The sequence below is a fragment of the Ancylobacter sp. VNQ12 genome (genome assembly GCF_049445835.1).
Taxonomy (GTDB): Bacteria; Pseudomonadota; Alphaproteobacteria; order Rhizobiales; family Xanthobacteraceae; genus Ancylobacter.
In genome coordinates, this window is sequence record NZ_JBMSDU010000001.1 from 284,142 (window position 1) to 340,127 (window position 55,986).

The following is a 55,986-nucleotide window of genomic DNA, read 5'->3' on the forward strand; positions in this document are numbered from 1 at the left end:
GACATGCCCGCGGCATAGCCGAAGCCGATGGCGGCGACGAGCAGTGCCAGGAAGGGCTGGACCCGCCCGCGCTGGACGGCGAGCGCCAGCAGCACCAGCGCGACGGCAAAGTAAGCGGCCTGATAGAGCGACATTTTTTCCGGGAGTGCCGAGGGTGGGGCGGGTTCTTTTATCGATTAGCGCGCGGCGGCGGCGCTGTCACCGTGGCGCTTCGCCATTGCCGGCGGCCGGCGGCTTTACTAGGTTGCCGGACCATGATGCGCCGCGTTCTCCTCCTCGCCTCCGGGCTGCTGCTTCTCGCCGGCCCCGCTTTTGCCCAGCCGGCGCCCGGCTTCGTGCGGGCGGAGGGCACGCGCTTCGTCCGGCCGGACGGGTCGACCTACAAGATCAAGGGCATGAGCTTCGGCAACTGGCTGCTGCCGGAAGGCTACATGTTCAAGTTCAAGGTGCAGCGCTCGCCGCGCGAGATCGAGGACGTCATTTCCTATCTCGCCGGGCCCGAGGAGGCCGCGAAATTCTGGCGGGAGTTCCGCGACGTCTATGTCGGTGAGGACGACTTCGCCTTCCTGCAGGCGGCCGGCTTCACCACGGTGCGCGTGCCGCTGCACTGGAAGTTCTTCCTCGACCCGAAGAACCCCTCCAAGGTCGATCCCGATGGCGAAGGCTGGGCGCTGATCGACCGGGCGGTTCGCTGGGCGAAGGCGCACGACATCAAGCTGATCCTCGACATCCACGCCGCGCCCGGCGGGCAGACCGGGGTGAACCACGACGACGGGGTCGGCTACCCCCTGACCTTCTACGTGCCGGAGTATCAAAGGCGCACCATCACCCTGTGGCGCGCCATCGCCGCACGCTACAAGGACGAAACGACGGTGCTGGCCTATGATCTGCTCAACGAGCCGATCTCGCCCTATCACGACATCGATTACCTGAATCCGCGCCTCGAACCGCTCTATCAGGAGATCGCCGCTGCAATCCGCGAGGCCGATCCCAACCACCCGATCATTCTGGCGGCGGCGCAGTGGAGCACCAATTTCGGCGTGTTCGGCCCGCCCTTCGCGGACAATCTCGGCTACTCCTACCACAAGTTCTGGGCGAGCCCGGAGCGGCGCGAGGTGCAGGACTACGTCAACTTCGCCAATCGCTGGGGCGTGCCGATCTTCCTCGGCGAGACCGGCGAGCTCACCGATGAGTGGAACGCCAAATACCGCGCGATGAATGAGCGCTTCAACATCGGCTGGAGCTTCTGGACCTACAAGAATCTCGACTCCCGCTCGACCGTCTCCTCCATCACCAAGCCCGAGGGCTGGGACGCTATTGCCGCCTTCGGCTCGGTGCCGCGCGCGCAATGGGACGGCATGGCGAAGCCCTCGCGTGAGGCGGTGGCGGCGACGCTCGCCGCCTATATCGAGAACGCGAAATTCGCCAACACCACCGTCAATCGCGGCTATGTCGCCTCGCTGGGGCTCGAAGCGCCGTAGGAGAGCGTTGATGGATCCGCTCATGCAGCACTACGTGGTGTTCGAGACCGCGCGGGGGTTCTGCGGCCTCGCCTGGGGGCAGGCCGGCATCACGCGCTTCCAGTTGCCGACCGCCAGCGCCGCCGCGGCCGAGCGCCATCTGTTGCGCCGGGTGCCGGAGGCGCGGCGGGGCACGCCGACGCCGGAGATCGCCGCGACCATTGCCGCCGTCCAGCGCTACTTCACCGGCGAGGCGGTCGACTTCTCGTCGGTGCGGCTCGATCTCGGCGCGCAGCGGCCGTTCTTCGCGCAGATCTATGCCGCGCTCCGCCGGGTCGGCTGGGGCGAGACCACGACCTATGGCGCACTGGCCAAACAGCTCGGTGCCGGGTCCGAGGCGGCGCGCGACGTCGGGCAGGCGATGGCGCGCAATCCGGTGCCGCTGATCATACCCTGCCATCGCGTGCTGGCGGCGGGCGGCAAACTCGGCGGCTTCTCCGCGCCGGGCGGCGCCGACACCAAAGCGCATATGCTGGAGCTCGAAGGCGTCCGTCGCGCCCCGCCCGAGCCGGCGCAGCGCTCGCTGGATTTCTAGAGCACGCGCCGATCAGATTGCAGCGCAATCTGATCGGATAACGCGTTCTCTACTAGTCGATTAGAGACTGATTTACCGATCAGGTTGTCTCAACCTGATCGGATCAGCTCTAGCTTTTCAGCTTGCCCAGCACCTCGATCAGCTCGGACACCTTCTCGCGCTGCTGCTCCGGATCGCCCGAGCGGATGGCGTGCTCGACGCAATGGGCGACATGGTCGCGCAGCACTTCCTCCTCCACCTTCTTCAGCGCGGCGCGCACCGCCGCCACCTGGGTGACGATGTCGATGCAATAGCGGTTGTCCTCGACCATGCGCGAGAGGCCACGCACCTGCCCCTCTATGCGGCTGAGGCGTTTCAGACAGGCATTGCGCGTATCGTTCTGCATTCTTGCCATATACCCACGTGGGGTATATATAGCAAGTCCTACATACCCATATGGGGTATATTGCAGGAGATGGGGTCATGGCGGAAATCGAGCGCGAGCCGAAGAAGGCGGGCGGGTCCTGCTGCGGCGGGCACGGGGCTCACGCAGGGCACACGCATGATGCTCCCGCTCACGCGCATGACCATACGCAGGAGCACGCAGGGCATTCGCACGCGGAGCATTCCCACGCCGCCCACGCCTCCCATATGGCGAAGGACCCGGTCTGCGGCATGGATGTCGATCCGCACACCGCGACCTTGAGGGCCGACCACAAGGGCATCACCTATTATTTCTGCGCGCCGGGCTGCCGCAGCAAGTTCATCGCCAACCCGGAAAAATATCTCGGCGACGAGGCCCCCGCCGAGCCGGTGCCGGAAGGCACGGAGTACACCTGCCCGATGCACCCGGAGATCCGCCAGATCGGCCCCGGCACCTGCCCGATCTGCGGCATGGCGCTGGAGCCGCTGCTGGTCAGCCTCGACAACGGCCCGAACCACGAGCTGATCGACATGACCCGCCGGTTCTGGATCGGCCTCGTGCTCACCGTGCCGGTCGTCGCGCTGGAAATGGGCGCGCATCTCGTTCCGGGGCTGCACCACCTCGTGTCCCCAAGCCTGTCGAACTGGATTCAGCTGGTGCTGGCGACGCCGGTCGTGTTGTGGGCCGGCTGGCCGTTCTTCGTGCGCGGCGGACAGTCGGTGGCGACGCGCAACCTCAACATGTTCACGCTGATCGCCATCGGCACCGGCGTCGCCTATCTCTACAGCGTGGTTGCCGCTCTCGCGCCGGATATCTTCCCGCCGGCCTTCCGTGGCATGGACGGCAGCGTCGCGGTGTATTTCGAAGCGGCGGCGGTCATCACCGTGCTCGTGCTGCTCGGCCAGGTGCTGGAGCTGCGCGCCCGCGAGCAGACCTCCGGCGCCATCAAGGCGCTGCTCGACCTCGCGCCGAAGACCGCGCTGCGCATCAACGCCGACGAGAGCGAGGAGGAGATCCCGCTCGACCAGGTCGCGGTTGGCGACCGCCTGCGCGTGCGCCCCGGCGAGAAGGTGCCGGTCGACGGCAAGGTGGCGGAAGGCCGCTCGGCGCTGGACGAATCGCTCGTCACCGGCGAATCGATGCCCGTCACCAAGGTGGAGGGCGATCATGTCATCGGCGGCACGCTGAACCGCTCGGGCGGGCTCATCATCGTCGCCGAGAAGGTCGGGCGCGACACCATGCTGGCGCGCATCGTGCAGATGGTGGCGGAAGCGCAGCGCTCGCGCGCGCCGATCCAGCGGCTGGCCGATCAGGTCGCCGGCTGGTTCGTGCCGCTGGTGGTCGCCTGCGCCATCCTCGCCTTCATCGCCTGGACCATCTGGGGTCCCGACCCCAAGCTGACGCATGCGCTGATCGCCGCCGTGGCGGTGCTGATCATCGCCTGTCCCTGCGCGCTCGGCCTCGCCACGCCGATGTCGATCATGGTCGGCGTCGGGCGCGGCGCGCAGATGGGCGTGCTGATCAAGAATGCCGAGGCGCTGGAGCGGATGGAGAAGGTCGACACGCTCGTGGTCGACAAGACCGGCACGCTCACGGAAGGGCAGCCTTCCGTCACCGCCATCGTGCCGGCGGAAGGCTTCGAGGAGGCCGAGGTGCTGCGGCTTGCCGCCGCCGTCGAACGGCCCTCCGAGCACCCGCTGGCGCGCGCCATCGTCATGGCGGGGCAGGCGCGCGACCTCGACATTCCCAAGGTGCGCGGCTTCGACTCACCCGCCGGCAAGGGCGCCTATGGCCTCGTCGAGGGCAAGCGGGTGACGCTCGGCAGCGCCGCGTTCCTCAAGGAACTCGGCATCGACACGGCGGCGCTGGCCGCGCCGGCGGACGAGTTGCGCCGCGAGGGCGCGAGCGCCATCCTCGTCGGCATCAACGGCAAGGCGGCGGCCGCCATCGCCATCGCCGACCCGATCAAGGCCTCGACGCCGCAGGCGCTGAAGGATCTGGCGGCCGAGGGCATCCGCGTGGTCATGCTCACAGGTGACAACCGCACCACGGCCGAGGCGGTGGCGCGCCGGCTCGGTATCACCGAGGTGGAGGCCGAGGTCGCGCCCGACCAGAAGGCGGCGGTGGTGGCGCGGCTGAAGGCGGAGGGCCGCATCGTCGCCATGGCCGGCGACGGCGTGAACGATGCGCCCGCGCTGGCCGGCGCCGATGTCGGAATCGCCATGGGCTCGGGCACCGATGTCGCCATCGAGAGCGCGGGGGTGACGCTGCTGCGCGGCGACCTCGGTGGCATCGTCAAAGCGCGGCGGCTGTCGCAGGCGACGATGCGCAACATCCGCCAGAACCTGTTCTTCGCCTTCATCTACAACGGCGCCGGCGTGCCGATCGCGGCGGGCGTGCTCTACCCCGTCTTCGGCCTGCTGCTCTCGCCGATGATCGCCGCGCTCGCCATGTCGCTGTCCTCGGTCAGCGTCATCGGCAACGCGCTGCGGCTGCGGGCGACGAAGCTCTGAGAGCCTGTTTGGAAACTCGTCATCGCCGTCATCCTGAGGTGCCCGGCCACAGGCCGGGCCTCGAAGGATGCTGAAGCAGGGCGCCCGGACGAGCATCCTTCGAGGCTCGGGCTCCGCCCGAGCACCTCAGGATGACGTCGTTCTGTTGATATGAGGAATTTCAAACAGGCTCTGAGCTCCAAAAGAAAACCCCGCTCCCGGATATCCTCCGGGAGCGGGGCGGGAGCCGGAAGGGAGCGGCTCTCGAAGACCCGGACCGGCGGGGGCAGGTCCGGGGCGGGGTCTCGGAAAAGGTTACTCGGCGGCCATGCGCAGCATCGGCGCCGGCGCTTCGACGGGCATCGCGCTGGCGACCTTGGCGGCGATGATCTCGGCGGTGGCGCAGGAGAGAGTCCAGCCCAGATGCCCGTGGCCGGTGTTGTAGAACACGCCCGGCTTCGCGCCGGCATCGACGCGCGGCATCATGTTCGGCATCATCGGCCTGAGGCCAGCCCACGGCACGGCGCGCTCGGTGGAGACGCCGGGGAACAACTTGCGCACCCAGTCGGTCAGCGGGCGGATGCGGTCGGCGCGGATGTCGCGGTTCTCGCCGTTGAACTCGGCGGTGCCGGCGACGCGGAAGCGGTCCTTGCCGAGGCGTGAGGTGACGATCTTGGTCTTGTCGTCCAGCAGGCTCACCCACGGCGCGGCGTTATGGCTTTCCTCATCGTCAAGCATGACGGTGATCGAATAGCCCTTCACCGGATAGATGTTCACCCGGTCGCCGAGCTGGGCGCCGATGGCGCGCGAACCGATGCCGGCGCACACCACCACCGCGTCGAAGGCGAAGGTCTCGCGGGTCGGCGCGGCATCCTCGGCGTCGGGGGCGATGGTGAGGGCGATCTCGACGCCGGTGCCGTCCCGGCCCTTGCCGGTATGGGTCACGCGATCGACGCTCGCCTCGTTGATGAAGCGCACGCCCTTGGCCCGGCAGACCTCGGCGAGGCCGAAGGTGAATTTGTGGATGTCGCCGGTCGAATCCGACGGGGTGAAGAAACCGCCATAATAGGTGCCGTGCAGCGTCGGCTCGATGGCGCGGATCTCGGAAGGCGTCACCTCGCGGCGCTCGAGGCCGCCGGCCGCATAGAGCGCGGAGATCGCACGGGCGCCATCCTGGGCCGCCTTGTCGCGGTAGATGTGCAGGATGCCGCGCGTCTCGTGGTTGAAGTCGATGCCCTCGCGGCGGGCGATGTCGAACATGTAGTTGCGAGCCTGGATGGCGAGGCGGGTGGTCTCGACCGTGTTGGCCTTGTAGTTCGGGATGTTGGCGAGGAACTCGGCCATCCAGCTGTATTTGTGCCAGGAGGGCATCGGGTTCATCAGCAGCGGCGCGTCGGGCGTGAACATCCACTTGATGCCCTTGAGCACCGTGGCCCAGGAGTTCCACACTTCCGCGTTGGAGGCCGAAAGCTGGCCGCCATTGGCGAAGGAGGTCTCCATCGCCGCATAGCGCTGGCGATCGATGACGGTGACGTCGTAGCCCTTCTCATTGAGAGCATAGGCGGTGGTGATGCCGGTGATGCCGGCGCCGATAACGGCAATCTGGCGCATGGGGAACTCCCGCGCTTGAGGACGACGAGGCTCGAACGCTTTGGCGTCCGGCCGGCTGTCCCCATCTGTCGCGGTACCTGAGAGCTCGCCCCGAGACGGACGGCGGCGCCGTCCGGAAATCCCGGGCTTCCCCTTCGGTGGACGTCCTAGCGCTGAATGACCGGCGCCGACGCCTCTCTCCAGATCGTCCTGATCATGCGGTCCGTGGTGCCTGAGAGTTTCCTGGGGGGTTGCTCCGTCGGCGCCGACACGTGTCCTGGGAGGAGGACTGTCGGTCTCTCCCGCATGAACATTAGCAGACGGCTATATGCATCGCACAAAAGCATGCTTGTTTCAAGGGCAGAGAGGGTGTTCGCACGGGTTTGAACCTGCGACCTTGGTCGTGGGAAGTCCTCACACGCTCGCCGCATCCAGCCCGAGGTCGAGGATCGGCGCGGAGTGGGTGATCCAGCCGACCGAGATGAGATCGACCCCGCTCGCCGCGATCGGTCCCACCGTCTCGCGCGAGACGCGGCCCGAGGCTTCGGTCAGCGCCCGCCCGCCGACGATGGCCACCGCCTGCCTCAAGGTCGCCGGGTCCATATTGTCGAGCAGCACCGCGTCGACCCCCTCAGTCATCGCCTCGTCGAGCTGGGCCAGCGTGTCGACCTCCACCTCGATCTTCACGAGATGGCCGGCATGCGCCTTGGCGGCGCGGATGGCGGGGGCGACGCCGCCCGCGACGGCGATGTGGTTGTCCTTGATCAGCACCGCGTCGTCGAGGCCGAAGCGGTGGTTCGAGCCGCCGCCGGCGCGCACCGCGTGCTTTTCCAGCGCGCGCAGTCCCGGCGTGGTCTTGCGGGTGCAGACGATATGCGCCTTGCCATGCTGGCGGGCGATTTCCACCAGGCCGGCCGTGGCGGTGGCGACGCCGGACATGCGGCAGGCGATGTTCAGTGCCACGCGCTCGGCGGTGAGGATCGACCGGGCCGAGCCAGACAGCCGCAGCACCACGTCGCCCGGCGCGACCGTCGTGCCGTCGCCGCGCTCGACCGCTACCTTGAGCGACGGATCGATCAGCTCGAAGGCGATCACCGCCGCATCGATGCCGGCGATCACGCCCGGCTGGCGCGAGGCGATCACCGCCTCGAAACGGGCCTGCGGGGGGATGCAGGCGTCCGTCGTCACATCGCCGGCGCGGCCGAGGTCTTCCAGCAGCGCGGCGCGCACGATCGGCTCGACCATCAGGCGGGGGAGGGGGGTAAGGGTCATGGTCAACTCATCCGTTTTAGGGCGACGTCATCCTGAGGTGCGAGCGGAGCGAGCCTCGAAGGATGGGGATCCAGGCGCGCCATCCTTCGAGGCCCGGCGATGCCGGGCGCCTCAGGATGACGTGGTTCGGGCGAGGGGAAATGGGCTGTCCTCACGCCACCTGTCGCGTCTCGACGGCGTCCGCCACCGTCTCGGCAAGGCGGGTCTCCGAATGCCGGGCCATCGCCGCGGGTGTGGGGAAGTCGGCGCGGAAATGGCCGCCGCGGCTCTCCTCGCGCGTCAGCGCGGCCTCCGCCACCAGAAGCGCGATAAGCGAGAGGTCGTCGCCGTCGCGCTCGCGGAGTTCGCCGAGGCGTTGCGCGGCAGCCCCGAGCGTCGAGGCCTCACGCACCACGCCGACCTGCGCATCCATCAAAAGGCGGATCTCCGCCCGTGCCGGCGAGGGGCCTCGCAGGGTGGCGGGCGCCGCCATCGCCGCACCGGAAGGCGCCGCGCTGCCGGCAATATCGGCGGCGATCCAGTCGGCATAGGCCAGTGCTTCCAGCAGCGAGTTGCTGGCGAGCCGGTTGGCGCCGTGCAGCCCGGTGGAGGCGACCTCGCCGCAGGCCCACAGGCCCGGCACGCTGGAGCGCCCGGCGTCATTCACCGCGACGCCGCCCATGTGGTAATGCGCCGCCGGCCGCACCGGAATGGGCTGGCGCGCCGGGTCGAGCCCATGGGCGCGGCAGAGCGCGACCACGCCGGGAAAGCGCCGCTCGACATCCTTCAAGCGCGCGTCGAGCACCACCTGCCGGCCGGCGGCGATCTCGGCGAAGATGGCGCGGGCGACGACATCGCGCGGGGCGAGTTCCTGGCCCGGCATCTCGATCATGAAGCGTTCGCCGCGCTCGTTGAACAGCTTCGCGCCCTCGCCGCGTAGCGCCTCGGTGGCCAGAGGCATAGGGTCGGCGCCGACCGCCATGGCGGTGGGGTGGAACTGCACGAATTCCATGTCGCGCAGCACGGCGCCGGCACGGGCGGCGAGTGCCAGCCCCGAACCGACCGCGCCGAGCGGATTGGTGGTGGAGGCATAGAGCCCGCCGAGCCCACCGGTCGCCAGCACCACGGCGCGGGCATTGAGCGCGGTGACGCGCCCTTCGCGGTCGCGCAGCGCGACGCCGCGCACCTCGCCAGCGTCATCGGCCAGCAATTCGCAGGCGCGCACGCCCTCGATGACATGGATGGTCGGGCAGGCGCGCGCCGCCCGCGCCAGCGTCTCCAGCACCACACGGCCGGTGCCGTCGCCCTCGGCATGGACGATGCGCCGGCGGGAATGTGCGGCTTCCAGCCCGAGCGCGAGGCTGCCATTCGCGTGGCGGTCGAACGGCGTGCCGATAGAGACCAGCCAGTCGATGGCGCTGGGCGCGGCGGCGGCGATGCGCCGCGCGACGAGCGCTTCGGACAGGCCGGCGCCGGCCTTCAGCGTGTCGATGGCGTGGTAGTCGGGCCGGTCGTCCTCGCCCATGGCGGCGGCGATGCCGCCCTGCGCCCAGCCGGTGGCGGCCTCCGCGCCGAGCGGAGCGGCGACGACAAGCGTCACCGGCAGCGGGGCAAGGCGCAGCGCGGTCGCAAGGCCGGCGACGCCACCGCCGATGACGACGACATTCTCAGGCGAATGGCTCACGAGAAATGCCCTCCGGGCATGAGAGGCGGAAGATCGAGGCGTGGAGCCGGCGTCAGCGTATGGCGAGCATGCGCTCGACGGCGAGGCGGGCGCGATCGGCGATGGCCGGGTCGATCTCGACCTGGTGGGTCATCGTCTCCAGCGCGCGGCGGATGCTCGGCAGGGTGATGCGCCGCATATGCGGGCAGAGGTTGCACGGCCGCACGAACTCGATGTCGGGGTGGTTCACCGCGACATTGTCGGCCATGGAGCATTCGGTGATCAGCACCACGCGGGCCGGCTTCTCGTCGCGCACATAATCCGCCATGCCGGCGGTGGAGCCGGCATAATCGGCCTCGGCGACGACCTCGGGCGGGCATTCGGGATGCGCCAGCACGACGACGCCGGGATGGTTCTCGCGCAGGTCGCGAATGTCTTGCGGGGTGAAGCGCTCATGCACCTCGCAATGGCCCTTCCAGGCGATCAGCTCGATCTCCGGCACTTCCTTCTGCACGTTCTGCGCAAGGAACTCGTCCGGCAGCATGAGGATGCGGTTGACGCCCCATTCTTTCGCCACGGCGCGCACCACCTTCACGGCGTTGCCGGAGGTGCAGCAATAGTCGCTTTCGGCCTTCACCTCGGCCGAGGTGTTGACATAGGTGACGACGGGAACGCCGGGGTAATGCTGCTTGAGCAGCCGGATGTCGGCGGCGGTAATGCTCTCGGCGAGCGAGCAGCCCGCCTGCATGTCCGGCATCAGCACGGTCTTGCCGGGGTTCAGCAGCTTGGCGGTCTCGGCCATGAAGTGCACGCCGGCCATGACGATGACGTCGGCGTCTACGGTCACAGCCTCGCGGGCGAGCGCGAGGCTGTCGCCGACGATGTCCGCCACCGTGTTGAAGATCTCCGGCGCCTGATAATTGTGCCCGAGCACCACGGCGTTGCGCTCGCGCTTCAGCCGCTCGATGGCTTCGACTTCGCGCGCGATGAGCGGCCATTCGGCCGGCGTCACATGCTTCGACACGCGGGCATAGAGGTGTGCCAGAGGGGCGGGGGCCGTGGCGGGGGCGAAGGCTTCCGGCGCGAGGGCGTCTGTTTCCTGGCGGACGGCGACATTCATATCCAGCACCGCTTCCTCCCTTATGCTCGTTATGAGTATAATTTGGGCCAAAGAAGACCGGGCGTGGCGCCCGGCTGATCGAGGCTTATGCTAGGACTGAGTATAAGTCGCTGTCAACTGTTCGTCACAAAAGTTTCGGCGCCGCCGGGGCAGGCGTCAGGGCATGCTGACCGGAGGCGGCTCGACCGGCCCTGCGCTTTCCTCGGCACGTGCCTTTTCGCGGTGGCGGGCACGGCGCCGGTCGAGCCGCCGGTCCAGCGGCAGCACCAGCACCAGCAGAACCAGCGTGACCACCAGCGACAGCACGATGAGGTGCCAGGAGGCGAGGGCGCAGGCGACCCCGAGCGCCGCCGTCACCCACACCGTCGCCGCCGTCGTCAGGCCATGGACCCTGAGCTTGTGCCGGCTGTGCATCACCACGCCGGCGCCGAGGAAGCCGATGCCGGTCATCACGCCCTGCACGATGCCCTGCACCACGCGGCTGGTCGCATCGGGATGGCCCTGAATGCCGTCGACCCGCATGGCGGTGAGCGAGATAAGCGCCGCGCCCATGCAGACCAGCCCGAGCGTGCGCATGCCGGTGGGCTTGCCGCGCAGATCGCGGTTCAGGCCGATCAGCATGCCGCAGACGACGGCCGCCAGCAGCCGCAGCAGCGCCTCGATATCCCGCGGCGAGAGAATGTCCACGAACGCCCCCATCACTGCCCACGCTTGTGCGGAGGTTTTGTCTCCAGCGGCACCGCCGCCGCGCGGAAGCCGCCCCACGGATCGGCCGCGAGATTGGCAAGCCGCACCGGCGTGTTGTCGAGGGTGAACTGCGCCGCGCCAGCGATGTCGTCAAGTTCCTCCCACGCCACCGGCATCGACACCGCCGCTCCCGGCCGCGCCCGCGTGCAATAGGCCGCGACGGCGGTGGCGCCGCGTGCGTTGCGCAGGTAATCGATGAAGATGTGCCCTTCGCGCCGCGCCTTGGTGGCCACGGCGAGATAGCGGTCCGGGCTGTCGGCGGCCATGGCGTCGGCAAGCGCCCTGGCGAAGTCCTTCGCCGTCTCCCAATCCGCTTTCGGTTTCAGAGGGATGACGACATGCAGGCCCTTGCCGCCCGAGGTTTTGACGAAGGAGGGCAAGCTCGCAGCCTCAAGACGGTCGCGAATTTCCTTCGCACCGGCAACCACCTGCGTCCACCCCACGCCCTCGCCGGGGTCGAGGTCGAAGATGACCATGTCCGGCTTTTCGAGGTCGGCGAGCGGGGCGCCCCAGGGGTGGATCTCCAGCGTGCCGGCCTGCACCAGGGCGATCAGCCCGTCGAGATCGTCGATGAACAGCAGCTCCTCGCCATCCCTGTCCTTGCGGATCCCGATCGCCTTGTTGATCCCTTTCCAGGAGTGCTTCTGGAAGAAGCAAGCCTCGGCGATCCCGTCCGGGCAGCGCAGCAAAGCGAGCGGGCGGGCAATGACGAAGGGGGCGATAAAGCGCCAGACCTCGGCGTAGTAATCCGCGAGCCGCTGCTTGGTGATGCCGTTCTCCGGCCAGTAGACGCGGTCGGGATGGGTAAGCTTGACCTGAGAGATAGGGCTGGCGGTGTTGGACATGCACGCTCCGCATCATCGACGCTGGCGATGGAGCCTACCGCAATAAGGCCCTGACGTCCGGGCATGTTCCATCGCGCCGGTACGCGAACCTGCGGATCAGCCTCGTCTTATCTGCGCGATCAGCGCCTCGACCGCGGCGGGATAGCCCGATGGGCCCAGCCCAATGATGCAGCCGGTGACCACCGCGGAGAGCGGCGAGTGATGGCGGAAGCTCTCGCGCTTGAACACATTGCTCACATGTACCTGGATCGCCGGCTTGGCGACGGCCGAGAGCGCGTCGGGTATGCCGATGGAGCCATAGGACAGGCTGCCGGCATTGATGACGATACCGTCCGCCGCCGTGCGCGCCTCCTGGATCCAGTCGATCAGCACGCCCTCATGGTTCGACTGGCGGAAATCCACGCTGGCGCCAAGGCTCTCCGCACGGGCGCGGCAGCTCTCGGCGATGTCCTCGATGGTGAGCGTGCCATAAGGCCCGTTCGGGTCGAGCCCGTACAGGTTCGTGTTGGGTCCGTTGAGGACGAAGAGGCGCAGCGGCGTCGGCGCGGTCATGCGGGGAAGGCTCCGGAAGGGATCAGGCGGCGCGCTCGCGCGGGCGTGTCTCGGCCATGGAGGGGCGCGCGTCGAAGGCGTCGAACCATGCGGCGGCGGCGGGGCGGCCTTCGCGCCAGTTCAGGTCGGCATAGCGGAAGTCGAGATAGCCGAGCGCGCAGCCGAGCGTGATGGTGCCGATGGTCGGCGTCGCGGGAAGCGAAGGCGCGAGCGCCTCGATGCGGTCGAGCGCGCCGCGCACCTTGGCGAGTTGCGCCTCCGTCCAGCCGGCCCAGCGCAATTCCTGCGGGCGCATCACCGTCTCGTAGCGATTGGCGATGGCGGCATCGAGCAGGCCGTCGCCGAGCGCCTGCTGGGTCAGCGCCGCCCAGCGCGCCGGGCCCGCCGGCGGAAACAGCGCGGCGTCGCCGGCCGTGGCGGCGAGGTATTCGCAGATCACCGGGCTGTCGAACAGCGTGATGCCGTCATCGAGGATGAGCGCGGGAATCTTGCCGAGCGGGTTGTGTTCGACAAGCGCGGGGTCGCGCTGCAGCGGGCTCGCGGGGTTGAACTCGATCGCGACGCGGTCCGCGAGGCCGAGTTCGCGGATGACCGCCATCACCTTGCGGACGAAGGGGGAGGTGGGTGCGTGGAGGAGCTTCACGGTGTCTGGTCCTGTGCGCCGATGGCGGCCAGCGCGGCGCGCCCCACCTCGACATCCTGTTCCCCCGTGCCCGAGCCGACGCCGATGCCGCCGACGCAGACACCCTCGATGACGATCGGCAGGCCGCCGATGAGGTTGGTGAGCCGCTGGCCGGCGGCGTGCTGCAGGAAGGGCGCGTCGACCGGCTTGAGCCGGCCGCTGGGCTGGCGGTGCGAGGCGGCGGTGATCGCCTTGGACAGCGAGGTCTCGCGCGACAGCAGCTTGGCGCCGTCCATGCGGACGAAGGCGAGCAGGTTGCCGCCCTCGTCGACGATGTTGATGTTCTGCGGCACGCCCATGGCGGTCGCTTTCTCGACGGCGGCGGCGAGCATCTTCAGCGCGCCCTCATGGGTGAGCTTGAGGGCCGGGCGGGTGATCGACATGGCGGGTATCCTTATGCGTCGCCGGGCACGCCATAGGACGGCGCGGTGGAGGGATCGAGGGCGCGGGTGACATAGGCCTCCATCTGCGGCTTCCACAATTCCCACAGCGCGGCGAATTCGGCCATCACGTCGCCCTCGGACCAGTCGATGCGCAGATCCGCCACCGGCCAGGCGACCTTGTCGACGATCAGCATGCCGACCGAATGGACGGGGCCTTCCTCGCCGCCCGCGGCCACCGCCGCCTGCATGGCCGCAACCAGCCGGTCGCCCAGCGGCGCGTTGGGGCTCGCCTCGAAGGCGGCGACCATGGCGTTGGGCACATCCGGCGAGGCGAGCAGATTGCCCGCCGCCGCCACGTCCCGGCCATAGGCGATGGCGTGGGTGCCGAGCGTCTTCGCCCCGGAGTGGCCGGCGGCATTGCCCTCGCGACCCAGCACCACGACCTGCCGGTAGTCAAAGAACGGCGCCTCGGCCCTGAAGCGTGCCAGCACGTCCTCGGGCGAGAGGCCCTGCGCCAGCAGGTCCAGCCCCTTGGGGCCGAGTGTCGGGTCGGTGATGTTCTGCGTCGCCACCACGCCGACCCCGGCGCGGGCATGGGCGCAGCGCGCCGCCACCGCCGGGGAGGAAGACGACACGGCAATGCCGAACATGCCGGTGCGCGCGCAGCGCGCGGAGATGGAGAAGGTCACGCGCGCCCCCGATCAGGCGGCGTCGGGGATGACGGCGGTGACCTCGATCTCGACCAGCCATTCCGGCCGGGCGAGCGCGGGCACCACGAGACCGGTGGAGCAGGGGAACACGCCTTCCAGCCACTTGCCCATTTCGAGATACACCGCCTCGCGGTAGCGAATGTCGGTGAGGTAGACGACGATGCGGCAGATGTGGCTCATCTCGCTGCCGGCTTCCTCCAGCAGCATCTTGATGTTGGCCATCGCCTTGGCCGCCTGCGCGCCGGCGTCGCCCACATGCAGGCTCTCGCGGGTGTCGAGATCCTGCGCCACCTGCCCGCGCAGGAACACCATGGTGCCGCGCGCGACCACGCCCTGTGACAGGTCGTTGTTGAGCTTCTGCTCCGGATAGGTCTGCTTGGTGTTGAACGGGCGGATGCGCTTGTGCGTGGGCATGGAGGCTACTCTTTTCTGGAGGGTCGTCAGCTGAAGGTGTCGAGCGGTGCGCCGAGCCGGGCGGCGAGCCGCTGCATCAGGGCGCAGGCGGATGCCAGCTCATCGAGGCCGATCCATTCGTCCGCCTTGTGGGCGCGGGCGATGTCGCCCGGTCCGCACACCACTGTGGGGATACCGGCCGCGTGATAGAGCCCCGCCTCGGTGCCGAAGGCGAGGGTGACGGGGGCCTCGTTGGAGCCGACAAGAGCGGAGACCAGCCGCACGGCGGCGCTGTCGGCCGGCGTGTCGAGGCCGGGATAGTCGCTCAGCGTCTCCACCGAAATGCCGGCTTCCGGCGCCTGCGCGGCAAGCCGGGCGTGGGCCTCATGGATGACCGCGTCGATGCGGGCATTGAGCGCGGCGACGTCGGTGCCGGGTAGGGTGCGCGCCTCGAATTCGAGGCTCGCGCGATCCGGCACCAGATTGAGCGCCGTGCCGCCATGCAGCGAGCCGACATGGAGGCTGGTGAAGGGCGGCTCGAAGGCCTCGTTCGTCACCTCGCGCAACTCGCGGCCGAGTGCGAACAGACCGACCGTGACTTCGGCGGCGGCCTCGACCGCATTGGCGGCGCGGTGCAGCAGCGCTGAATGACCGCCCCGGCCGATGAAGGTGAGGCGGCGGGCGAACTTGCCCTTGTGGGCGCGGGCCACCCTAAGCGAGGTCGGCTCGCCGACGAGGCAAAGCGCTGGCGGCGCGGGCAGCTTCGCCACCTCCGTCACGAGGTCCGGCGCGCCGAGGCAGCCCAGCTCCTCGTCATAGGAGAAGCAGAGATGGACGGGGGCATGGGTCGCCGCCGCCTTGAACGCGCCGACATGCGCTAGCACGACGGCGAGGAAGCCTTTCATGTCGGTGGAGCCGCGGCCATAGACACGACCGTCGCGGATTTCCATGCGGAACGGGTCGCTCGACCAGTCCTGTCCCTCCACCGGCACCACGTCGGTATGGGCCGACAGCGCGATGCCGGGCCGGTCGGCCGGGCCGATGGTGGCGAGGATAGAGGCCTTGTCGCCGGCTGCGTTCGGAATCAGGCGGGCTTTGACGCCCTCCGCCTTCAGCAACTCGACGATATAGCCGGCGATGGCGAGATTGGAGCGAACGCTCACCGACTCGAAGGCGATGAGGTCCTTCAGTACGTCGAGCGTCCGGTCGAGCGACGGCGATGTTTCCGCCGCCGATATGCCATTCCCGGCCGTCGCCCGTACGTTCATGCGCTCACGCGGCCTGCAGCTTGTGATAGCCGCGGTTGGAATAGACCAGCGGCTTGGTCTCCAGGCTCTCCACCGCCAGCACCTCGCCGGCGATGATATGGTGGGTGCCGAACTCGAACACGCTGGCGATCCGGCAGTCGAACCGGCACAGCGCGCCGCGCAGCACGGGAGCGCCGGTGTGCAGCGCGTCCCATTGCGCCACCGCGAAGCGATCCTCGCGCAGTTCCGGGATCAGCCCGGCGAAGCTGTCGGCCACGCGGTGCTGGTCATGGGCGAGGATGTTCGCCGCGAACACGCCGTTGGCCGTGAGCGTCGGCAGCACCCGGCTGCCCTTGTTGAGGCAGAACAGCACCGAAGGCGGCTCCATCGACAGCGAACAGAGCGAGGAGACGGTCACGCCGCCCCGTCCGGCCTCGCCGTCGGTGGTCACGACGGTCACGCCCGAGGCGGTGAGCCCCATGGCCTGACGGAACAGGGCGACGTCGATGCCGGCTCCTGGCTCGCTCATTTTCCGGTTCCCATCACCTTGTCCGACAGGCCGGCCGCCTTGCGCACGAAGTCCAGCGGGCCGGAGAAGTCGAACGAATTGTAGACCGCGTTCAGATGGTTGAAGTGCGGTGCCTGGGCGAACTGCACGAAGGTCAGCCGGTGGCCAGCATAATCCGAATTCAGCAGGTCGCGGGCGAAGGCGAGCAGCTTGCGCCGATCCTCCGATTCCCACTGCTTGTTCAGCGAGTAGAACTTCTTCAGCCAGTCGCCGGAGCCTTCCGCCTCGAAGGCGGCCGAGTTCGGCGTGACGCAGATCTGGCCGCCGCACAGCTCGCGGGCGATGTGCATCATCGCCGGCAGGTTGGCGCAGGCATGCACGCGCCCGGCATAGAGCAGCGACTGGTTCGGCATCAGCAGGCCGCCGGGGCTCTTTTCCGCCAGCGTGATCGCGGCGGTGAGGTGGGCGTTTATGCCCTCGCGGTAGCAGACGAGGTCGGCGAGCTTCTCGCGCACCGACTGCAGCTTGTCGAGGCCGGTCTGCTTGGCGTTGAACATCGCCGCGCCGATCATCATGTCGGCGACGTAGAGCAGGCGATGTACATAAGGAAACGCCGAATAGCGGTGCAGCGTCGCGCGGATGTACTGGGCCGCCTTCGTGTGGCGGTAGAAAAACACATTTTCCCAGGGAATCAGCACATTGTCGAAGATGACGAGGGATTCGACCTCGTCGAACTTGTTGGCGAGCGGATAATCCTTCGGGTTGGTGCGGCCGGCGAAGGAGGAGCGGCAAATCTGCTTCACGCCCGGCGCGCCCATCGGGATGATGCCGCCCACCGCGTAGTCGGACAGCGTCTCGTTGGTCCAGGCGCCGACGGTCGGCTTGAGGAAGGCCTGGTCGGCGTAGGCCGCGGCCGTCTCATACTTGGCGCCGCGAATGATGATACCCGCGTCGGTCTCCTTCACGACATGCACCATCATGTCGGGATCCTGTTCCTGGGGCGGCAGGGAACGGTCGCCCTTGGGATCGGTGTTCGCCGAAATGTGGAAGATGTCATTGTCGAAGATGTTCTGGACGTGTTTGTCGACGTTGTCGGCGAAGCGGGGGTCGAACTCCGCGAGCACGTCACGTCCGTCGATGAGCGACCAGACTTCGCCGATCGTCTCATCACCGACGCGGGTTACGACGCCGCCAATGTCCTGCATGACCGCGTCGACGGCCTCGACCTTGTCGGTCCAGTCCTTGGTCTCGCGCGGCGGCTTGTAGAAAATCGTATTGCGCTTGTTGTCTTCGACATAGGTGAGGCGATCCTGATACTTCGCCTCATGCGCCATATCGTACATGCGGGCCCGGACGTCGACGATGGGCTTGAAGGCCGGGTGCTGGGTGACATCCTTCACCCGCTCGCCGTCCATCCAGATTTCGCGGCCGTCCTGAAGTCCCTGCCGATACTCGTCGCCTGTGCGGATCATAAAGTGCATCCTTTTCCTATGAGGAAATATTGCGCTTGCCTCATAGATCGGTAAAATATTTTCATTCGTTGCTCGACATAGATAAATCCGATGAACGTCTCACTCCGCGCCCTGCGCTACGTCGTGGCCACCGCCGACTTCGGCAACCTCACCGAAGCGGCCAAGCATCTGAACGTCTCACAGCCCTCGATCTCGGCGGCCATCGCCCAGTTCGAGGCGGAGTGCGGCGTGCAGGTGTTCGTCCGTCACCATGCAAAAGGCGTGACGACCACCATTGCCGGCACTCGCATCGTCAACGAGGCGCGGCTGCTGCTCAATCATGCGCGCGATTTCGGGCAGAATGCCCGCGCCATGGCCGATGAGGTGCGCGGCGAGATTGCCGTGGGGTGCTTCTGGACCATCGCCACCCATTTCATGCCGAGCCTGCTCTCGCGCTTCGCCGAGACCCATCCGGGCATCACGGTGAGCCTCGACGAGGGCGACCAGCAGCAGATTCTGGAGGGCATCGTCTCCGGCCGCACCGAGCTGGCGCTGTCCTATGAATTCGCCCGGCCGGAGGAGGTGGTGGCGGAGCCGCTGGCCGAGCTGCCGCCCTATGTGGTGCTGCACCCCGACCATCCGCTCGCCCAGCGCGAGCGCATCAGCCTTGCCGAACTGCGCGACGAGCCGTTCATCCTGCTCGATCTGCCGCATTCGCGCGACTACTTCATGAGCTTGTTCCGCGCGGTCGGCGTCGAGCCGCACATCGCCTTCCGCTCGCGCGCCTATGAGCTGACGCGTGGCCTGGTCGGGCATGGGCGGGGCTACACCATCCAGAACGTTCTGCCGCGCACGCAGATCACCCATGATGGCGGGCGGGTTGCCGCCGTGCCGCTGACCGACCGGCTGGAGCCGGTGCGCCTCGTCTCGCTCAAGCTGCGCCGGCAGGCGCCGCGCCCGGCGGTGGAGGTTTTTGCCCGCCATCTCAAGGCGTGCTTCTCGCCGGGCGGCATTTTCGAGCCCGGCACCCTCTCGCCGCGCACCACCGTGCGCTAAACGGATCGTCCGGTCCGCTCCATAGCCGGCCTCTATCTTCTGCATCGTGAAACTGTTGTCCGTGCCGGGGCTTGGCCGTTGCCGCCCGGCCTCCCGGCTCGCTACTGTCCGCCCCTGTTTTTCCCTTGAGTGAACCGGCGTCCCCCTTTGCCGGAATGTGATGCCGAGTGTGACGCGATGAGTTGGCTGAGGGTTCTCAAGGCCACCGATTACAAGACGACGCCCTGGAAGAACGGCGGGGGTGTCACGCAGGACATCCTGCTGCTGCCGGAAGATTCCACTCAGGAAAATTTCGACATCCGGCTGAGCCTCGCGCCGATCGTCACCGAGGGGCCGTTCTCGTCCTTTCCCGGCATCGACCGCCATATCACCCTGCTCAGTTCCGGGGCACTTGACCTCGTCTTCGGCAGCGAGACGCGCAGTTTGAAGCGGCTGGAGCCGCTTTATTTCGACAGCGTGCAGCAGCCCGTCTCGAAGCTGCCGGACGGGGCGGTGCGAGTGCTCAATGTGATGACGCGGCGCGGGCGCTGGCATGCGCAGGTCATGCCCGCGAGCGGCGGCAAGGAGCCGCTGCTGGCGGCACCGGATGGCGGCCTGGTCATTCTCCATGCCGTCACCGGGGTCTGGCAGGTCGGGCACAGCCTGGGTGCGGCGCTGGTGCATCCCGGCGAGACGCTGGTCTCGCGCGAGGAATCCACGCTGCGCGCCAGCTGCGATGCCAGCGGCGAGGCGGTGGTGGCCTTCCTGTCGCCCACCGGGTCACGCTGATCCGATTGCATCGTCTGCGACTATCTTAAGAAACAGGTAAAAGTATTTTTCTATCCAGTCCGCTGGCGCGACATTTCCTGACAAGAAAATTTCGGGCCAGAGAGCGGAATGGAATGAGGCGGTCTCACACAGGATCGTGGAGCCGGGTCGCGCGGGTATGCTGCGGTTTTCCCCTTGGAAAGGACGCAGCATGAGTCGCGATGCATTGGTGTTCTACAGTCCGGTCGACGATCCGGTGGCTTGGCGCGAGGCGCTGACCGCGGAACTGCCGGACCTCGATTTCCGCGTGGATCCGGAGGTCGGCGATCCCGCCGATATCCGCTACGCCCTCGTCTGGGTGCCGCCGAAGGGCTTCTTCGCCCGCTTTCCCAATCTCCAGCTCGTCACCAATCTCGGCGCCGGCGTCGATGCGCTGGTGCGCCGCGACGATCTCGTGCCGGTGAAGTTCTCCCGCCTCAACGACCCCGGCATGGTGGCGATGATGACGAGCTATGTCGTCTTCGCCGTCACCCGCTATGCCCGCGATATCCCGGTCTTCGAGCGCGCCAAGCGGCGCGGCGAATGGGACTATGTGCATCCGCGCGCGCTGTCGGACATCAAGGTGGCGGTGCTCGGCCTCGGCGAACTCGGCGGCCCGGCGGCGCGCACCCTCGCCGCGATGGGCTTCACCGTCACCGGCTGGTCGCGCTCGAAGAAGGACATTGAAGGCGTCAGCTCCGAGACCGGCCGCGACGGGCTGGAGCGGGTGCTGGCCGGCAACGAGATCATCGTCAGCCTGCTGCCGCTCACCCCGGAATCGCGCGGCATTCTCGGGGCGCGCGAACTGGCGCTGATGCCGAAAGGCGCCAAGTTCGTGAACGCCTCGCGCGGAGCGGTGGTGGACGAGGCGGCGCTGATCGCGGCGCTGCGCTCGGGCCATGTCGGCGAGGCGACGCTCGACGTGTTCGAGACCGAGCCGCTGCCGCCGGGCCACCCCTTCTGGACGCTCGACAACGTGCTGATCACGCCGCATCTCGCCAGCATCACCGTGCCGAAGCTGGCCGCGCGCGACGTGGCGGAGAGCATAAGACGCGTTCGGCAAGGGCTTGCGCCGCTGCACGAGGTGGATCCCGGCCGCGGCTACTGAGCCGCCACGGCGGGCGACGAGACTTCCGGGCGGCGCAGATCGCCCCAATCAAAGAGGTGGAACTTGAAGAAGCTTTGCATTGCACTCGGTGCGCTGGTCATGATGGCCAGCACAGCGTCGGCCCAGGAGAAGCTGATCATCAGCACCTGGGGCGGCAACTGGAAGGAAGGCGTCGCCATCGTCGGCAAGGAGTTCACCAAGCGCACCGGCGTCGAGGTGGAGTACATCACCGGCGGCACGCTGGATCGCCTGGCCAAGGCCAAGGTCGCGCGGGCCAACCCCGAATCCGACCTCATCAACACCACCGCCCATGTCGGCTATCTCTATCATTCCGACGGTCTGATGGAGAAGCTTGACTGGTCGAAGATCCCGAACGCCGCCAAGCTCTATCCGATGGCGAAGCGCTCGGACTACACGGTCGCGGACTATGTCTATGTCTACACCCCGGCCTTCCGTACCGACCTGATGCCCAAGGGCTTCAAGGTCGACAGCTGGGAAGACCTGTGGGGCGCGGACGTCGCCGGCAAGCTCGGCCTGCCCGATTTCGATCCCTCCCATGTCATCATCGCCGCCACCAAGCTCGCCGGCGTGAAGCCGGAAGAGTGGGAGAAGGTGCAGCCGAAGCTGTTGGAGCTCAAGAAGAGCATCAAGGCGTTCTACCAGTCGGACGCCACCAGCCAGAACCTGATCCGCACGGGTGAGACCCCGGTCCAGGTGCTGCTCAACATCAACGGCTACCACATCCAGAAGCTCGGCATTCCCGTCGAGATCGACGTGCCGAAGGAAGGCGCTGTGGCCGGCACCGATGTGTGGGGCATCAACGCGAATTCCAAGAAGAAGGCGCTGGCCGAGCAGTTCCTCAATATCGCGCTCGAGCCGGAAATGCTGGCCAAGCTGTGCAACTTCCACAAGTGCTCGCCGATGAGCGGCGAAGCCAAGCTCGATCCGGAAGTCGCCAAGCTGCCTGGCATCTTCACCAGCGAGGAAGCCATCACCAAGGGCGCCATCGTGCTTGACGACAAGACCTATGCCACGCTGCTGCCGGTGTGGAAGGCCTGGTTCACCGAGAACATGATGCACTGAGGAACATGGTCGCATCCGCGACGATGCCATTGGTGCGGCGTCATGGCCGGGCTTGTCCCGGCCATCCACGTCTTCCCGCGCATGGGCGTCATCCCGGCCGGAGGCGCAGCCGGAGAGCCGGGGTCGCCTTTCATTCCGGAAGCGATCCCGGATCGGCCGGTCGGCCGTCCGGGATGATGACGTTGAAGGCGCAGCATCGCCCGCTCATTGCGAACCAGGCCGAGACCCGATGACCCAGCGCCGCCCCTTCTTCGTCACCTTCCTTGCGCCCGCCGTGCTGACGGCCGTGATCCTCGCGGCCGCCATCTTCGAGGTGCTGCAATACAGCGTGCGTGAGTTCATTCCCGGCTCGCTGGACGTCGGCGGCCTGACGCTCGACAATTTCACCCGCATCAATCGGCCGATCTACTGGCTGGTGCTGGCGGACACCTTCTACATCAGCCTGCTCACCGCGATCTTCTCGCTGCTGCTGAGCTATCCCGTCGCCTTCGCGCTGGTGCGTGCCAAGCGCGACTGGGTGCGCTCGCTGCTGGTCTCGCTGTCGATCACGCCGCTGTTCACCGGCGAGATCGTGCGCACCTTCTCCTGGATGCTCACCCTCGGCTCGGACGGCTTCGTCAATTCCATCCTGCGCAAGCTGTCGATCATCGATATGCCGCTCCAGCTGATGTACACGCGCTTTGGCGTGGTGGTGGCGCTGGTGCAGTTCTCCATGCCGGTGATGATCATCCTGCTTGCTACTGCCATCTCCCATGTCGACCGCGACTGTGAGAAGGCCGCCGCCAATCTCGGCGCGAGCCCCGGCGCGGTGTTCTGGCGCATCACGCTGCCGCTCACCATGCCGGGCATATTGTCGGGCATCGTCGTGGTGTTCGCCTGGACCATGAGCGCTTTCTCGACGCCGCAGCTGATCGGCGGCGGCAAGGTGCTGATGATCTCCAACCTTGCCTATCTCCAGGGATTTTCGGTGCTGAACCTGCCCTTCGCCGCCACGCTGAGCCTGATCGCGCTCGTCGCCGCGCTGGGCAGCCTCGCCTTGATGAAAACCGTGACCGGGCGCGTCGAGAAGCGCCTCGCCATCAACTGAGGGAGGGGCACATGCGCAGCTTCGCGTTCTGGAGCCTGGTCGTCGCCATCCTCGTCTACATGACGCTGCCGACGCTCGTGGTGCTGATGACCTCGGTCAACCCGACCGAAATCCTCGCCTTCCCGCCGGAGGGGATTTCCTTTCAGTGGTACGAGAAGGCGCTGACCTATCCCGACTTCCAGATCGCCTTCAGGAACGGGTTGATCGTGACAGGCTGCGCCTCGACGCTGGCGCTCATCGTCGGTTCGGCCTTCGCCTGGCTGGTGCAGCGCTATGAATTCAAGGGACGCGGCCTGTTGGAGGCGGTGCTGTGGTCGCCGCTGATCATCCCGCACTTCACGCTCGGCTTCGGCTTCCTGCTGCTCGGCGGCGCCTTCGGGCTGCAGCAGGGCTATGTGATGATCGTGCTCGCCCACATGGTGCTGGTGATGCCGTTCGTGACCCGCGCGGTCTATGTCAGCCTGTCCAATGTCGATCCCAATCTGGCGCGGGCGGCGGCCAATCTCGGCGCCTCGCCGTTCAACGTGCTGACCCGCATCGAGCTGCCGCTGGTGCTGCCCGGCATGGCGGGAGGCTGGCTGATCGCGGCCGTGCTGTCGCTGACCGAGTTCACCGCCTCGCTCTATGTGACGGGCTCGCGCACCCAGACGCTGCCGGTCGCCATGTACAACTACATCCGCGAATATGCCGACCCGACCGTGTCGGCGATTTCGTCGATGCTCATCATCGCCACCACGATCATCATGTTCATCGCCGACCGCGCCTTTGGCCTGCGGCGCGTGCTGGCGATCGACACCCATTGAACGATACGTGCCGGAGAGCCGAAGAAATGAACGCCACGACTGACACCCGGCCCGCCGTCGAGATCGTCCGCGTCCGCAAGGACTATGGCGGGGCGGTCGGCGTCGCCGATGTGTCGCTGAACGTCGGCAAGGGCGAGTTCGTGACACTGCTCGGCCCCTCCGGCTGCGGCAAGTCCACCCTGCTCGGCATGATTGCCGGCTTCGTCACGCCCACCGCCGGCAAGATCGTCGTCGACGGCATCGACCTTACCGAGGTCGAGCCCTACCGGCGCGATATCGGCATGGTGTTCCAATCCTACGCGCTGTTCCCGCACATGAACGTGTTCGACAACGTCGCCTTCGGCCTGCGCATGCGCAAATTGCCCAAGGCGGAGATCGAGACCGAGGTGCGGCGCGCCATCGACATGATGAAGCTGGGCGGCTTCGAGGAGCGGCGCGTGCGCCAGCTTTCCGGCGGCCAGCAGCAGCGCGTGGCGCTGGCCCGCGCCATCGTCATCCGCCCCAAGGTGCTGCTGCTCGACGAGCCGCTCTCGGCGCTCGACAAGAACCTGCGCGCGCAGATGCAGGTCGAGCTGTCGGACCTGCACCGCAAGACCGGCCTCACCACGATCTTTGTCACCCATGACCAGGGCGAGGCGCTGAGCCTTTCCGACCGCATCGTGGTGATGAATCGCGGCGAGGTGCAGCAGGTGGCGGCCCCGATCGAGCTATACCGCACGCCGGCCAACGGTTTCGTCGCCTCGTTCATCGGCGAGATCAACGCGCTTCCCGCCGCACGTTACGAAGTCGCCGGGGACGAGGCGGGGCTGGTGCTGCCTGGCATCGGGCGGCTCGCCGCGGCGCGGCGGCCGGAGTGGAGCTTCGCCCATGGCAGCGACGTGCATGCCTTTCTGCGACCCGAACAGGTGCATCCCGTGCGGGCCGGCGGCACCGCCGTCAATGCGGTGAACGGCGTCGTGACGGCCCACATCTATCAGGGCTCGCACACCATCACCCGCGTGCAGGTCGAGGGTATCGGCGCGCTTGAGACCCGGGTCACCGGATCGGAGATCATCGGCGATCACCCGGTTGGTACGACGATCACACTGGCGCTCGACGTCGGCCAGGCGGTTCTGCTGCCGGCGGGCTGAGGGAACGGCCTCTTCTCGTCATCCCGGCCGAAGGCGAAGCCGCAGAGCCGGGATCGCTCCCCGATTTTTCGCGATTCCGGATGGGCCTCACCGCCGTCCGGGATGACGGCCGTGAGGTGTCAGGCCAGCACCGTCTCGGCGTCGGTCGGGCGGTGGAACAGGAAGCCCTGATAGATCGTGGCCCCGAGCTCCTGCAGCTTGGTCAGCTGGGTCTGGTCCTCGACGCCCTCGGCGACGAGTTCGAGCTGGAGCGAGCGGGCGATGGAGATCGCCGCCTTCATCAGCGCCTTGTCGATCGGGTCGCTGAGCAGGTCGCGCGTCACCGTCCAGTCGATCTTGATGCCGTCGACCGGCAGGCGCTTGAGCGCCTCGAACGAATTGTAGCCATTGCCGAAATCATCGAGATAGACGTGGATGCCGCGCTGGCGCAGCTCGTGCAGGAAGCCGACGATCTCGCCGATGTCCTCCACCCCCTCGGTTTCCGTCACCTCGAGGCGGAGGGCGGTCTCCACGCCCGGATGCATGTCGAGCAGATCCATCAGATTGCGCTGGAAGCCGGTATCCGCCAGCGAATGCGCCCCGACATTCATGGAAACATATTGGTGCACGCCGCGGCTGATCAGCCGCATGGCGTAGCCGATCGCATGGCGGCAGACCCAGGCGTCGATGCGCCCCATCAGCCCGAGCCGCTGCGCGGCGGGCAGGAATTGCGAGGGCTGGCAGTAGGCGCCTTCCTCATCGACCAGCCGGATCAGCGCCTCATAGCCGAGTACGCGGTGCTCGTGGTCGACGATGGCCTGAAGGTGCAGGTGAAAGCGGCCGAGCTCGAGACCCATCTGGATCCGCTCGGCCCAGCTCAGCCGCTGCTGCGTGTTGTTCACCTTCGGGTCGCCGAGATCGTAGAGCTGGACACGGTCACGCCCGGATTCCTTGGCGACGTAGCAGGCCGTGTCGGCGGCGGCGATCAGGCTGGAAACGGTCTGCGGCCCGCTGCCAGTCGCGCGAACGAGGCCGATGCTGAGGCCGAGCGAGAAGGCGCGGCCGGCGATGTGGAACGGGTTGTTGTGCACGGCCGTGTTGAGCCGGCGGGCGATGCGCAGCGCGTCGCGCTCGTCGATATTGGTCAGTACGATGGCGAACTCGTCGCCGCCGAAACGCGCCAGCATGTCGTCGCCACGTAACTGCGCGCGCAGAAAATGCGCCACGTCGCGTAGCAGCTCGTCCGCCGCCGTATGGCCGACCGCGTCGTTTACCCCCTTGAAATGATCGATGTCGATCATGCCGATCCACACATTGCGTGGCTCGCCGTCGCGCAGGAGCTGGTCGAGACGTTCCTCCAGCGCGAAACGGTTGGGTAGGCCGGTGAGCAAATCGCTGCGGGCCTGGAGCGCCACGAGGCGCGCGAAGTCGGCCAGTGCCTCGGATTGCTGGCGCAACTGCTCGCGCACGGCGATGAGTTCGCTCTCGCGGCGCTTCTGTGCCGTTACGTCGGTCCAGATGCCGACCGTACAGCCATTGTCCATGCGGCGGTGGCCCGCCAGGAACCAGCTGCCGTCGCGCAGCGGAATTTCCACGCGCTCGTCCGACGATTGACTCAGTTGGTCGAGGCATTCGGAGATGAAGGTCGTGTCCACCTGCTCGGCGAACAAGCCATTCAATTGAGCCTGAGCAAAGAGTTCGGGCAGGCTCTGCCCCAGCATGATCGTAATGCCAGCGCGTGCGAAGAGCTGACGCATGCAGGCATTGGCGAGAAGGAGACGGCCATCCGGGCCGAGCAGCACGAAGCACTCGCCGATGCCGTCGATCGCCTCCAGCAGCTTCGACTCGGCCGCCTTCAGGTGAGAAATGTCGCTCCAGCTACATACGATGCCGCCATTGTCGGTTCGGCATTCGCGCACCTGCGCCCAGCCGCCACCCTCCAGCGGAACCTCGAAAGGTTCTCCATCCGCGCTCATATGGCGTCGAATGCGCTCGGCGACGTAGTCCTCGGGCTGGGACATGCGCGCCCACTCGCCGCTCGGGACGGAGGCCAGGGCGAAGAACGTGAAACCGTGGAGGTCGCCGAGCTGCTCAAGGAAAGGAAACATCTCCAGGAAGCGGCGATTGTGAATGATAAGCTGGTCCTTGTCGTCGAAGACGGCGAAGCCGTCCCCCAAGGAGTCGAGCGCCGCGGCCAGTTCGCCGGCATCGAAGTCCGCCGCCTTCTCACCAGTCAACAGCCTACCTCCCGGCCGTTTAGTTTGCCTGGTTCTCACCATTATCGATCGGCCCGCCCATCGTTTCGCCCCCTGTCTCGCGTTTCAAGACTAGGAAACGCCACTTTCCACGGCACTTGATGCCGGCTTCCGCAATTCCGACATTGCCGGCATTTGAATACTATTCTCTACCGGGAGCAAGTCGCTCTCACAAACTCGTTTAAATTTGGGACACTAGGGTTTACACAATTTGGTCGTAAGCAAACATTCGGAGGTGTCCGATGGCAGAGGTTTCCCCTGTTTCGCGAACGGTAGCGCGATGGGGGCTGGTCGTCGGGCTTGCCGTCCTGCTGGCTGCGGCGATCGGTCTGTGGGCGCGTCACGGTGCTGCCGTTTTCTTCGACATGGTGGCGGCTGGCTTCGCCTATTGCTTCTGAGCCGAATCCAGCCATGCGGCCGCGCGAGCGGACGGCTCTTCCGACCGGGTGAAACATTCGCCCGGAAAGGTGGCGTTCCGGACCACGTGGATGGCCTTCAAACAGGTGCCGATGCATGCCCAACCGCCGTGTCCTGCTTCTCCTCGCCGCCTTCGTTCTCGGTGCCGCGGTGATTGTCGGCGCCACGCTCGCCCTGCTGCCCCGCGCGAGTTCACCGATCGCCAGCGCCACCACGATTGGCGGGCCGTTCGAGCTGGTGGATCAGGACGGCCAAAAGGTAACCCAGGATAGTTTCCTGAGCCAGCCGGCGCTCGTCTTCTTCGGTTTCACCCACTGTCCCGACATCTGCCCGACCACACTGTTCGAGATGTCGCAGCTTTTTGAAGAGCTCGGCCCGGACGCACGCAATGCGACCGGCCTGTTCATCACCGTCGACCCCGAGCGCGACACGCCCGAGGCGATGAAGTCCTATCTCGGCAGTTTCCACCCTAGCATACAGGGACTTTCGGGCACGCCTGCGCAGATTGCTGCGGTGATCAAGGCCTACCGTGCCTACGCCAAGAAGGTGCCGACCAGCGGCGGAGACTACACCATGGACCACACAGCCATCGTGTATCTGATGGGCAAGGACGGCGAGTTCATCGCCCCGTTCAACCTCAAGCGTCCGCCGTCCGAGGCCGCCGCCGATCTGCGCCGCTATTTGTAGGGCGGACGAGGCGGACCTTCCGGAGGCGGCGGCGCGAGGTGCGCGCCAGCCCGTGGTCGGTCTTCTCCCAGAGCTGCGGTGCGCAGACCAGTTGAAGTACCGCGCGCCACGCGGCGAGCGACATCATCAGCCAGTAGACCGGCATAAGCGGCAGGACGCGCCACAGGCCGGCAATGCGCCGGCGCCGCATGCCGAGTGCCGTGCACAGGATGGCACCGGAATAGCCGACCAGGAAGACGGCAAGACCGATGCCTTCGACGGCGATAGCGGCGGTCTCGAGTGGCGCAGGGCGGCCGACCATCAGGTTCCAGGAAACGGTGAACAGGAAGAAGGGGTGAATCATGGCGGCCGCCACGCCCCCTCCGACCAGGAGAAAGAAGGCGGCGCCGCTGCCCGGCCCGGCGTCCCGCATCAGTGCCAGCGGGTGCCGCCCGTGCACCAGCAAGGTCTGCATCCAGCCCTTGTACCAGCGCGTGCGCTGGCGCAGCCAGGCCCGCCAGTGCCGGGGTGCCTCTTCGTCGGTCGTCGAAGCGATGACCGCGGCCCGCCAGCCATGCCGCGCCAGGCGGATACCGAGATCGGCATCCTCGGTCACATTGTAGGGATCCCATCCCCCGGCCGCGTCGAGCGCCTCGCGGCGGAAATGGTTCGAGGTTCCACCCAGAGGAAAGGGCAGCCGGCAAGTGCCGAGCATGGGCAGCAGGACGTCGAAGTGGCCGGCATATTCAGCGGCGAACTGCCGCGTGATCCAGCCGTCGTCCACATTGTCGATGGCCAGTCGCGCCTGCACGCAGCCGATCTCCCGCCCGGCGCGGCTGCGGAACACGGCGCAGGCGCGCCGGAGCTGATCGGGATCGGGAATGTCCTCCGCGTCATAGATGCCGACATAAGCGCCCCGCGCGAAGGGCAGGGCGACGTTCAGCGCCTTCGGCTTGGTGCGCGGCCCGATATCGGGAGCCGTGATAACCTCGAAGCAGGGATGACGCGCGTGGCGCGCCAGCGCGGCGGCCGTGGCGGGATCGTCCGCCTCGATGACCAGCAGGACCTGCAGCTTCTCCCGGGGATAGTCGATCGCTTCAAGCGCCGCCACCAGCTGGGGCACGATGCGGGCCTCTTGGTAGAGTGCGACGATGAGCGAATAGGTCGGCAGCAGCCGATCGTCCCGCAGCGGCGCCCGGCTGGCCTCGATCGAGGGGGCCAGGCATGCGCCGAGGCGCAGGATGGTCCAGCCGAGCAGCACCAAGCTGACGATGGCCGCGAGGGCAACCGCCAGCGGACCCGGCGCCTCGTTCAGGACGACGGGAATCAGCGCCAGCAGCAAGGCGAGCGCGGCGAAGATGAAGCGGCTCGCCCCTAACGTGCCGGCACTGGCGCGCGGCTGCGTCCGTCGCAGCCAGAGGGCCGCGTGCTCGGCGAGAATGCCGCCGAAGCGTCGCCGGACATAGGCGCTGAGGCGCTCGGGCGTTGTCAGCAGGATCGAGGAATGCAGGTCCGGCCAAGTGGCGGCCAATGGGGTGGCGGCCAGTCGGGTGGCGAGTCCCCGCAGCTTCTGGCCGCGCGCGGCGACCACCAGCTTGCCGTCGGTTCTGCGCATCACACCCGTGCGCAGCAGCGCGGCGAGATCGGCATGGGCCGGACGCGGCATTGCGGAGGTGGGCGCTTCGCCGGCCAGTGGCGCGAAGGCGACGCCGAGATGCCTTGAGGCCGCCTGGGCCAGCGCATCGGCACTGAGTGCGCCGCTGGCGAGCAGAACTTCATCGGCGCCGGCTCCGACGAAACGGGCGCGGTGCAATGCGTAGATGAGGTCGCCGACCGTGAGCTGGTCGACGACGCCGGCGATCTCGACGGGCAGGTCCGCGCTGCCCGCGTGCCCGCTCTGCATATGTGCCTTCGGTTTCATCGCCAGCCCCCTAGCGAAGCAACACGCGACCACTCGCCTCACGGCGTGCGTCGCGCTAGAAGGTGGTGCGGCGCAAGCGTTCCGGCCGTGGCAGGTGCGAGGCCAGTTTGAGGTATTCCGGTCATTCTCGTCGAGTCTTTCGACTCGCTGCCGTGCTTGGTGTTGCCTCGCTCGCGTGGAGCTTTGTGCCGGCGCGTGCACAGACGGCCGGCCCACCGGCTGCCCAGACCGTGCAAGGCGTTGCCGTGCCGGGGTTCTGGGACCCCAAGCGGCGGCCCGAGCGGCCGGACGTGACACGGTTGCCGACCCAGATCCGCTTCGTGACGACTGACGACTACCCGCCCTTCAGCTTCCGCGACGCGGCGGGCCAGCCTTCCGGCTTCAATGTCGATATTGCGCGCGCCATCTGCAACGAATTCGCGGTCACGTGTACGCTGCAGGTGCTGCCCTTCGATGCGCTGGTGGCGGCGCTGGAGGAGGGCAAGGCGGACGCGGCCATCGCCGGTATCGCCATCACCCCCGCGACGCGGCAGACGGTGGATTTCACCGACCGCTATTTTCGCTCGCCGGCCCGCTTCGCCGCGCGCCGCGGCAGCGACATTGCCGGCATCACACCCGATGGCGTTGCTTCCCGGAAAGTGGGTGTCGTCGCCGGCACGGCGCACGAAGCCTATTTGCGCGACCTGTTCTCCGAGACCGCGATCCGTTCCTTCCCGACTCCCGAGGCGACGCGCGAAGCCTTGCAGAAGGGCGAGATCGACCTCGTCTTCGGCGACGGGGTGCAACTCGCCCTCTGGCTCAATGGCACGGCGTCGAACAATTGCTGCGCCTTCGTCGGGGGGCCATTCACCGAGAGCCTTTATTTCGGCGAGGGCATGGGCATCGCCGTCAAGCGCGGCAATGACGCGCTGCGCCAATCGCTCAATTACGCGCTGGCCCAGCTCTGGGAGGAAGGGGTCTATACCGACCTCTATCTGCGCTGGTTTCCCATCAGCGTTTATTGACGCAAGGCTCCACACTACCTAGAGCATGCGTGATGGCGCCCATGCGGCGCCTTTTTCCGCTTTTTCCGCAGAAAGCCCAGGAGGGCACATCATGACGGCGACCGCTCCGGTCGAGGATTTTGCAGCCGAACTGCGCACGCTGGCGGAGAATGCCGGCGCGTGGCCGTTCGAGGAGGCCCGCAAGATCGTCGAGCGTCTGAAGCGGAAACCGAAGGATGAGGTGCTGTTCGAGACCGGCTACGGCCCCTCGGGCCTGCCCCATATCGGCACGTTCGGCGAGGTGGCGCGCACCACCATGGTGCGCCACGCCTTCCATGTGCTGACCGAGGGCAAGATCCCCACGCGCCTGCTGTGCTTCTCCGACGACATGGACGGCATGCGCAAGATTCCGGACAACGTGCCGGACCCCGCCGCGTTGAAGCCCTATCTGCAGATGCCGCTGACCGTGGTGCCGAACCCGTTCGGTGGCGGCTATGCCAGCTTCGGCGACCACAACAACGCGATGCTGCGGCGCTTCCTCGACACGTTCGGCTTCGAGTACGAGTTCGCCAGCGCGACGGAATACTACAAGTCCGGCAAGCTCGATGCGGTGCTGCTGAAGGCGGCGGAGAAGTACGACGCCATCATGGAAGTCATGCTGCCGACGCTCGGCGAGGAGCGGCAGGCGACCTATTCGCCCTTCCTGCCGATCTCGCCGGTCTCCGGCCGCGTGCTCTACGTGCCGCTGCTGGCCGTCGACGCCAAGGCCGGCACCGTCACCTTCACCGACGAGGACGGGGTGGACAAGACCCTGCCCGTGACCGGCGGTAAGGTGAAGCTGCAGTGGAAGCCGGATTTCGGCGCCCGCTGGGCGGCGCTCGACGTCGATTTCGAGATGTTCGGCAAGGACCACCAGACCAACGCGCCGATCTATGACCGGATCTGCGAGATACTCGATGGTGTCGCGCCCGAACACTTCGTTTATGAGCTGTTCCTCGACGAGAACGGCCAGAAGATCTCGAAGTCCAAGGGCAATGGCCTGACCATCGACGAGTGGCTGACCTATGCCAGCCCCGAGAGCCTGGCGCTGTACATGTTCCAGTCGCCGCGCTCGGCCAAGAAGCTGCATTTCGACGTCATCCCGAAGGCGGTGGACGAGTATTTCAACTTCCTCGCCCGCTATCCCCAGCAGGACTGGAAGAACCGCCTCGGCAATCCGGTGTGGCACATCCACTCCGGCAACCCGCCGGTGGAGGAGCTGCCGCTGACCTTCGGCCTGCTGCTGAAGCTCGCCTCGGCCTCCAATGCCGAGGATAAGGGCGTGCTCTGGCGCTTCATCGAGCGCTACGCGCCCGGCACCTCGCCGGACACGCATCCCACGCTCGACCAGCTCGCCGGCTATGCCGTGCGCTACTTCGTCGACCGTGTGAAGCCGCGCCGCAGCTTCCGCCTGCCGGACGAGGTGGAGGCCAAGGCGCTCGCCGCGCTCGACGCCGCGCTGGCGCAGGTCGATGGCGAGGATCGCGACGCCATCCAGAACGCGGTGCTCGATGTCGGCCGCGCCGAGCCGCGCTACCAGGACCACAAGCGCACGAGCCCGACCGGCGGCCCCGGCGTGACCTTCGCCTGGTTCAGCGCGCTCTACGAATTGCTGCTGGGCGAGAAGGAAGGGCCGCGCTTCGGCTCCTTCGTCGCCGCCTACGGCATTCCGGAGACGCGCGCGCTGATCGCCCGCGCGCTGGCTGGCGAACTGGCAAGCGGAGCCGCCTGACCCCAGGGTCCGGCGGCGGTCGCGGAAGGGCGGCAAATATGGCCAGACGCCACAAGGGGCGGATCGACCTCAGGGTCGATAATCCCGAGCAATTGCTCGATATGCTCGATCCGTTTCCCTTCCGCGAGCGCGGGCTGGATGGGGATGTCGATGAATATATCGGCGAGCGTGCCGGCGAGATGGCGCCGGACGAGCCGCTCGCCATCGTCGTTCACCTGCCGGCCGTTCGGCTCGCCGGCGACCTGGCGCAGGGGCTGCCCGCCATCGTGCAGGGGCATTTCGAGCGGCAGGCCGAGCGGCGCAGCACCGAGCTGTCGCGCCTGTTCTCGCTCGGCCGCATGATGCTGCTGATAGGGCTCGTCGTGCTCGGCCTGTGCCTGGTGATCGGCCAGTTCCTCGTCGGCCTGTTCCCGGATTCCCGCCTCGCCGAGGTGGTGATGGAGGGCCTCATCATCCTCGGCTGGGTCGCCAACTGGCGTCCGATGGAGATCTTCCTGTTCGACTGGTGGCCGCTGGTGCAGGAGCGCCGGCTCTATCGCCGCCTTGCCCATGCTCCGGTGACGGTGGTGGCGCAGGAAGCGGCGGCGCAGGAAACGGCAGCGTAAGCCCTCAAGCCTTCGCCGCCAATGACTTCTCGCGCAGCGTCGTGAGCGTCGTCGTCGGGGTGATCGCCTCCGGGTCCAGCTTCACATGCACGATGGCGGGCTGGCCCGAGGCGAAGGCCGCGTCCAAGGCCGGCTTGAACTCGGCGTCGGTTTCCACCGTGATGCCGAAGCCGCCAAAGGCGCGGGCATAGGCGGCGAAGTCGGGGTTTTTCAGCGTCGTGCCGTAGACGCGGCCGGGATATTCGCGCTCCTGATGCATGCGGATGGTGCCGTACATGCCGTTGTCGATCAGCACCACCACCACCGGGATGCCGTACTGGACGGCGGTGGCGAATTCTTGGCCCGTCATCAGGAAATCGCCGTCGCCCGCCACCGCCACCACCGTGCGCTCGGGCGCGGCGCGCTTGGCGGCGATCGCCGCTGGCACGCCGTAGCCCATCGAACCCGAGGTCGGTGCCAGCTGTGTGCCGAAGGCGCGGAAGCGATGGAAGCGGTGCACCCAGATGGCGAAATTGCCGGCGCCGTTGCAGATGATGGAATCCCTCGGCAAATCCCGGAGATAGCGCACCAGCGTTGCCATCTGTACCGCGCCGGGATTGCTCGGGGGCGTCTCGGTCCAGCCGAGATAGTCCGCCCGCGCGGCCTCACGCCAGCCGGCCCACGCGATGGAGTTGGGCGGCTGCACGCCCTCCAGCGCGGCGGCGAAGGCGGATGCTGAGGCGTTGATGGCGAGAGCGGGCTGGTAGACCCGGCCGAGTTCGTCCGGGTCGGCATGCACATGCACCAGCGTCACGCCGGGATCGGGAATGCCGTAGAGGCTGTAGCCCTGCGAGGGCACTTCGCCGAGCCGGCCGCCCGCGACGATGACGAGGTCGGCCTCCCTCAGCCGCGCCACCAGCTTCGGGTTGATGCCGAGCCCGACATCGCCGGCATAGCTCTGGTGATCGGCCGGAAACAGCATCTGCCGGCGGAAGGAGGCCGCGACCGGCAGATCGAAACGCTCGGCAAAGCGCACGACGGAGGCGATGGCCTTGGGGTTCCAGCGGGCGCCGCCGAGGATCATGACGGGCTTGGAGGCTGCCCAGAGCATTTTCTGCAGCCGCATCATGTCGGTCAGGCCGGGCCATGTCTCGGCGGGCTCGACCGGCGGCGCGTCGGGAACGGAGGCGATCTCGCTCAGCACGTCTTCCGGCAGCGCGATCACCACCGGCCCCGGCCGGCCTTGCATGGCGACGCGGAAGGCGCGGGCGATGATCTCGGGGATGCGCGCCGCCTCGTCGATCTCCACCGCCCATTTCGCCAGCGTGCCGAACACGGCGCGGTAGTCCACCTCCTGGAACGCCTCGCGCCCGCGCATGGAGCGCGAGATCTGCCCGACGAACAGGATCATCGGCGTCGAATCCTGCTGGGCGACATGTACGCCCGCGCTGGCATTGGTCGCGCCCGGCCCGCGCGTGACGAAGCAGATGCCGGGCTTGCCGGTCAGCTTGCCCACCGCCTCCGCCATCATCGCCGCGCCGCTCTCCTGCCGGCAGATGACGAAGTCGACCGCCGTGTCGGCAAGCGCGTCGAGCACGTCGAGATAGCTTTCGCCGGGCACGCCGAAGGCGCGCTCGACACCATTGGCAATGAGTGCGTCCACGAGGATGCGGGCGCCGGTGCGGGGAGCGGGGGAGGTGGGCTGGGTCATGAGCGTCACAGGGGCGAGGTCACGGGACGAGGCGCGCACTCTAGTTCCCGGCAACAGGCAAGGCGAGTAGGCCTTTCACGGATTCCCGCACCCGCTTCAGGCAAATCCGATCCAGCGCCCGGCGACGAGGACGCCGAGCCAGATGAGCGCCGAGGTGGCAGCCGACAGCTTCACACTGGTGGGCACAACGCCCGTGGCAAGCGCCCGGCGATAGGCCGGATTGGCATGTTGAACGCCGATATTGGCGAGGGCGAGGGCAATGAACACCAGCTTCCAGCCGAAGGCCGGGTTGGCGAGATATTCCGTCGGGCGGACGGTGAACAGCCACGCTCCCGTCATCACGGCGAGGCCGAGCCCGAGACCGGCAACCGACGAGAGCATCGGCGCAATTAGAGCCATCGGCAGGCGAGGCCACACGCCCATCAGCCTCAAATCCAGGATGAGGATCGGGCCGACCAGCAGCGCTATGCCGAGGATGTGCGCAGCGTTCACCAGGAGATAGGCGATCCACGAGGCGCGCAGCCATTGCGCGCCGGGCCAGCCGCCGAGATCGCTCGCGAGCTGTGTCAGAGTCTCCACAGCGGCGCTCAGTTGGTGTCGATCCGCTCCGGATACATGTCGTAGTTCCTGCCGGCGATGGTGATCCGCACTGCCTTCATATGGGCCTTGGCCGAATCGAGGTTGCGGTTGCCGAGCACGGTAACGGCGTCGCCCGGCTTGGCGGTGTTGCCGGTGAAGCCAGAAGCGGCGGTCTGGCGTGGATTGCCGAGATCGACCTGCCACACTGTGCCGTCCTGCGCGGTGACGTGCAGCGTGGGGTGCGGCGGCGCCATGGAGATGGTCTTGATGGTGCCCTGCAGCGTGATCTTCTCGCTGTTAGCCCATGACCAGCCGTGATGGGCAAGCGCGGGTGCGGCGGCGGCGAGAAGCATGCCGACGCCGAAGGCGGCGATCATCTGCCGGGTGGGGACGCGCATGGGAGCCTCCTGTCGTTGCGGAAGTCCGGGGATAATGGGCGCGCCGACACGCCAGGGCGAGCCTCGCGCCGCTCAACTTTCCGCAAGCGGCGATCCGGCGGGCAGCCGGCTGCGTAGCAGGACCGGAGACGCAGCCGTCTCCAACGTTCCGACGAGGGGAGGTTTGATGCGATTGACGACGCTGTGCTCCGTCGCGCTGGCTGGGCTGTTGCCCGCCACGCACGCCGCTGCCGCCGAACTTTCCGCCGCAGACATTCGTCGCGAGATCGTCGGCCGGCAGGTCTTTCTCGCCGTGCCGCTCGGCGGGGAATTTCCGCTCAACTACCATGCCGACGGACGCGTGGACGGCGATGGCGACGCCGTCGGCCTCGGTCGCATGGCGCAGCCGACGGATCAGGGCCGGTGGTGGATCGACGACGACCGGCTCTGCCAGAAATTCGCTATCTGGTACGACGGCAAGCCCATGTGCTTCACGCTGATCCGCATCGGCGAAGGTCAGGTGGCATGGCAGCGCGACAATGGCGACACGGGCACCGCCCGCATCGGCGAGCGGATCGTGGCGCGCTGAACGCGCCGCGCAGCGTCACACGTCGACGCTGGCGCGCAGGGCGTTGTCCTGGATGAACTCGCGGCGCGGTTCGACCACGTCGCCCATCAGGCGGTTGAACAGGTCGTCGGCGTCGGCGACCTCCTTCACCTTCACCTGCAGGAGCGAGCGGGCGTTGACGTCGAGCGTGGTCTCCCACAGCTGCTCGGCATTCATCTCGCCGAGGCCTTTGTAGCGCTGCAGCGAAATGCCCTTGCGGCCGGCGTCGGTGACGGCGTCGAACAGGTCCATCGGGCCATAGACCACCGTCTCGACGCCTCTGCGGCGCAGCGTGGCAGGCTCGGCGTGGACGTCCTGCAGTTCGGCGGCGAGGCTGTCGAGCCGGCGCGCCTCCGCCGAGCCGACGAAGGCGGCATCGAGCGTTGCGACTTCCTTCACGCCACGCACGGTGCGCACGAACTTGAAGCCGGAGCCGTCCGCCTCGCCGGTCCAGCCGCGCTCGGTCTGTTCGGCAATGAGGTTGAGGCGCTCCGCTACCGCGGCAGCGGTCGCGGAGGCACGCTCCTCCTCGATGAGCAGGCCCGGCGCCAGCGCGCCGGCGATGGCCGCCTGTTCCACCACGGCGCGGTTGTAGCGTGGGTGCAGGCCGTTCATCACATGGCGGAAGGAGCGGGCGTTCTCGAGCACCTGATGCAGATCGCCGCCGGCGCGTGCCTCGCCCGAGGGCAACAGCAGCGCCGCCTCCTCGAGGCCCTGATTGATCAGGTGGTCCTCAAGCGAGCGCTCATCCTTCAGATACTGCTCGGACTTGCCGCGCGAAACCTTATAGAGCGGCGGCTGGGCGATGTAGACATGGCCGCGTTCCAGCAGCTCCGGCATTTGCCGGAAGAAGAAGGTCAGCAGCAGGGTGCGAATGTGGGAGCCGTCCACGTCCGCGTCCGTCATGATGATGATCTTGTGGTAACGCAACTTCTCGGCATTGAAGTCGTCGCGACCGATGCCGGTGCCGAGCGCGGTGATCAGCGTGCCGATCATCTCGGACGACAGCATCTTGTCGAAGCGCGCGCGCTCCACGTTCAGGATCTTGCCGCGTAGCGGCAGGATGGCCTGGAAGGCGCGGTTGCGGCCCATCTTGGCGGAGCCGCCGGCCGAGTCGCCCTCGACGATGAATAGTTCGGACTTGGCCGGGTCGCGCTCCTGGCAGTCGGCGAGCTTGCCGGGCAGGGAGGCGACGTCGAGCGGGTTCTTGCGGCGGGTGAGTTCGCGCGCCTTGCGGGCGGCCTCGCGCGCGGCGGCGGCCTCCACCACCTTGGTGACGAGCACCTTGCCCTCAGCCGGATGCTCCTCCAGCCAGGTGCCGAGCGCGTCGTTCACCAGCGCCTCGACCACCGGGCGTACCTCGGAGGAGACCAGCTTGTCCTTGGTCTGCGAGGAGAATTTCGGGTCGGGCACCTTGACCGAAAGCACGGCGGTCAGTCCTTCGCGGCAATCCTCGCCGGTGGGGTCGACCTTCTCCTTCTTGGCGATGCCGGTGCGCTCGGAATAGCCGATGACTTGGCGCGTCAGCGCGGCGGCGAAGCCGGTGAAGTGGGTACCGCGATCGCGCTGGGGGATGTTGTTGGTGAAGCAGAGCACGTTCTCGTGGTAGCCGTCGTTCCATGACAGCGCGCATTCCACCATGATGCCGTCGCGCTCGGCGCGGATGACGATGGGCTTCGGCAGCAGCGCTTGCTTGGAGCGGTCGAGATACTGCACGAAGGCCTCGACGCCGCCCTCATACATCATCTCCTCGCGCTTCACCTCGGCATGGCGGGCATCGGTCAGCACGATGCGCACGCCGGAATTGAGGAAGGCGAGCTCGCGCAGCCGGTGCTCCAGCGTGGCGTAGTCGAATTCGATATGGGTGAAGGTGTTCGGGCTCGGCACGAAGGTGACCATGGTGCCGCGCTGGCCTTCCGGCGCCGGTCCCTTCACCGCCAGCGGCGCCTCGGCGTCGCCGTTGCGGAAGCGCATATGGTGCTCCAGCCCGTTGCGCCAGATGGTGAGGTCGAGCGTGGTGGAGAGTGCGTTCACCACCGAGACGCCGACGCCGTGCAGGCCGCCGGAGACCTTGTAGGAGTTCTGGTTGAACTTACCGCCGGCGTGCAGCTGGGTCATGATGACCTCGGCCGCCGAAACGCCTTCCTCCGAGTGGATGTCGGTGGGGATGCCGCGGCCATTGTCGGTCACGGTGACCGAGCCTTCGGCGTTCAGCGTGACGGTCACTTCGTCGGCATAGCCCGCCAGCGCCTCGTCGATGGCGTTGTCCACTACCTCATAGACCATGTGGTGCAGGCCCGAGCCGTCATCGGTGTCGCCGATATACATGCCGGGACGCTTGCGCACCGCGTCGAGACCGCGAAGCACCTGGATCGACTGCGCGCCATAGTCATCCCCGTTCGGTGCGGGGGGCTGGGCGTTGTCGGAATCGGCCATGGGTCAAGCTCTGCGAATCGTTTGAATTGACAGGATCTTTTGTAGCGCAAACGCGCGGTTATTTCGTGGCTACCAGCACGGCGGCGCCGGCCATCGCGGTGCCGCAGGTGCGGTTGATCAGCTTCACCCCGCGGGGGCTGCCGACGAAGCGGCGAGCGCGATGGGCGAGCGCCACATAGGTGGCGAACACCGCCACCAGAACCACGGCGATGACGCCGCACAATTCGGCAAAGCCGATCAGCGTCAGGTGGTTGAGGTCGACGATGCTCGGCAGCAAGGCGAGGTAGAAGGCCATCGCCTTCGGGTTGCCCAGCGTCATGCCGAGCCCGGTGAGGAACAGACCCAGGCGCGAATCCGACTCGCGGATCGGCACGACCTCGGCGGCGCTGGCGGTTGCCGTCCACAGTTTCCAGGCGAGGTAGACGAGATAGGCCGCGGCGGCGAGGCGGACAACGACGAACAGCGACCCGAGCGTCGCTGCCAGCGCGGCAAGTCCGAGAGCCGCCGCCGCCAGCCACACCATGTCACCGAGCACGATGCCGGCGACGAGCGGGGCGGAACCCTCGCGCCCGCGCACCAGCGTGCGTGCGATGATCGCGATCACGCTCGGCCCCGGCGAGGCGGCGGCCAGCGCCAGTGCGGCGGCGAAGATGATGAGGTCGACGAGGTGCATGATGCTCACATATGCGCGCGCAACGCGCGCGAGGCCTTCACATAGGCTGCCACGCCCGATTTTTCAAGTTTTGCCTGTACTTTCCCGGGGTCAGGCACGGTGACACACGGCCTCGATGCGGTTGCCGTCCGGGTCGAGCACGAAGGCGGCGTAGTAGGAGGGATGATAGTCGCGACGCAGGCCCGGCGGACCATCGTCGCGCCCGCCATTGGCGAGCGCCGCGGCGTGGAAGGCGTCGACCGCCGCGCGCTCGGGTGCGCGAAAACACCAGTGCCGGTTGTCGGCGACGACGGTGCCGCGCGAGGCGAACACGCTTAGATAGGTGTGGCTGTCATCGTCCGACCGGTTGCGGATGCCGTAGCCGACGCTGCTCTCGTCGCGCCGCACGCAGGGCACCCCGAGCGCCTGCATGATGGCGTCGTAGAAGGGCAGGGCGCGCGGAAAGTCGGAAACGGTGATCGAGACGTGATCCAGCATGGTTAGCCTCCTTCGGCAGGAGCGATGTGACCCGGCGTCACGGCAAAGCGTTCCGCGCCCGCGCCCGCGCCCAGCGCGGCGAAAGCGGAAGGGTCGGCGCCGGTCATCCAGACCTGCGAACCCAACGCTTCCAGCGCCTCGAACAGGGCGGCACGGCGAGTGGGGTCGAGATAGGCGACGACATCGTCCAGCAGCATGACCGGCGCCATGCTGGCCATCTCGCCGACGAGGCGAGCATGGGCCAGCGCCAGGCCGATCAGCAGCGCCTTCTGCTCGCCGGTCGAGCCCTGCGCGGCGGGAATGGCCTTGGGGCCGTGCCCGACCATGAGATCGGTGAGGTGCGGCCCGTCCAGAGTGCGGCCGGCGGCACGATCACGGGGACGCGCGCCGCGCAGGCTTGCGCGGTACTGGTCCTCGACCACGGTCGCCGGCTCGCGGGCGAGTGCGCGCTCCACCTCTCCCTCCAGCGCGACCGTCGCCCAGGGAAAGGGCGAGGCATCATCGCGTCCCTGCGCAATGCCGGTGGCGAGGCGGCGTACCGTCTCCAGCCGAGCCGCCGCGACCGCCACGGCCAGCGCCGCCAGCTCCTGCTCCACGGCGTCGAGATAACGCGGATCGGTGGAGGACTCCTCCAGGAGCCGGTTGCGCGAACGCAGCGCCCGCTCCAGCGCGTTGACCCGCGCGCCATGCTCGGCATCGACCGCCAGTACCAACCGGTCGAGAAAGCGGCGGCGGTCCGAGGGCGGGCCGGTGAACAGACCGTCCATCTCCGGCGTGAGCCAGACCACGCGGACATGATCGGCGAAGGCGGCCGCCGAGCCCACGGGCTCGCCGTCGATGCGGCAGCGGCGCGAGCGGGTCTCGCCTGCTTCGGCCTCAACGCCGGTGCCGAGCGTCACCTCGCCATAGGCGCCCTCCACCACGGCGGAGATCGCCCAGCCCGCTGCCTGCCGCCCATCGGGCAGGCGTGCGGCGAACTGGTCGAGCCCGGCGCGGCGCAGGCCGCGGCCGGGTGCCAGCAGCGAGATGGCTTCGAGAAGATTGGTCTTGCCGGCACCATTGGGCCCCACCAGCACGACGGGACCGGCACCCGTGCGGATGTCGGCGGCGTGATAGCTGCGGAAATCCGTCAGCCGCAGGCGAGTGATGCGTGCCGGAGATGTCGTGCGCGCGGTCACACGCGCATCGGCATCAGCACATAGAGCGCGCCGCGCTTGTCCGGGTCCTGCACCAGCGTGGGGGAGCCCGGATCGGCGAGCTTCAGCTCGGCCGTGCCGCCTTCGATCTGCGAGGTGATGTCGAGGAGGTAGCGGCTGTTGAAACCGATATCGATCGGCTCCGAGCCGTACTCGACCTCCAGCTCCTCGGTCGCGCTGCCCGAATCCGGGTTGGTGACCGAGAGGGTGAGCTTGCCGTCGGCGATGGAGAGCTTCACCGCCCGGCCGCGCTCGCTGGCGACGGTGGAGACACGATCGACGGCGGAGGCGAAATCGGCCTTGTCGACGATCAGCGTCTTGTCGTTGCCGGTGGGGATGACGCGGCCATAATCGGGGAAGGTGCCGTCGATCAGCTTGGAGGTCAGCACCACGCGGTCGAGCGAGACGCGGATCTTCGAGTTGGACAGTTCGACCGTCACCTCGGCGTCGCCATCCTCGGCGAGGCGCTGGATTTCGGCGACCGCCTTTCGCGGCACGATCACGCCCGGCATGCCGATGGCCCCGCTCGGCGCGGTGGTCTGCGCCTGCGCCAGGCGATGGCCGTCGGTCGCCACCGCGCGCAGCACCGGGCCGCCGGCATCGGCGACATGCAGGTAGATGCCGTTGAGGTAGTAGCGCGTCTCCTCGGTGGAGATGGCGAACTGGGTCTTGTCGACGAGGCGCTTCAGCTCGCCCGCGGGCAGGGTGAAACGGTGCGTCAGCTCGCCGGCGGCGAGATCGGGGAACTCGTTCTCCGGCAGCGTCTGCAGCGCGAAGCGCGAGCGGCCGGCGCGCACCGTCAGCGTGCCGCGGTCGCCGGAGGTCTCGAGCTGGACCTGCGCACCCTCGGGCAGCTTGCGCACGATGTCGTAGAGCGTGTGCGCGGGCACCGTGGTGGCGCCCTCTTGCCCGACTTCGGCGGAGATGGTCTCGACGATCTCGATGTCGAGGTCGGTGGCGCGCAACGCGAGGCCGCGCGCATCGGTCCGCAACAGCACGTTGGCGAGAATCGGAATGGTGTTGCGCCGTTCGACGACACGATGAACGTGGGCGAGGGACTTGAGCAACTCGGCCCGCTCGACGGTGACCTTCATGGTCGCGACACCCGTGGCTATACGAGGAACGGTTAGCGCCCGGTGCGCACGAAGCGGAGCATCGCCCCGCAGGCGCCCCGAGCGGACGGCGCGGGCGCGCCGCCGGGGGCGACGACATTGCCGTCAGCGCTGGCCCATGGCAAGTCGCCGACGTTGCGATGCGGCAAAATAGTGGGGATAGGAGCGGGTTTTACGGGGACGGCAGCGCCTTACGGCGCAGCACGCCCGTCTTCCGGATCCCGAGGCACCAGCGGCCGCGCGATTACTCGTCGCTGACCAGGCGCTTCAGCGTCTCAACTTCGTCCGCCATCGCGCGGTCGCTGCCGACCAGACCCTCGATCTTGCGCACGGCGTGCAGCACGGTGGTGTGGTCACGCCCGCCGAAGCGCCGGCCGATTTCCGGCAGCGAGCGCAGCGTCAGCGTCTTAGCGAGGTACATCGCGATCTGGCGCGGCTTCACCACATTGGCGGTGCGGCGCTGCGAAAGGATGTCGGCGCGGGTGACATTGTAGTGCTTGGCGACGATGCGCAGGATGTCGTCGACGCGCACGCGCTTGGGCTCGGTGGAGCGCACGAGGTCGCGCACGGCGGTCTCGGCCATCTCCAGCGTGATGGCGCGGGAGGTGAGCTGGTTATGCGCCAGCAGCCGGTTCAGCGCGCCATCGAGATCGCGTCCGTTCTGGCCGCAATTGCGCGCAATGAAGCCGAGCACGTCCTGCGGCACGGTGAAGCCGGGGTGCTGATGCGACAGGGCGGCGATGCGGGCGGCGAGGATTTCCACCCGTAGTTCCTCGTCGAGCGGGGCGATCTCGACCACGAGGCCGCCGGCAAGGCGCGAGCGCACGCGCTCCTCAAGGGCGTCGAGCTCGGCCGGCGGACGGTCGGCGGCGATCACCACCTGGCGGCCGGAATCCATCAGCGCGTTGAGTGTGTGGCAGAATTCCTGCTGCACGCTCTTGCCCTGCAGGAACTGCAGGTCGTCGATCACCAGCGTGTCGATACCGCGCAGCTGTTCCTTGAAGGCGATGGCCGACTGGCTTTTGAGCGCGGCGACGAAGCCGTACATGAAGCGTTCGGCGGTCAGGTAGACCACGCGGCGGCCATGCTCGGGGCCGGCGGCGGCGATGGCCTGCAGCAGATGCGTCTTGCCGAGGCCGACTGCGGCGTGAAGATAGAGCGGATTGAACACCGGCCCGCTGCCGGTCGGGGCGGCCGCAACCTTGAGCGCGGCGGCGTGCGCCAGCCGGTTGGAATCGCCGAGCCGGTAGGTCGCGAACGTCAGGCGAGCGTCGAGCGGAGAGCCGTTACCGACCTCGGCGGTGGCGACGTTCGGTACCGGGCGCGCCTCGACGGAGGGCCGGTTGATGGCGACGGCAGGCGCGGCAATGCTGCGTACCGAGGCCGGTGTGCCGGGATTGCGCAGAACGGCGGTGCGCACGATCAGCTCCACGCGCTGGGTGCCTCCCTCTTCCTGCCAAAGGGCGACCAGCCGCTCGACATAATGCTGCTGGATCCAGGTCTTCAGGAATCGCGTGGGAACCGACAAGCGAACCGTGCCGGCATGAATGCCGTCGAGTTCAAGCCGTGGGAACCAGCTGGAATAGACTTCCTCGCCGATCTCGGCGCGCAGCCGGCGGCGAACCCTGTCCCAGGCATCGCGCGGCGCACTGTCCAACCCGCTATTGTCCAAACCATTACGGGAACCGGCTCCGGATACGGGGCCGGGATAGGCACCACCGTCTGAAGGCTCGATATTGCTGGACTTGAACATGTTCGCTCCGCGGTTTTTTGCGGTTGTTGGATAGACAGGGACAAGGAGAACGGCCCCGCCCGAAGCACTGCGCGCACGCAGCAGGGACGGGGGAGTTCACATGTCGATGCCGATGGATCTGCATTGGCGGTCCGCATAGCGGCCACCTGGACTTTCGGCAATGTCTGTTGCCGTTGGTTGCCGCGTCAGCTCGGCGGAGGACAGGTGACGGGGACGGACGGGGCGCGGGCTGCGAAGGTGCCGGTGAAGTCATTCGTCCGGTAGAGAGAGCAGGTCAAGGTCTCGGCCTTGGCACGCCTTTGACGTGTAGCCTCTCTTTCGCTCATGCGCGTCGTCATAGTCGCCCCTTCGCGGCAAGTTTCTGCCGTCCCTGTAACAGGTTTCGTTATTGTAAATACAGATACGAATGAACGCCGTTACAACTCACTCCGACAACTGGATCTCATTGGATCGTGTCGTCGTGTAATTCCATGCCAAATACGCGCATGTCTTGAGGGAAGGTAGCAAAAACAGCACGAAACTACCTCCTCATGTCACAATGAGTGGATCGGGAACTCAACTTTTCGCTGAGATGGTCCGGCGGAACCGGATGAAGACAACATACACAGCGGGGCGACCCGGTGCAACGCCATCGGCGGGACGCAGGCCGCGAGGAGGCCTCCCAAACGGGCGAATCAGCCGCTCAAAAAAAAGCCATCAGTCGGCAAATCTCTGACTCCCTTGCAAGAATCTCCGACCAACTTCGCTTGGCATTTCCTCACCTAATTTTTGCCTGCGGCCGGTCGTTCGGGCGGTGCGCCCGGCGATTCTGTGGTGCGCCGAAGGCGTGGGTCATAACCATATGAAATATATATGGAAAATCTGCGCGGTCCGCGGTGGGGCGGAGTGATTTTCGTAGGATTTCTGGCCTGCGTTGGAAGCGCTGCCCTGTCAAGCGCAGTGCGCAAGATGAGGCGGAGAATCTTCCTGCCGATTTTGCCTGTGTGACAGTTTGGCAACGGTCATGTGGCGTTCCGGGAGCCTCCAGCCGGCGTGCGATGTCGCGGGGGAAGGAGAGCGCCATGGACGCGCGGGCAAGCCGGTGCCAACGCAAAAAGCCCGGCGTGAGCCGGGCTTTTTCAACAACCTGGAATTGTCGCCGTTCAGCGATCAGGCGCTGAGCTTGGCCACGCGCTGGGCAAGGCGCGAGACCTTGCGGGAAGCGGTATTCTTGTGCAGCACGCCCTTCTGGGCGGCGCGCTGGATTTCCGGCTCGGCCGCCTTGAGGGCCACAGCCGCCGCCGCGCTGTCGCCGGACGCGAGCGCGTCCTCGACCTTGCGAACGAACGTGCGCAGCCGCGAGCGGCGGTTCTTGTTGACCGCGGTACGGCGCTCGATCTTACGAGCCGCCTTCTTGGCGGAGGGCGTATTGGCCATCGGCCGTCCTCTTCGTCTCTGCAAGTTCGGCGCAGGCCGCGTCTTGCCCGAATGTCGGTTGCAAATGATAAGGCGGAGCAAACCCGGAAGGCGCCCCACGCGAGTGGCGGGCTTATAGTCGGGGGACGCCTCTGCGTCAATATGCAAGGCTATGCGGGAACGCGAGTCCCGGCAAGCCTTTACGCATTCTTGAATGAAGCGCTGCGCTTGTCGGCGAAGGCCGCCATGCCTTCCTTCTGGTCGGCGGTGGCGAACAGCGCCTGGAAGAGGCGGCGTTCGAATCGGATTCCCTCCGCCAGCGTCGTCTCGAAGGCGCGGTTGACGCTCTCCTTGGTCAGCATGACCGAGGGAAGGGACAGCCCGGCGATCTTGTCGGCGACCTTCATGGCCTCGGCCTGAAGCTCGGCAAGCGGCACGACACGGGAGACGAGGCCGTAGCGGTCGGCTTCCTCCGCGGTAAGCTGCCGGCCGGTCAGGCACATCTCCATCGCCTTGGCCTTGCCGATGGCGCGCGTGAGGCGCTGCGAGCCGCCGGCGCCGGGCATGATGCCGAGCTGGATCTCCGGCTGTCCGAAGCGCGCATTGTCGGCGGCGATGAGAATGTCACACATCATGGCCAACTCGCAGCCCCCGCCCAGCGCGTAGCCGGCCACCGCCGCCACCACCGGCTTGCGGCAGCGCGCGACCCGATCCCAGCTGGAAATGAAGTCGTCCGTGTAGGTGCCGGGGAAGGCGAGGGGCTGCATCTCCTTGATGTCGGCGCCCGCGGCGAAGGCCCGCTCGGAGCCGGTGATCACGATGCAGCCGATCCCGGCATCCGCCTCGAACTTGTCGAGCGCCAGGTTGAGCTCGGCGATCAGCGCGTTGTTCAGGGCGTTGAGCGCCTTCGGCCGGTGCAGCGTGACGATGCCGACGCGCCCGTTGGTCTCGACGTGGATATTGTCGTACGCCATGGTCGGCGCCCTCCCTATTTTTGGCAGCTGGCACAATAGAAGGTGGAGCGCCCGCTCTGGACAAGGCGGGCGATGGTGCCGGTACAGCCGGGGACGAGGCAGACCTCGCCCTCGCGGTCATAGGCACGGAAGCGATGCTGGAAGTAGCCGAGCGTGCCGTCGACCTGCGCGTGGTCGCGCAAGGTGGACCCGCCGGCGGCGATCGCCTCCTCCAGCACCAACCGGATGATCTCGACCAGAAGTCGCGTCTCGCGCGTCGCCCGTCCCGTTGGCGTCGCCAGCGTCGCGGCGAGGCGCTCGGGGCCGATCCCCGCCCGGTGCAGCGCCTCGCACACATAGATATTGCCGAGACCCGCCACGACCTTCTGATCGAGCAGCGCCGCCTTGATCGGGGTGCGCCGCCCCGCCAGTGCCCGCGCAAGGCCGGCGGCGTCGAAGGAGTTGCCTAGCGGCTCGGGTCCGACGTCGCGAAACAGCGGATGGGTCTCCAGCTCCGCGCGCGGCACCAGCAGCATGGCGCCGAAGCGGCGCGGGTCGTTGTAGATCACCTGCGCGCCGCCCTCGATACGGAACACCACATGGTCGTGGGCCTCCGCCTTCGAGCGCGGGATATGGAACTCGCCCGGTGCCTGCGCCTCACCTTCCGCCGGTTCGATGCGGAAGGAGCCGGACATGCCGAGATGCATGACCAACACCTCGTCGGGCGCTCCCTGCCCGGCTTCGAGGTCGGCGAGAAGATATTTGGCCCGTCGCCCCAGCCCGGCGATGCGTCGCCCCGTCAGCCGTTCGGCGAAGCGCTCCGGCAGCGGCCAGCGCAGATCCGGCCGGTGGGCGAGCGCCTGATCGATGCGGCGGCCTTCCATGACGGGCGCCAGTCCGCGCCGGACGGTCTCGACCTCGGGAAGTTCGGGCATGGGAGGCTCCTGCGGACACTCTATATAAGAGAGAGTTCCGCCAGAAACACTTCCAGTCCGCCCGCGCCCCTGAACCAGTGCGCCTGAAGTCCGGCGGCGCGGGCGCCCTCCACATTGGCGATCTTGTCGTCGATCATCACCGCCCGCGACGGGTCCACGCCGTGGAGCGAGGCGACACCTTTATATATGGCAGGGTCCGGCTTCTTGGTGCCGAACTCCGCGGCGACATGCATGGCGGGGCCGAACAGCGCGCGCAGGCTGGGCACCAGCGCGTCGAAATGCTCCTTCATGATGAAGCCGTTATTGGTGAGCAGCGCTACCGGCGTTCGCACCCGCACCCGCTCCACGAGCGCCAGCACGGCCGGATCCAGCGTCATCGCCAGTTCACGGGTGCGGAACCACTCCTCGCGGCCGAAGGGCACGCCGAGCGCGGTGGAGATCGCGTCGAGATAGGCGTCGGGTAGCAGCTTGCCCGCGTCGGCCGCGTCCTCCAGCCCGCTGGTCCAGATCAGCTGCTCGATGTCCGAGGCGGAGCGGCCGGCGAGCCGGCCGATCGCGTCACGCCGGGCATCGACGTCGTAGTGCAGCAGAACGTCGTCCATGTCGAAGACGACGAGCCTCACTGCCGCTTGATCGGAAGGAGGGGGCTTGGGCGCGCGTGACATCGCCGCCTCAGGGAAGCGCGTCGAAGCCCTCGCCGAAGCCCTTGAGGCTGAGCGGGATGCCGATGCCTTCCTCCGGCGTCTGGAAGACGATGAAGGTGGCGCTCTGGCCGTTGCGCAGCTGCCCGATCAGCTTGTCGTCCATCACCACCTCGGCGACGCAGCCATTCGGCACGCAGCGCACGAAGCCGGCGCGGCCGACATCGGCGTTGTCGATCTTCAGGCCGAGGCCCGAGGGCAGCAGGACGCCGAGCGGGGCGAGCACGCGCAGGAGGCGGCTCTGCTGGTCGGCGGTCTTCAGGATAATGACGGTGAGGCCGACATTGGGGCGATCGTCCGCCTGCACGCTCTGCAGCAGCACGCATTGTTCGGATTGCGCGCCGGGGGGCGTGTCGCAGCGAATCTGCCATTCGCCATGCACCGAGCGAACCACCCCTTGCGCCTGTGCGCCGCCACCGGTCGCGGCCAGGAGGGCCAGGGCGGCGAACGCTGCCAGAAACGCTGAACGAAGGGCCGCGAAACCGCGCATGGGCTGTCTCCCGAATATGTGTCTGAGGAGTCTTCTAAAGAATCATCGCGGCGGGACAAGGCGAATCGTATCCCGTGCCGCGCCGGACCGGTACCGGGACGCAGGCGTAAAGGGCCCCACAGCCATGTCAAGAATGCGGCAGCCGGGCTGTTCCAGCAGATAGAACGGTTCCAGGCACCCGACGTCATGTCGCAGGAGGGGAGGGGCCTTAGCGCGTTGCTCAGGTGTCCTTTTTGTGTTTGATGAAGATCAAATGCCGCTGGGTCCGACAGGCGGGTGCGCTCTGCTGTGTCGGGGCGAAGGGGAGTCGATGGGAGTGACGATCGCGATGAAGTCGTGGATCCGCAACGCTGCGCGCAATGCCGCCGGCATCTTCGGTGGAATTGCTGGCGCGTTCGTGCTGGCCATGTCAGGCGTGCTGCCTGCCTCGGCCGACACGGGGCAGCCTTCGCCGTGGCAGATCAATCTCCAGGGCGCCGCATCGCCGGTGATGGAGAGCATCCATTCCTTCCACGCCTTCCTGCTGGCCATCATCGTCGCCGTCGTGCTGCTGGTGCTGGTGCTGCTGATCGTGGTGATGGTGAAGTTCAACGAGAAGGCCAATCCGGTGCCTTCCCGCACGACCCACCACACGCTGATCGAGGTGGTGTGGACCGTGGTTCCGGTCCTCATTCTGGTGGCGATCGCGATCCCGTCCTTCCGGCTGCTGTTCCTGCAGCTCGACCTTCCCAAGGCGGACCTCACCGTGAAGGTGACGGGCCATCAGTGGTACTGGTCCTATGAATATCCGGACAATGGCGCCTTCACCTTCGACAGCCTGATGGTGGCCGATGCCGACCTTCAGCCGGGGCAGCCGCGCCTTCTGGCGGTGGACAACGAGGTCGTGGTCCCGGTCAACAAGATCGTGCGCATTCAGGTCACCGCCGCCGACGTGATCCACTCCTTCGCCCTGCCGTCTTTCGGCGTGAAGATCGACGCCCTGCCGGGCCGCCTCAACGAGAGCTGGTTCCAGGCGACGAAGGAAGGCGTGTATTATGGCCAGTGCTCCGAGCTCTGCGGCAAGGATCACGCGTTCATGCCCATCGCCATCCGCGTCGTCAGCGAGGCGGATTTCGCGGGTTGGGTCGCGGAGGCCAAGCAGAAGTTCGCGACGGCCGACGAGCCGGCGCGCTTCGCCCAGAATGAGCCGGTCGCCGGCGCGGTCGCTGCCGCGCGCTGAGCGCCGGCAGGGTGGAAAATACTAAGCGCGTGCAAGCGTGCGAATGAGGGACGGTTCTATGGCATATGCAGCCGGACACACGGGCGATCCGACGGGTTGGAAGCGCTGGGTCTATTCGACCAACAACAAGGACATCGGCGTGATGTACCTGATCTTCGCCATCGTGGCGGGGATCGTGGGCGGCATCCTGTCCATCGGCATCCGCATGGAGCTCCAGGAGCCGGGCCTGCAGATCTTCTCGGATCCGCAGACCTTCAACGTGTTCACCACCGGCCACGGCCTGATCATGATCTTCTTCATGGTCATGCCGGCGATGATCGGCGGCTACGGCAACTACTTCATCCCGCTGATGATCGGCGCGCCGGACACCGCCTTCCCGCGCATCAACAACGTCGCCTTCTGGCTGCTGCCGCCGTCCTTCGCGCTGGCGATCCTGTCGCTGTTCGTCGAGGGGGCCGCCGGCTCCAACGGCTTCGGCGGCGGCTGGACGATCTATCCCCCGCTGTCCTCCAAGCTCGGTCACCCCGGCCCGGCGATGGACCTCTTGATCCTGTCGCTGCATCTGGCGGGCGCCTCCTCGATCCTCGGCGCGATCAACCTGATCACGACGATCCTGAACATGCGCGCCCCCGGCATGACGCTGCACAAGATGCCGCTGTTCGCCTGGTCGCAGCTGGTCACCGCCTTCCTGCTGCTGCTGTCGCTGCCGGTTCTGGCGGGCGCCATCACCATGCTGCTGACGGACCGCAATTTCGGCACGACCTTCTTCGATCCGGCCGGCGGCGGTGATCCGATCCTGTTCCAGCACCTGTTCTGGTTCTTCGGCCACCCCGAGGTGTACATCCTCATCCTGCCGGGCTTCGGCATCGTGTCGCACATCGTGTCGACCTTCTCGCGCAAGCCGATCTTCGGCTATCTCGGCATGGCCTACGCCATGGTCGCCATCGGCGTGGTCGGCTTCGTCGTGTGGGCGCACCACATGTACACGGTCGGCCTGTCCTCCTCGACGCAGGCCTATTTCGTCGCCGCGACCATGATCATCGCCGTGCCGACGGGTGTGAAGATCTTCTCGTGGATCGCGACCATGTGGGGCGGGTCGATCTCGATGCGCGTGCCCATGCTCTGGGCGATCGGCTTCATCTTCCTGTTCACCGTCGGCGGCGTCACCGGCGTCGTCCTGTCGAATGCAGGCATCGACCGCTCGCTGCACGACACCTATTACGTGGTGGCCCACTTCCACTACGTGCTGTCGCTCGGCGCCGTGTTCGCCATCTTCGCCGGCTGGTACTACTGGTCGCCGAAGATGTTCGGCTACATGTACAGCGAGAGCATCGGCAAGATTCACTTCTGGCTGACCTTCGTCGGCGTGAACCTGGTGTTCTTCCCGCAGCACTTCCTCGGCCTCGCCGGCATGCCGCGCCGCTATGCGGACTATCCCGACGCCTTCGCCGGCTGGAACTTCGTCTCCTCGATCGGCTCCTACATCTCGGGCTTCGCGGTGCTGGTGTTCCTGTTCGGCGTCTGGCGGATGTTCGTGGCAAAGGTGCCGGCCGGTGCCAATCCGTGGGGCGAGGGTGCCACGACGCTGGAATGGACGCTGTCGTCGCCTCCGCCGTTCCACCATTTCGACGTGCTGCCGAAGATCAAGTGATCGTCCGCGCACGGACATGAACTGCTGCCGGCGCGGCTCGGGCCGCGCCGGATTTGCCTGACGCCGAAGAGGCGAAGGGCGTTGCCGGCTGGTCTGGCAGCCCGAGCCGATCCAACTGCCGCGTGGCGGCGGATATGTTCCGGTTGCCGTGTCTGTGGCGCTGGAAATCGACGCGTCGCTCCGGCGACGCCGGAGTGAGCAGATGAGCGACGTCGCCTCGCGCGAATATGACATGTCCCGCCAGGAGCCCCTCACCGGGGCGCTGGCCGTCGAGGGCATGTATCCTGGCTCGGTGGCGGACTATGTCGCGCTGCTGAAGCCGCGCGTGATGTCGCTCGTCATCTTCACCGCGCTCGTCGGCATTGTCCGCGCGCCGGGCGACGTGCACCCGATCATCGCCTTCACCGCGCTCTTGTGCATCGCCATCGGCGCCGGCGCGTCGGGCGCCCTCAACATGTGGTGGGACGCCGACATCGACGCCGTCATGAGCCGCACCCGCCGCCGGCCGATTCCTGCCGGCCGCATCGCGCCGGGCGAGGCGCTCGCCTTCGGCATGACGCTGGCGGTCGGTTCCGTGCTGGTGCTGGGCCTGCTGGTCAACGAGCTCGCCGGGGCGCTGCTCGCCTTCACCATCTTCTTCTATGCCGTCGTCTACACGATGTGGCTGAAGCGCTGGACGCCGCAGAACATCGTCATCGGCGGCGCGGCCGGCGCCTTCCCGCCTATGGTCGGCTGGGCGGCTGCCTCGGGCGGAATCGGGCTGGAGAGCGTGCTGCTCTTCCTCATCATCTTCTTCTGGACGCCGCCGCATTTCTGGGCGCTGGCACTCTACAAGTCCGGCGACTATGCGCGCGCCGGCGTGCCGATGCTCCCCGTTGTGGCCGGCACCGCCGAGACGCGCCGCCAGATCCTGCTCTACACGCTGATCCTCGTGCCGCTCGCCATGTCGCCCTTCTTCCTCGGCATGGCGGGGCTTGGCTATGGCGTCGTCTCGGGCGTCACCGGCGCAATGATGTTGGCGCTGGCGCTGCGGGTCTACCGCCGGCGCGAGGGTGCTTCGGCCGAGAAGGCCGCGCGCCAGCTTTTCGGCTTCTCAATTCTTTATCTCTTCCTGCTCTTCGCGGTGCTGCTGCTTGAGGCAGTCATCCCCGCCGGGTTCGGGCTGTGAGAACATGGCAGCGGTGGTGAGGGCCATGTCGGACGGAAACAAGGGGCGCAAGCCCGAGATCGAGGGCGTCGTCCTCACCGAGGAACAGAAGCGCAGGCGGCGGCAGCGTTCGGTCGCCATCGCGCTGGTGCTCGCCGCGCTGTGCGTGCTGTTCTATGTCGTGACCATCGTGAAGCTCGGCCCGGCCGTGCTGATCCGGCCGCTGTGAGGCGCTGATGGCAGCGGACCCGACCCAGCTTCCCGATCAGGTCCCGGCCCGTCGCGCGCGCGCCGGGAATGCCCGCCATCGGACGGTGGCGGTCGCCTGCGGCGTCTTCGTGCTCGCCATGCTCGGCGCGGCCTATGCTGCCGTGCCGCTCTACCAGATGTTCTGCCAGGTCACCGGCTTCGGCGGAGCCACCAAGGTCGCGACCGCCGCCCCTGCCCAGGCGCTGGAGCGCACCGTCGAGGTGCGCTTCGACGCCAACGTGGCACCGGGCCTGCCCTGGAGCTTCGAGCCGGAAGTGCGCGCCATGCGGATGCGCATCGGCGAGACGAAGATCGCTTATTATCGCGTCCATAATCGCGGCAGCGAGCCGGTGACGGCGAGCGCGACCTACAATGTCGCCCCGGCGCAGTCCGGCTACTACTTCGCCAAGATGCAGTGCTTCTGCTTCACCGATCAGACGCTGCAGCCGGGCGAGACGCTCGACATGCCGGTCGTCTTCTTCGTCGATCCCGCGCTGGCGGAGGATCTGGAGATGAACGGCCTCAAGACCATTACCCTGTCCTACACCTTCTTCCCCAAGGCGGCGCCGGTCGCGGCGGGGAAGCTTGAGCCGAGCAAGAGCGAAGCAGGGAAAGCCCCCCTCTGAACGGGCAGAACGCCACATTGCGGTCACAGCTGTGGCCGGCTAGAGAAGACGACGGAACGGAGAGCGCGACCCATGGCCCAGGCCCACGCTGAAGCCCACGCCAAGCATCACGATTATCATCTCGTCGACCCGAGCCCGTGGCCGGCCGTCATCTCGGTCTTCGCCTTCGTGCTGGCCGTGGGTGCCGTGTTCTGGATGCACGGCCAGCTCACCTCGCTGGTCATGATCGTCGGCTTCATCGGTGTCGTCTACACGATGATCGTCTGGTGGCGGGACATCATCCGCGAGGGCGAGTACCAGCACGCGCACACGCCAGTGGTGCAGCTGCATCTGCGCTACGGCATGATCCTGTTCATCGCTTCCGAGGTGATGTTCTTCGTCGCGTGGTTCTGGGCCTTCTTCGACGCGTCGCTGTTCTCCGGCGAGGCGATCAACTACAGCCGCGCCGAGTTCACCGGCGGGCACTGGCCGCCGACCGGCATCGAGACGTTCAATCCGTGGCACCTGCCGCTGCTGAACACGCTGATCCTGCTCACCTCCGGCACCACGCTGACCTGGGCGCACCATGCGCTGGTGCATGGCGACCGGCAGAGCGCGAAGTGGGGCCTGTGGCTCACCGTCGGCCTCGGCTTCCTGTTCTCGCTGCTGCAGGGCTATGAATACAGCCACGCCGAGTTCGCCTTCTCCGGCAACATCTACGGCGCGACCTTCTTCATGGCGACCGGCTTCCACGGCTTCCACGTGATCGTCGGCACCATCTTCCTCGCCGTGTGCCTGGGTCGCCTCTATGCCGGCCACTTCACCCCGACCCACCATTTCGGGTTCGAGGCCGCGGCCTGGTACTGGCACTTCGTCGACGTGGTGTGGCTGTTCCTCTTCACCTTCATCTATGTGTGGGGCAGCGCCGGCGCGCCTCACTGAGGCATCGCCGAGATCGGATCGAGGGCGGCTCCGGCCGCCCTTTTTCGTTTGGCCCGCGACGGATTGGCAATTTCCAAGCACGGGTCAACGGGAGTACAAGCCGCACATGGACCTTCAGCCTTTTCATACCGGTGTCTCGCCCTATCAGGCGGGGCTGACCTGCCGCTGTCCCCGCTGCGGGCGGGGCAAGCTGTTCAACGGCTTCCTCACCGTCGCGCCCGCCTGCACCAGCTGCGGGCTGGACTACAGCTTCGATGACTCCGGCGACGGTCCGGTGGTCTTCATCATCCTGGCGGCGGGCAGCCTCGTCGTCGGCCTTGCGCTCTGGGTCGAGCTTGCTTTCGCGCCGCCCTTCTGGGTGCACGCGCTGCTGTGGACGCCCTTGGTGCTCATCTCGACGCTCGGCCTGCTGCGCCCCCTCAAGGCCACGATGATCGCCCTGCAATATTCCAAGAAGGCCTCGGAGGGGCGGCTCGACAAGGGTGGCGCGTGAGCGCTGCGTCCACCGAGCCGGCGCCCAGGCGCCGCAAGTCGCCGTTGCGCAAGCTGCTGCCGGCGGCTCTCGTCGTTCTCGTCGCGTTCGGCATCCTTGTCGGCCTGGGCACATGGCAGCTTGAGCGCCTTGCCTGGAAGCAGGATCTCGTCGCCAAGGTCGAAGCGCGGATTCACGAACCGGCTCAGGCCGCGCCGGCGGAGGCGGACTGGCCGGAGATCAATTTCGAGGACCACGAGTATCGCCACGTCGCGGCGCAGGGGCGCTTCCGCCATGATCTCGAGGTACAGGTCTACGCGCTGGTCGATGCCGGTCCGGACGGCTCGGGCGGGCCGGGCTATTGGGTCGTCACCCCGCTGGTGATGGCCGATGGCGCCACCATCCTTATCAATCGCGGCTTCGTCCCGCTCGATCACCGCTCCCCGTCCAGCCGCCCCGAGGGGCAGGTGGACGGGCTCGTGACGGTGACGGGCCTGCTGCGCATGCCCGAGGATTCCAGCATGTTCACGCCGGAGAACGAGCCGGCCAAGGACAGCTGGTTCTCGCGCGATCCGCTGGCGATCG

General features: G+C 67.2%; 55 protein-coding genes, 1 pseudogene and 2 riboswitches (2 of these 58 running past the window's edge). Of the genes and pseudogenes, 24 read left to right on the forward strand and 32 right to left on the reverse strand.

All coding sequences use genetic code 11. The annotated features are described in order from the left end of the window. Positions 1–134: the 5' end (the start) of a GntP family permease gene (locus ACO2RV_RS01265; protein ID WP_423288980.1), read on the reverse strand. It extends 1,198 nt beyond the left edge of the window; only the first 134 of its 1,332 coding nucleotides appear in the window; it begins with the start codon at positions 132–134; its stop codon lies off the left edge, out of view. Between the two features lie 120 nt (positions 135–254). Between ACO2RV_RS01265 and ACO2RV_RS01270 the strand changes: the two genes are divergently transcribed. Continuing rightward, positions 255–1,481 (forward strand): glycoside hydrolase family 5 protein, encoded by a 1,227-nt coding sequence (locus ACO2RV_RS01270; RefSeq protein WP_423288982.1) that lies wholly within the window; start codon positions 255–257, stop codon positions 1,479–1,481. A 10-nt stretch (positions 1,482–1,491) separates the two neighbouring features. Then, a complete protein-coding gene (locus ACO2RV_RS01275; protein WP_423288984.1) occupies positions 1,492–2,055 on the forward strand; it encodes a methylated-DNA--[protein]-cysteine S-methyltransferase in 564 nt (187 codons plus the stop codon). 109 nt (positions 2,056–2,164) lie between these two features. On the opposite strand, the gene ACO2RV_RS01280 is transcribed toward ACO2RV_RS01275, so the two are convergent. Then, a complete protein-coding gene (locus tag ACO2RV_RS01280; protein ID WP_423288986.1) occupies positions 2,165–2,440 on the reverse strand; it encodes a metal-sensitive transcriptional regulator in 276 nt (91 codons plus the stop codon). A gap of 77 nt (positions 2,441–2,517) precedes the next feature. Between ACO2RV_RS01280 and ACO2RV_RS01285 the strand changes: the two genes are divergently transcribed. Beyond that, complete coding sequence (locus ACO2RV_RS01285; protein WP_423288988.1) at positions 2,518–4,971, forward strand: heavy metal translocating P-type ATPase; 2,454 nt, start codon at positions 2,518–2,520, stop codon at positions 4,969–4,971. A gap of 294 nt (positions 4,972–5,265) precedes the next feature. On the opposite strand, the gene ACO2RV_RS01290 is transcribed toward ACO2RV_RS01285, so the two are convergent. From ACO2RV_RS01290 to ACO2RV_RS01355, 14 genes and pseudogenes are all read right to left on the reverse strand, one after another. Next, positions 5,266–6,561 (reverse strand): D-amino acid dehydrogenase, encoded by a 1,296-nt coding sequence (locus ACO2RV_RS01290; protein WP_423288990.1) that lies wholly within the window; start codon positions 6,559–6,561, stop codon positions 5,266–5,268. Between the two features lie 63 nt (positions 6,562–6,624). Then, positions 6,625–6,746: riboswitch (glycine riboswitch) on the reverse strand. 3 nt (positions 6,747–6,749) lie between these two features. Then, a riboswitch (glycine riboswitch) is annotated at positions 6,750–6,855 on the reverse strand. 99 nt (positions 6,856–6,954) lie between these two features. Continuing rightward, on the reverse strand, positions 6,955–7,812 hold the full coding sequence (nadC, locus tag ACO2RV_RS01295; protein ID WP_423288992.1) for a carboxylating nicotinate-nucleotide diphosphorylase: 858 nt from the start codon (positions 7,810–7,812) through the stop codon (positions 6,955–6,957). 151 nt (positions 7,813–7,963) lie between these two features. Further along, positions 7,964–9,475, reverse strand: a complete 1,512-nt coding sequence (locus ACO2RV_RS01300) for an L-aspartate oxidase (protein WP_423288994.1) — start codon at positions 9,473–9,475, stop codon at positions 7,964–7,966. 52 nt (positions 9,476–9,527) lie between these two features. Beyond that, positions 9,528–10,574, reverse strand: a complete 1,047-nt coding sequence (gene nadA, locus ACO2RV_RS01305) for a quinolinate synthase NadA (protein ID WP_423289857.1) — start codon at positions 10,572–10,574, stop codon at positions 9,528–9,530. Positions 10,575–10,730: 156 nt separating this feature from the next. Continuing rightward, a complete protein-coding gene (locus tag ACO2RV_RS01310) occupies positions 10,731–11,273 on the reverse strand; it encodes an MgtC/SapB family protein (protein ID WP_423288996.1) in 543 nt (180 codons plus the stop codon). Then, positions 11,273–12,148: pseudogene (gene ligD / locus ACO2RV_RS01315) on the reverse strand (non-homologous end-joining DNA ligase); the annotation flags it as partial. The gene ACO2RV_RS01310 and the pseudogene ligD, both read right to left, overlap by 1 nt. A 114-nt stretch (positions 12,149–12,262) precedes the next feature. Beyond that, entirely contained in the window at positions 12,263–12,718 is a 456-nt protein-coding gene (locus ACO2RV_RS01320) for a type II 3-dehydroquinate dehydratase (protein ID WP_423288998.1), read from the reverse strand. Between the two features lie 22 nt (positions 12,719–12,740). Then, positions 12,741–13,361, reverse strand: coding sequence for a glutathione S-transferase (locus ACO2RV_RS01325; RefSeq protein ID WP_423289000.1), 621 nt, complete (start codon positions 13,359–13,361; stop codon positions 12,741–12,743). Continuing rightward, positions 13,358–13,783, reverse strand: a complete 426-nt coding sequence (locus ACO2RV_RS01330) for a GlcG/HbpS family heme-binding protein (protein WP_423289002.1) — start codon at positions 13,781–13,783, stop codon at positions 13,358–13,360. Before ACO2RV_RS01330 ends, ACO2RV_RS01325 begins: the two co-directional genes overlap by 4 nt. A gap of 11 nt (positions 13,784–13,794) precedes the next feature. Further along, complete coding sequence (locus tag ACO2RV_RS01335) at positions 13,795–14,472, reverse strand: DUF1028 domain-containing protein (RefSeq protein WP_423289004.1); 678 nt, start codon at positions 14,470–14,472, stop codon at positions 13,795–13,797. A 12-nt stretch (positions 14,473–14,484) separates the two neighbouring features. Beyond that, complete coding sequence (locus tag ACO2RV_RS01340) at positions 14,485–14,907, reverse strand: RidA family protein (protein WP_423289006.1); 423 nt, start codon at positions 14,905–14,907, stop codon at positions 14,485–14,487. 26 nt (positions 14,908–14,933) lie between these two features. Next, positions 14,934–16,154: an acetylornithine deacetylase gene (argE, locus tag ACO2RV_RS01345; protein WP_423289008.1), complete on the reverse strand. Its 1,221-nt coding sequence runs from the start codon at positions 16,152–16,154 to the stop codon at positions 14,934–14,936. A gap of 4 nt (positions 16,155–16,158) precedes the next feature. Then, complete coding sequence (locus ACO2RV_RS01350) at positions 16,159–16,662, reverse strand: flavin reductase family protein (protein ID WP_423289010.1); 504 nt, start codon at positions 16,660–16,662, stop codon at positions 16,159–16,161. Next, positions 16,659–18,113, reverse strand: a complete 1,455-nt coding sequence (locus ACO2RV_RS01355; protein ID WP_423289012.1) for a 4-hydroxyphenylacetate 3-hydroxylase family protein — start codon at positions 18,111–18,113, stop codon at positions 16,659–16,661. Before ACO2RV_RS01355 ends, ACO2RV_RS01350 begins: the two co-directional genes overlap by 4 nt. 90 nt (positions 18,114–18,203) lie before the next feature. Here ACO2RV_RS01355 and ACO2RV_RS01360 point away from each other — a divergent pair, with 90 nt between their 5' ends. The 7 genes from ACO2RV_RS01360 (at position 18,204) to ACO2RV_RS01390 (ending at position 25,145) form a co-directional block, all read left to right on the forward strand. Continuing rightward, positions 18,204–19,148, forward strand: coding sequence for a LysR family transcriptional regulator (locus tag ACO2RV_RS01360; protein WP_423289014.1), 945 nt, complete (start codon positions 18,204–18,206; stop codon positions 19,146–19,148). A gap of 177 nt (positions 19,149–19,325) precedes the next feature. After that, on the forward strand, positions 19,326–19,916 hold the full coding sequence (locus ACO2RV_RS01365; protein ID WP_423289016.1) for a HutD family protein: 591 nt from the start codon (positions 19,326–19,328) through the stop codon (positions 19,914–19,916). A 190-nt stretch (positions 19,917–20,106) separates the two neighbouring features. After that, on the forward strand, positions 20,107–21,042 hold the full coding sequence (locus tag ACO2RV_RS01370) for a 2-hydroxyacid dehydrogenase (protein WP_423289018.1): 936 nt from the start codon (positions 20,107–20,109) through the stop codon (positions 21,040–21,042). Positions 21,043–21,105: 63 nt separating this feature from the next. Beyond that, entirely contained in the window at positions 21,106–22,125 is a 1,020-nt protein-coding gene (locus ACO2RV_RS01375; protein WP_423289020.1) for an ABC transporter substrate-binding protein, read from the forward strand. Positions 22,126–22,354: 229 nt separating this feature from the next. Next, positions 22,355–23,212 (forward strand): ABC transporter permease, encoded by an 858-nt coding sequence (locus tag ACO2RV_RS01380; RefSeq protein WP_423289022.1) that lies wholly within the window; start codon positions 22,355–22,357, stop codon positions 23,210–23,212. Between the two features lie 11 nt (positions 23,213–23,223). Then, complete coding sequence (locus ACO2RV_RS01385) at positions 23,224–24,015, forward strand: ABC transporter permease (RefSeq protein WP_423289024.1); 792 nt, start codon at positions 23,224–23,226, stop codon at positions 24,013–24,015. Between the two features lie 26 nt (positions 24,016–24,041). Beyond that, on the forward strand, positions 24,042–25,145 hold the full coding sequence (locus ACO2RV_RS01390; protein ID WP_423289026.1) for an ABC transporter ATP-binding protein: 1,104 nt from the start codon (positions 24,042–24,044) through the stop codon (positions 25,143–25,145). Between the two features lie 119 nt (positions 25,146–25,264). Here ACO2RV_RS01390 and ACO2RV_RS01395 read toward each other — a convergent pair whose 3' ends face one another. Beyond that, complete coding sequence (locus tag ACO2RV_RS01395; protein WP_423289028.1) at positions 25,265–27,361, reverse strand: putative bifunctional diguanylate cyclase/phosphodiesterase; 2,097 nt, start codon at positions 27,359–27,361, stop codon at positions 25,265–25,267. A 260-nt stretch (positions 27,362–27,621) separates the two neighbouring features. Here ACO2RV_RS01395 and ACO2RV_RS01400 point away from each other — a divergent pair, with 260 nt between their 5' ends. Next, positions 27,622–27,777 (forward strand): hypothetical protein, encoded by a 156-nt coding sequence (locus tag ACO2RV_RS01400; RefSeq protein ID WP_423289030.1) that lies wholly within the window; start codon positions 27,622–27,624, stop codon positions 27,775–27,777. Positions 27,778–27,892: 115 nt separating this feature from the next. Then, positions 27,893–28,483 carry an SCO family protein gene (locus tag ACO2RV_RS01405; RefSeq protein ID WP_423289032.1) on the forward strand — a complete coding sequence of 197 codons (591 nt, stop codon included), beginning with the start codon at positions 27,893–27,895 and terminating at the stop codon, positions 28,481–28,483. Here ACO2RV_RS01405 and ACO2RV_RS01410 read toward each other — a convergent pair. Beyond that, positions 28,434–30,365 (reverse strand): glycosyltransferase, encoded by a 1,932-nt coding sequence (locus tag ACO2RV_RS01410; RefSeq protein ID WP_423289034.1) that lies wholly within the window; start codon positions 30,363–30,365, stop codon positions 28,434–28,436. The two genes, ACO2RV_RS01405 and ACO2RV_RS01410, sit on opposite strands and share 50 nt — an antisense overlap. A 263-nt stretch (positions 30,366–30,628) precedes the next feature. On the opposite strand from ACO2RV_RS01410, the gene ACO2RV_RS01415 reads away from it, so the two are divergent. The 3 genes from ACO2RV_RS01415 to ACO2RV_RS01425 all read left to right on the forward strand — a co-directional run bounded on the left by ACO2RV_RS01415 (position 30,629) and on the right by ACO2RV_RS01425 (position 33,742). After that, positions 30,629–31,387, forward strand: coding sequence for a transporter substrate-binding domain-containing protein (locus ACO2RV_RS01415; protein WP_423289036.1), 759 nt, complete (start codon positions 30,629–30,631; stop codon positions 31,385–31,387). Positions 31,388–31,478: 91 nt separating this feature from the next. Further along, positions 31,479–33,137, forward strand: a complete 1,659-nt coding sequence (locus ACO2RV_RS01420; protein ID WP_423289038.1) for a lysine--tRNA ligase — start codon at positions 31,479–31,481, stop codon at positions 33,135–33,137. A gap of 38 nt (positions 33,138–33,175) precedes the next feature. Continuing rightward, the gene (locus tag ACO2RV_RS01425; protein ID WP_423289040.1) at positions 33,176–33,742 is read left to right on the forward strand and encodes a hypothetical protein; all 567 of its coding nucleotides are present in this window, start codon (positions 33,176–33,178) and stop codon (positions 33,740–33,742) included. A 4-nt stretch (positions 33,743–33,746) separates the two neighbouring features. Here the strand turns inward: ACO2RV_RS01425 and ACO2RV_RS01430 are convergent, their stop codons facing one another. The 3 genes from ACO2RV_RS01430 to ACO2RV_RS01440 form a co-directional block, all read right to left on the reverse strand. After that, on the reverse strand, positions 33,747–35,432 hold the full coding sequence (locus tag ACO2RV_RS01430) for a thiamine pyrophosphate-binding protein (protein WP_423289042.1): 1,686 nt from the start codon (positions 35,430–35,432) through the stop codon (positions 33,747–33,749). Positions 35,433–35,528: 96 nt separating this feature from the next. Beyond that, entirely contained in the window at positions 35,529–36,011 is a 483-nt protein-coding gene (locus tag ACO2RV_RS01435) for a DUF6644 family protein (RefSeq protein WP_423289044.1), read from the reverse strand. 8 nt (positions 36,012–36,019) lie between these two features. Continuing rightward, the gene (locus ACO2RV_RS01440) at positions 36,020–36,409 is read right to left on the reverse strand and encodes a DUF6152 family protein (protein ID WP_423289046.1); all 390 of its coding nucleotides are present in this window, start codon (positions 36,407–36,409) and stop codon (positions 36,020–36,022) included. 166 nt (positions 36,410–36,575) lie between these two features. On the opposite strand from ACO2RV_RS01440, the gene ACO2RV_RS01445 reads away from it, so the two are divergent. Beyond that, complete coding sequence (locus tag ACO2RV_RS01445) at positions 36,576–36,977, forward strand: hypothetical protein (protein ID WP_423289048.1); 402 nt, start codon at positions 36,576–36,578, stop codon at positions 36,975–36,977. A 15-nt stretch (positions 36,978–36,992) separates the two neighbouring features. Here the strand turns inward: ACO2RV_RS01445 and gyrB are convergent, their stop codons facing one another. The 11 genes from gyrB to ACO2RV_RS01500 all read right to left on the reverse strand — a co-directional run bounded on the left by gyrB (position 36,993) and on the right by ACO2RV_RS01500 (position 49,116). Further along, positions 36,993–39,431, reverse strand: a complete 2,439-nt coding sequence (gene gyrB, locus ACO2RV_RS01450; protein WP_423289050.1) for a DNA topoisomerase (ATP-hydrolyzing) subunit B — start codon at positions 39,429–39,431, stop codon at positions 36,993–36,995. Positions 39,432–39,489: 58 nt separating this feature from the next. Next, positions 39,490–40,104 carry a LysE family translocator gene (locus ACO2RV_RS01455; protein WP_423289052.1) on the reverse strand — a complete coding sequence of 205 codons (615 nt, stop codon included), beginning with the start codon at positions 40,102–40,104 and terminating at the stop codon, positions 39,490–39,492. 90 nt (positions 40,105–40,194) lie between these two features. Further along, the gene (locus ACO2RV_RS01460) at positions 40,195–40,581 is read right to left on the reverse strand and encodes a VOC family protein (RefSeq protein WP_423289054.1); all 387 of its coding nucleotides are present in this window, start codon (positions 40,579–40,581) and stop codon (positions 40,195–40,197) included. 2 nt (positions 40,582–40,583) lie between these two features. After that, positions 40,584–41,759 carry a DNA replication/repair protein RecF gene (gene recF, locus ACO2RV_RS01465; protein WP_423289056.1) on the reverse strand — a complete coding sequence of 392 codons (1,176 nt, stop codon included), beginning with the start codon at positions 41,757–41,759 and terminating at the stop codon, positions 40,584–40,586. Beyond that, positions 41,756–42,871, reverse strand: coding sequence for a DNA polymerase III subunit beta (gene dnaN, locus ACO2RV_RS01470; RefSeq protein WP_423289058.1), 1,116 nt, complete (start codon positions 42,869–42,871; stop codon positions 41,756–41,758). Before dnaN ends, recF begins: the two co-directional genes overlap by 4 nt. Before the next feature lie 262 nt (positions 42,872–43,133). Then, positions 43,134–44,546: a chromosomal replication initiator protein DnaA gene (gene dnaA, locus ACO2RV_RS01475; RefSeq protein WP_423289060.1), complete on the reverse strand. Its 1,413-nt coding sequence runs from the start codon at positions 44,544–44,546 to the stop codon at positions 43,134–43,136. A 1,245-nt stretch (positions 44,547–45,791) separates the two neighbouring features. Then, positions 45,792–46,058 (reverse strand): 30S ribosomal protein S20, encoded by a 267-nt coding sequence (gene rpsT / locus ACO2RV_RS01480; protein WP_423289062.1) that lies wholly within the window; start codon positions 46,056–46,058, stop codon positions 45,792–45,794. A 179-nt stretch (positions 46,059–46,237) separates the two neighbouring features. Further along, positions 46,238–47,011 (reverse strand): enoyl-CoA hydratase, encoded by a 774-nt coding sequence (locus ACO2RV_RS01485; RefSeq protein WP_423289064.1) that lies wholly within the window; start codon positions 47,009–47,011, stop codon positions 46,238–46,240. 14 nt (positions 47,012–47,025) lie between these two features. Then, on the reverse strand, positions 47,026–47,925 hold the full coding sequence (mutM, locus tag ACO2RV_RS01490; RefSeq protein WP_423289066.1) for a bifunctional DNA-formamidopyrimidine glycosylase/DNA-(apurinic or apyrimidinic site) lyase: 900 nt from the start codon (positions 47,923–47,925) through the stop codon (positions 47,026–47,028). A 20-nt stretch (positions 47,926–47,945) separates the two neighbouring features. After that, positions 47,946–48,548 carry an HAD-IA family hydrolase gene (locus tag ACO2RV_RS01495; RefSeq protein WP_423289068.1) on the reverse strand — a complete coding sequence of 201 codons (603 nt, stop codon included), beginning with the start codon at positions 48,546–48,548 and terminating at the stop codon, positions 47,946–47,948. Positions 48,549–48,597: 49 nt separating this feature from the next. After that, positions 48,598–49,116, reverse strand: coding sequence for an invasion associated locus B family protein (locus ACO2RV_RS01500; RefSeq protein WP_423289070.1), 519 nt, complete (start codon positions 49,114–49,116; stop codon positions 48,598–48,600). Positions 49,117–49,522: 406 nt separating this feature from the next. Between ACO2RV_RS01500 and coxB the strand changes: the two genes are divergently transcribed. The 8 genes from coxB to ACO2RV_RS01540 all read left to right on the forward strand — a co-directional run. Next, the gene (gene coxB / locus ACO2RV_RS01505) at positions 49,523–50,335 is read left to right on the forward strand and encodes a cytochrome c oxidase subunit II (protein WP_423289859.1); all 813 of its coding nucleotides are present in this window, start codon (positions 49,523–49,525) and stop codon (positions 50,333–50,335) included. A 58-nt stretch (positions 50,336–50,393) separates the two neighbouring features. Continuing rightward, positions 50,394–51,986: a cytochrome c oxidase subunit I gene (gene ctaD / locus ACO2RV_RS01510; RefSeq protein ID WP_423289072.1), complete on the forward strand. Its 1,593-nt coding sequence runs from the start codon at positions 50,394–50,396 to the stop codon at positions 51,984–51,986. A gap of 202 nt (positions 51,987–52,188) precedes the next feature. Continuing rightward, on the forward strand, positions 52,189–53,154 hold the full coding sequence (locus tag ACO2RV_RS01515; protein ID WP_423289074.1) for a heme o synthase: 966 nt from the start codon (positions 52,189–52,191) through the stop codon (positions 53,152–53,154). Positions 53,155–53,179: 25 nt separating this feature from the next. Further along, entirely contained in the window at positions 53,180–53,362 is a 183-nt protein-coding gene (locus ACO2RV_RS01520) for a hypothetical protein (protein WP_423289076.1), read from the forward strand. A gap of 7 nt (positions 53,363–53,369) precedes the next feature. Then, positions 53,370–54,008 (forward strand): cytochrome c oxidase assembly protein, encoded by a 639-nt coding sequence (locus ACO2RV_RS01525; RefSeq protein ID WP_423289078.1) that lies wholly within the window; start codon positions 53,370–53,372, stop codon positions 54,006–54,008. Positions 54,009–54,080: 72 nt separating this feature from the next. Then, a complete protein-coding gene (locus tag ACO2RV_RS01530; protein ID WP_423289080.1) occupies positions 54,081–54,929 on the forward strand; it encodes a cytochrome c oxidase subunit 3 in 849 nt (282 codons plus the stop codon). Positions 54,930–55,035: 106 nt separating this feature from the next. Beyond that, positions 55,036–55,422, forward strand: coding sequence for a DUF983 domain-containing protein (locus ACO2RV_RS01535; protein ID WP_423289082.1), 387 nt, complete (start codon positions 55,036–55,038; stop codon positions 55,420–55,422). Further along, a protein-coding gene (locus ACO2RV_RS01540) for an SURF1 family protein (RefSeq protein WP_423289084.1) crosses the window boundary here: on the forward strand, positions 55,419–55,986 show its 5' portion. Its footprint extends 206 nt past the window's final position; the window shows 568 of its 774 coding nt (coding positions 1–568); the start codon lies at positions 55,419–55,421; the stop codon falls past the right edge of the window. Before ACO2RV_RS01535 ends, ACO2RV_RS01540 begins: the two co-directional genes overlap by 4 nt.

Bases quoted from the DNA above. Each gene is read 5' to 3' on its own strand.
- ACO2RV_RS01270 (WP_423288982.1), top strand. From the start codon at position 255: ATGATGCGCCGCGTTCTCCTCCTCGCCTCCGGGCTGCTGCTTCTCGCC.
- ACO2RV_RS01275 (WP_423288984.1), top strand. From the start codon at position 1,492: ATGGATCCGCTCATGCAGCACTACGTGGTGTTCGAGACCGCGCGGGGG.
- ACO2RV_RS01280 (WP_423288986.1), bottom strand. From the start codon at position 2,440: ATGCAGAACGATACGCGCAATGCCTGTCTGAAACGCCTCAGCCGCATA.
- ACO2RV_RS01285 (WP_423288988.1), top strand. From the start codon at position 2,518: ATGGCGGAAATCGAGCGCGAGCCGAAGAAGGCGGGCGGGTCCTGCTGC.
- ACO2RV_RS01290 (WP_423288990.1), bottom strand. From the start codon at position 6,561: ATGCGCCAGATTGCCGTTATCGGCGCCGGCATCACCGGCATCACCACC.
- nadC (WP_423288992.1), bottom strand. From the start codon at position 7,812: ATGACCCTTACCCCCCTCCCCCGCCTGATGGTCGAGCCGATCGTGCGC.
- nadA (WP_423289857.1), bottom strand. From the start codon at position 10,574: ATGAATGTCGCCGTCCGCCAGGAAACAGACGCCCTCGCGCCGGAAGCC.
- ACO2RV_RS01310 (WP_423288996.1), bottom strand. From the start codon at position 11,273: ATGGGGGCGTTCGTGGACATTCTCTCGCCGCGGGATATCGAGGCGCTG.
- ACO2RV_RS01320 (WP_423288998.1), bottom strand. From the start codon at position 12,718: ATGACCGCGCCGACGCCGCTGCGCCTCTTCGTCCTCAACGGACCCAAC.
- ACO2RV_RS01330 (WP_423289002.1), bottom strand. From the start codon at position 13,783: ATGTCGATCACCCGCCCGGCCCTCAAGCTCACCCATGAGGGCGCGCTG.
- ACO2RV_RS01340 (WP_423289006.1), bottom strand. From the start codon at position 14,907: ATGCCCACGCACAAGCGCATCCGCCCGTTCAACACCAAGCAGACCTAT.
- argE (WP_423289008.1), bottom strand. From the start codon at position 16,154: ATGAACGTACGGGCGACGGCCGGGAATGGCATATCGGCGGCGGAAACA.
- ACO2RV_RS01350 (WP_423289010.1), bottom strand. From the start codon at position 16,662: ATGAGCGAGCCAGGAGCCGGCATCGACGTCGCCCTGTTCCGTCAGGCC.
- ACO2RV_RS01355 (WP_423289012.1), bottom strand. From the start codon at position 18,113: ATGATCCGCACAGGCGACGAGTATCGGCAGGGACTTCAGGACGGCCGC.
- ACO2RV_RS01360 (WP_423289014.1), top strand. From the start codon at position 18,204: ATGAACGTCTCACTCCGCGCCCTGCGCTACGTCGTGGCCACCGCCGAC.
- ACO2RV_RS01365 (WP_423289016.1), top strand. From the start codon at position 19,326: ATGAGTTGGCTGAGGGTTCTCAAGGCCACCGATTACAAGACGACGCCC.
- ACO2RV_RS01370 (WP_423289018.1), top strand. From the start codon at position 20,107: ATGAGTCGCGATGCATTGGTGTTCTACAGTCCGGTCGACGATCCGGTG.
- ACO2RV_RS01380 (WP_423289022.1), top strand. From the start codon at position 22,355: ATGACCCAGCGCCGCCCCTTCTTCGTCACCTTCCTTGCGCCCGCCGTG.
- ACO2RV_RS01385 (WP_423289024.1), top strand. From the start codon at position 23,224: ATGCGCAGCTTCGCGTTCTGGAGCCTGGTCGTCGCCATCCTCGTCTAC.
- ACO2RV_RS01390 (WP_423289026.1), top strand. From the start codon at position 24,042: ATGAACGCCACGACTGACACCCGGCCCGCCGTCGAGATCGTCCGCGTC.
- ACO2RV_RS01400 (WP_423289030.1), top strand. From the start codon at position 27,622: ATGGCAGAGGTTTCCCCTGTTTCGCGAACGGTAGCGCGATGGGGGCTG.
- ACO2RV_RS01405 (WP_423289032.1), top strand. From the start codon at position 27,893: ATGCCCAACCGCCGTGTCCTGCTTCTCCTCGCCGCCTTCGTTCTCGGT.
- ACO2RV_RS01410 (WP_423289034.1), bottom strand. From the start codon at position 30,365: ATGCAGAGCGGGCACGCGGGCAGCGCGGACCTGCCCGTCGAGATCGCC.
- ACO2RV_RS01420 (WP_423289038.1), top strand. From the start codon at position 31,479: ATGACGGCGACCGCTCCGGTCGAGGATTTTGCAGCCGAACTGCGCACG.
- ACO2RV_RS01425 (WP_423289040.1), top strand. From the start codon at position 33,176: ATGGCCAGACGCCACAAGGGGCGGATCGACCTCAGGGTCGATAATCCC.
- ACO2RV_RS01430 (WP_423289042.1), bottom strand. From the start codon at position 35,432: ATGACCCAGCCCACCTCCCCCGCTCCCCGCACCGGCGCCCGCATCCTC.
- ACO2RV_RS01440 (WP_423289046.1), bottom strand. From the start codon at position 36,409: ATGCGCGTCCCCACCCGGCAGATGATCGCCGCCTTCGGCGTCGGCATG.
- ACO2RV_RS01445 (WP_423289048.1), top strand. From the start codon at position 36,576: ATGCGATTGACGACGCTGTGCTCCGTCGCGCTGGCTGGGCTGTTGCCC.
- gyrB (WP_423289050.1), bottom strand. From the start codon at position 39,431: ATGGCCGATTCCGACAACGCCCAGCCCCCCGCACCGAACGGGGATGAC.
- ACO2RV_RS01455 (WP_423289052.1), bottom strand. From the start codon at position 40,104: ATGCACCTCGTCGACCTCATCATCTTCGCCGCCGCACTGGCGCTGGCC.
- ACO2RV_RS01460 (WP_423289054.1), bottom strand. From the start codon at position 40,581: ATGCTGGATCACGTCTCGATCACCGTTTCCGACTTTCCGCGCGCCCTG.
- dnaN (WP_423289058.1), bottom strand. From the start codon at position 42,871: ATGAAGGTCACCGTCGAGCGGGCCGAGTTGCTCAAGTCCCTCGCCCAC.
- rpsT (WP_423289062.1), bottom strand. From the start codon at position 46,058: ATGGCCAATACGCCCTCCGCCAAGAAGGCGGCTCGTAAGATCGAGCGC.
- ACO2RV_RS01485 (WP_423289064.1), bottom strand. From the start codon at position 47,011: ATGGCGTACGACAATATCCACGTCGAGACCAACGGGCGCGTCGGCATC.
- mutM (WP_423289066.1), bottom strand. From the start codon at position 47,925: ATGCCCGAACTTCCCGAGGTCGAGACCGTCCGGCGCGGACTGGCGCCC.
- ACO2RV_RS01500 (WP_423289070.1), bottom strand. From the start codon at position 49,116: ATGCGCGGTTTCGCGGCCCTTCGTTCAGCGTTTCTGGCAGCGTTCGCC.
- coxB (WP_423289859.1), top strand. From the start codon at position 49,523: ATGTCAGGCGTGCTGCCTGCCTCGGCCGACACGGGGCAGCCTTCGCCG.
- ctaD (WP_423289072.1), top strand. From the start codon at position 50,394: ATGGCATATGCAGCCGGACACACGGGCGATCCGACGGGTTGGAAGCGC.
- ACO2RV_RS01515 (WP_423289074.1), top strand. From the start codon at position 52,189: ATGAGCGACGTCGCCTCGCGCGAATATGACATGTCCCGCCAGGAGCCC.
- ACO2RV_RS01520 (WP_423289076.1), top strand. From the start codon at position 53,180: ATGTCGGACGGAAACAAGGGGCGCAAGCCCGAGATCGAGGGCGTCGTC.
- ACO2RV_RS01525 (WP_423289078.1), top strand. From the start codon at position 53,370: ATGGCAGCGGACCCGACCCAGCTTCCCGATCAGGTCCCGGCCCGTCGC.
- ACO2RV_RS01530 (WP_423289080.1), top strand. From the start codon at position 54,081: ATGGCCCAGGCCCACGCTGAAGCCCACGCCAAGCATCACGATTATCAT.
- ACO2RV_RS01535 (WP_423289082.1), top strand. From the start codon at position 55,036: ATGGACCTTCAGCCTTTTCATACCGGTGTCTCGCCCTATCAGGCGGGG.